At 72.7% G+C, this 57671-nt stretch carries 34 protein-coding genes (1 of these 34 only partly in view); 22 read left to right on the plus strand and 12 right to left on the minus strand.

The features are described 5' to 3' along the window. Positions 1-513, minus strand: the 5' portion of a protein-coding gene (gene ftsE / locus BLT97_RS23985; protein ID WP_093613561.1) for a cell division ATP-binding protein FtsE. 177 nt of this gene lie to the left of the window's left edge; the window shows 513 of its 690 coding nt (coding positions 1-513); the start codon lies at positions 511-513; the stop codon falls past the left edge of the window. Between the two features lie 314 nt (positions 514-827). Here ftsE and BLT97_RS23990 point away from each other — a divergent pair, with 314 nt between their 5' ends. Continuing rightward, positions 828-1022: a hypothetical protein gene (locus tag BLT97_RS23990; RefSeq protein ID WP_093613563.1), complete on the plus strand. Its 195-nt coding sequence runs from the start codon at positions 828-830 to the stop codon at positions 1020-1022. 124 nt (positions 1023-1146) lie between these two features. Here the strand turns inward: BLT97_RS23990 and BLT97_RS37975 are convergent, their stop codons facing one another. Beyond that, complete coding sequence (locus BLT97_RS37975; RefSeq protein ID WP_093613565.1) at positions 1147-1929, minus strand: hypothetical protein; 783 nt, start codon at positions 1927-1929, stop codon at positions 1147-1149. 403 nt (positions 1930-2332) lie between these two features. On the opposite strand from BLT97_RS37975, the gene BLT97_RS24000 reads away from it, so the two are divergent. Next, positions 2333-4519, plus strand: coding sequence for a DEAD/DEAH box helicase (locus BLT97_RS24000; protein ID WP_245769515.1), 2187 nt, complete (start codon positions 2333-2335; stop codon positions 4517-4519). Between the two features lie 45 nt (positions 4520-4564). On the opposite strand, the gene prfB is transcribed toward BLT97_RS24000, so the two are convergent. The 3 genes from prfB to BLT97_RS24015 form a co-directional block, all read right to left on the minus strand. Next, positions 4565-5674 carry a peptide chain release factor 2 gene (gene prfB / locus BLT97_RS24005; RefSeq protein WP_093613569.1) on the minus strand — a complete coding sequence of 370 codons (1110 nt, stop codon included), beginning with the start codon at positions 5672-5674 and terminating at the stop codon, positions 4565-4567. Between the two features lie 114 nt (positions 5675-5788). Beyond that, positions 5789-7015 carry a serine/threonine-protein kinase gene (locus BLT97_RS24010; RefSeq protein WP_093613571.1) on the minus strand — a complete coding sequence of 409 codons (1227 nt, stop codon included), beginning with the start codon at positions 7013-7015 and terminating at the stop codon, positions 5789-5791. Between the two features lie 215 nt (positions 7016-7230). Beyond that, on the minus strand, positions 7231-8928 hold the full coding sequence (locus BLT97_RS24015; RefSeq protein ID WP_093613573.1) for a serine/threonine-protein kinase: 1698 nt from the start codon (positions 8926-8928) through the stop codon (positions 7231-7233). Between the two features lie 521 nt (positions 8929-9449). Between BLT97_RS24015 and BLT97_RS24020 the strand changes: the two genes are divergently transcribed. The 11 genes from BLT97_RS24020 (at position 9450) to BLT97_RS24070 (ending at position 29332) form a co-directional block, all read left to right on the plus strand. Further along, on the plus strand, positions 9450-12848 hold the full coding sequence (locus tag BLT97_RS24020) for an FHA domain-containing protein (RefSeq protein WP_093613575.1): 3399 nt from the start codon (positions 9450-9452) through the stop codon (positions 12846-12848). Positions 12849-13049: 201 nt separating this feature from the next. Continuing rightward, positions 13050-14411: an ABC transporter substrate-binding protein gene (locus BLT97_RS24025; protein ID WP_093613577.1), complete on the plus strand. Its 1362-nt coding sequence runs from the start codon at positions 13050-13052 to the stop codon at positions 14409-14411. 9 nt (positions 14412-14420) lie between these two features. Next, entirely contained in the window at positions 14421-15779 is a 1359-nt protein-coding gene (locus BLT97_RS24030; RefSeq protein WP_093613579.1) for a carbohydrate ABC transporter permease, read from the plus strand. Beyond that, positions 15776-16738 (plus strand): carbohydrate ABC transporter permease, encoded by a 963-nt coding sequence (locus BLT97_RS24035; protein ID WP_425442756.1) that lies wholly within the window; start codon positions 15776-15778, stop codon positions 16736-16738. The genes BLT97_RS24030 and BLT97_RS24035 overlap by 4 nt, the downstream gene beginning before the upstream one ends. A 151-nt stretch (positions 16739-16889) precedes the next feature. Beyond that, positions 16890-19148 (plus strand): bifunctional glycosyltransferase/CDP-glycerol:glycerophosphate glycerophosphotransferase, encoded by a 2259-nt coding sequence (locus tag BLT97_RS24040; protein WP_093613581.1) that lies wholly within the window; start codon positions 16890-16892, stop codon positions 19146-19148. A 17-nt stretch (positions 19149-19165) separates the two neighbouring features. Then, positions 19166-20020, plus strand: a complete 855-nt coding sequence (locus tag BLT97_RS24045) for a class I SAM-dependent methyltransferase (protein WP_093613583.1) — start codon at positions 19166-19168, stop codon at positions 20018-20020. A gap of 38 nt (positions 20021-20058) precedes the next feature. Continuing rightward, positions 20059-22470: a bifunctional glycosyltransferase/CDP-glycerol:glycerophosphate glycerophosphotransferase gene (locus tag BLT97_RS24050; protein WP_093613585.1), complete on the plus strand. Its 2412-nt coding sequence runs from the start codon at positions 20059-20061 to the stop codon at positions 22468-22470. 62 nt (positions 22471-22532) lie between these two features. Beyond that, entirely contained in the window at positions 22533-24284 is a 1752-nt protein-coding gene (locus BLT97_RS24055) for an arabinofuranosyltransferase AftB family protein (protein WP_143041372.1), read from the plus strand. A 68-nt stretch (positions 24285-24352) separates the two neighbouring features. Next, positions 24353-26593 carry a bifunctional glycosyltransferase/CDP-glycerol:glycerophosphate glycerophosphotransferase gene (locus BLT97_RS24060; RefSeq protein WP_093613589.1) on the plus strand — a complete coding sequence of 747 codons (2241 nt, stop codon included), beginning with the start codon at positions 24353-24355 and terminating at the stop codon, positions 26591-26593. Further along, positions 26590-28320, plus strand: coding sequence for a hypothetical protein (locus BLT97_RS24065; protein WP_093613591.1), 1731 nt, complete (start codon positions 26590-26592; stop codon positions 28318-28320). The genes BLT97_RS24060 and BLT97_RS24065 overlap by 4 nt, the downstream gene beginning before the upstream one ends. A 70-nt stretch (positions 28321-28390) precedes the next feature. Then, positions 28391-29332, plus strand: coding sequence for a L,D-transpeptidase family protein (locus tag BLT97_RS24070; RefSeq protein WP_093613593.1), 942 nt, complete (start codon positions 28391-28393; stop codon positions 29330-29332). A gap of 103 nt (positions 29333-29435) precedes the next feature. On the opposite strand, the gene BLT97_RS24075 is transcribed toward BLT97_RS24070, so the two are convergent. Then, the gene (locus tag BLT97_RS24075) at positions 29436-30770 is read right to left on the minus strand and encodes a UDP-glucose dehydrogenase family protein (protein ID WP_093613595.1); all 1335 of its coding nucleotides are present in this window, start codon (positions 30768-30770) and stop codon (positions 29436-29438) included. A 35-nt stretch (positions 30771-30805) separates the two neighbouring features. After that, on the minus strand, positions 30806-31594 hold the full coding sequence (locus BLT97_RS24080; RefSeq protein ID WP_107407034.1) for a class I SAM-dependent methyltransferase: 789 nt from the start codon (positions 31592-31594) through the stop codon (positions 30806-30808). 364 nt (positions 31595-31958) lie between these two features. On the opposite strand from BLT97_RS24080, the gene BLT97_RS24085 reads away from it, so the two are divergent. Continuing rightward, positions 31959-33293, plus strand: coding sequence for a capsule biosynthesis protein CapZ (locus tag BLT97_RS24085; RefSeq protein WP_245769516.1), 1335 nt, complete (start codon positions 31959-31961; stop codon positions 33291-33293). A gap of 105 nt (positions 33294-33398) precedes the next feature. Here BLT97_RS24085 and BLT97_RS24090 read toward each other — a convergent pair whose 3' ends face one another. Next, entirely contained in the window at positions 33399-37025 is a 3627-nt protein-coding gene (locus BLT97_RS24090; RefSeq protein WP_093613599.1) for a bifunctional glycosyltransferase/CDP-glycerol:glycerophosphate glycerophosphotransferase, read from the minus strand. Between the two features lie 157 nt (positions 37026-37182). Further along, complete coding sequence (locus BLT97_RS24095; RefSeq protein ID WP_093613601.1) at positions 37183-39261, minus strand: bifunctional glycosyltransferase/CDP-glycerol:glycerophosphate glycerophosphotransferase; 2079 nt, start codon at positions 39259-39261, stop codon at positions 37183-37185. A 242-nt stretch (positions 39262-39503) separates the two neighbouring features. Here BLT97_RS24095 and BLT97_RS24100 point away from each other — a divergent pair, with 242 nt between their 5' ends. Further along, positions 39504-43019 carry a bifunctional glycosyltransferase/CDP-glycerol:glycerophosphate glycerophosphotransferase gene (locus tag BLT97_RS24100; RefSeq protein WP_093613603.1) on the plus strand — a complete coding sequence of 1172 codons (3516 nt, stop codon included), beginning with the start codon at positions 39504-39506 and terminating at the stop codon, positions 43017-43019. Between the two features lie 227 nt (positions 43020-43246). Next, on the plus strand, positions 43247-44722 hold the full coding sequence (locus tag BLT97_RS24105) for a hypothetical protein (RefSeq protein WP_093613605.1): 1476 nt from the start codon (positions 43247-43249) through the stop codon (positions 44720-44722). Between the two features lie 101 nt (positions 44723-44823). Here the strand turns inward: BLT97_RS24105 and BLT97_RS24110 are convergent, their stop codons facing one another. Continuing rightward, positions 44824-46749: a glycosyltransferase family 39 protein gene (locus BLT97_RS24110; protein WP_093613607.1), complete on the minus strand. Its 1926-nt coding sequence runs from the start codon at positions 46747-46749 to the stop codon at positions 44824-44826. A gap of 143 nt (positions 46750-46892) precedes the next feature. Here BLT97_RS24110 and BLT97_RS24115 point away from each other — a divergent pair, with 143 nt between their 5' ends. Continuing rightward, positions 46893-48533 carry a glycosyltransferase family 2 protein gene (locus BLT97_RS24115; RefSeq protein WP_093613609.1) on the plus strand — a complete coding sequence of 547 codons (1641 nt, stop codon included), beginning with the start codon at positions 46893-46895 and terminating at the stop codon, positions 48531-48533. 125 nt (positions 48534-48658) lie between these two features. Here the strand turns inward: BLT97_RS24115 and galE are convergent, their stop codons facing one another. Together galE and BLT97_RS24125 are read right to left on the minus strand one after the other, a co-directional pair. Continuing rightward, complete coding sequence (gene galE, locus BLT97_RS24120; RefSeq protein WP_093613611.1) at positions 48659-49639, minus strand: UDP-glucose 4-epimerase GalE; 981 nt, start codon at positions 49637-49639, stop codon at positions 48659-48661. A gap of 98 nt (positions 49640-49737) precedes the next feature. Next, positions 49738-50499, minus strand: coding sequence for a TetR/AcrR family transcriptional regulator (locus BLT97_RS24125; RefSeq protein WP_176953877.1), 762 nt, complete (start codon positions 50497-50499; stop codon positions 49738-49740). A gap of 121 nt (positions 50500-50620) precedes the next feature. Between BLT97_RS24125 and BLT97_RS24130 the strand changes: the two genes are divergently transcribed. The 5 genes from BLT97_RS24130 (at position 50621) to BLT97_RS24150 (ending at position 57630) form a co-directional block, all read left to right on the plus strand. Further along, complete coding sequence (locus tag BLT97_RS24130; RefSeq protein WP_093613613.1) at positions 50621-51547, plus strand: ABC transporter permease; 927 nt, start codon at positions 50621-50623, stop codon at positions 51545-51547. After that, positions 51540-52421, plus strand: a complete 882-nt coding sequence (locus BLT97_RS24135) for an ABC transporter ATP-binding protein (RefSeq protein ID WP_093613615.1) — start codon at positions 51540-51542, stop codon at positions 52419-52421. Before BLT97_RS24130 ends, BLT97_RS24135 begins: the two co-directional genes overlap by 8 nt. A gap of 150 nt (positions 52422-52571) precedes the next feature. Further along, entirely contained in the window at positions 52572-53672 is a 1101-nt protein-coding gene (locus tag BLT97_RS24140; protein ID WP_093613617.1) for an alpha/beta hydrolase, read from the plus strand. An 8-nt stretch (positions 53673-53680) separates the two neighbouring features. Beyond that, complete coding sequence (locus BLT97_RS24145; RefSeq protein WP_093613715.1) at positions 53681-55945, plus strand: CDP-glycerol glycerophosphotransferase family protein; 2265 nt, start codon at positions 53681-53683, stop codon at positions 55943-55945. Then, positions 55942-57630, plus strand: a complete 1689-nt coding sequence (locus BLT97_RS24150; protein WP_245769517.1) for a glycosyltransferase family 2 protein — start codon at positions 55942-55944, stop codon at positions 57628-57630. The genes BLT97_RS24145 and BLT97_RS24150 overlap by 4 nt, the downstream gene beginning before the upstream one ends. Positions 57631-57671: the final 41 nt, after the last annotated feature.

Below are 57671 nucleotides of genomic sequence, written 5' to 3' on the forward strand. Positions count from 1 at the left end.
CGGGTCCAGGTTGCCGGTGGGCTCGTCCGCGATGAGCAGCATCGGGCGGTTCACGAAGGCGCGGGCGATGGCCACGCGCTGCTGCTCACCACCGGACAGCTCGCCCGGCATGCGGTCCTCCTTGCCGCCGAGGCCGACCAGGTCGAGCACCTCGGGGACCGTCTTGCGGATGGTGCCGCGGGGCTTGCCGATGACCTCCAGCGCGAAGGCCACGTTCTCGCCGACGGTCTTGTTCGGCAGCAGGCGGAAGTCCTGGAACACGGTGCCGAGCTGGCGCCGGATGTGCGGCACCTTCCAGTTGGACACCTTGCCCAGGTCCTTGCCGAGCACGTGCACCTGGCCCTGGCTCGCCCGCTCCTCGCGCAGGATGAGGCGCAGGAACGTCGACTTTCCGGAGCCGGATGACCCCACAAGGAAGACGAACTCGCCGCGCTCGATCTCCAGGGAGACATCCCTGAGTGCGGGGCGGTTCTGCTTGGGGTAGGTCTTGGAGACGTTGTCGAATCGGATCACGGATGCACCACGAGTCGCCGGGGGTAGGTGTGCGTGACCATACGCGAAGCGGGGTACGCGGCGCAGGGGGCGCCTGGGGTTGCGCGTGGGATGTGCGATTTGTCGCGGAGTTCTTCCGGGTACGGGCCATGCGGGACGGGTACGGGCTGGTACGGGACAGGCGCGCGACCAGGCCTTGAGCGGTGCGTTCCGGGTGGGGCGCGCCGAATCGTGGCGAAGCTGGCACAGTGGTAGGGGGAACCGCCACGTTCCCGCGAGCGTTGAGTGCGGTGAGCCCCTTCGAGCGGGCCCCGCGCGGGAGGAGGACAGGACGCATGACCTATGACCGATTGGTGTGTGCGAACTGTGCTGCGCCCGTCAGCGAGGGCCGGTGCCCGGTGTGCCGGGCGAACCGGGAGCGTCTGGAGCAGCAGGGCGCCTTCGGCGGGCTGAACCCGGTGACGCTGATAGCGCTGCTCGTGATGGTGGTCGCGGCGATGGCGCTGGTGGCGCATCAGGCGACTGCTTGATCTTCGCGGCGGTCCCACGTCTTACGGACCGCCGCCTTCATACGCCGCCGCCGTACGGACAGCGGAAGGGCCCGGAGCCGATCGGCTCCGGGCCCTTCTGCGCTACGTGCGCTGTGCCTGTGGCTCAGGCAGCGGCGTTGCGGCCGGACACCAGACGCGGGAGCATCCGGAAGCCGATGCCGCCCGCGATCATGGTCGCGGCGCCGATCAGCAGGAACGTGGTCTCGGCCGCACCGGTCTCGGCGAGCTCGCCACCGCCCTGGCCGGTCTCGGCCGGCGCGGTGCCCGTGTCCTCGAGGCCTTCCTTGCCGCCCTGCTCGACGGGCTGGTTGCCCTCGTTGTCGGGGTCGGCCTCGTTGCCACCGGTGCTGGAGCCGCCGCCGTTGCCGGAGCCGCCGTTGTCCGAACCACCGTCGGCCGAACCGCCGTTGCCGGAACCGCCGTTGCCGTTGGAACCGCCGTTGCCGTTGGATCCACCGTTGTCGGAACCGCCGTTACCACCAGTCGTCGAACCGCCGGTCGTCGTGTCGCCCGTCGTCGAACCACCAGTCGACGAGCCACCGGTCGTCGTGTCGCCCGTCGTCGAACCACCAGTCGTCGAACCACCGGTCGTCGTGTCGCCCGTCGTCGAACCACCGGTCGTCGTGTCGCCCGTCGTCGAACCACCGGTCGTCGTGTCGCCCGTCGTCGAACCGCCACCAGTCGTGGGCAGCTCCGGGCAGTCCGGGTCACCCGGGCATTCCGGCTCGCCCGCCTCGCCCGCGCTGACGTTTACGTTCACCGGGCCCACATTGAGGTCGATCAGATCCGCAGCGGAAGCCACACCCGCCGCGGTCAGCGACGCACCGGCCGCGATCACGGCGCCGGCGGCTATCCGCGCAACGCGGATCCGCGTCTTCTTCGTCATCTGCCTGCTACCCCCAGTAGCTGTTCTCGTCAATGGAGCAGCCGTATCCGGGGCCACGGCCCGGCGGGGTTTGCTGTTCTCGTACGGGACCGCCTCAGCGAGGGCCCGTCCCGCGTGCCCCGTTCACACCCGCCCCAGACATACGCATGCTGCGCAGCAGCCTGTCCAGAGTTAAGAGTTACGTCAAGGTCACTTCGTGCAGGATGTCCGTTTCATGATCACTTGCCCGGCAAGAGCGTCATGACTGTGACCGATCCCCCATCTTCTCCACACGTTTCCCGTGTGCTCCGGCGAAAAGCCGCGCGACGGGGCCCGGTTGTCAGAGCTGCCTGCAACGATGAATGCAGTCGGGAAGAGGGCCGACGGAACGCAGCGGCGATGCCGCCGACGACGGGGGGGCAGGGTGACAGCGGACGACGGCCGGGTACCCGTCGGCGGGCGGGCCAGGGCGCTGCTGCGGGCCGGGCGTGAACTGCTCGGTGCCGCGCGGTCGGTGCTGCGCGAGCAGGAGGCGGCCCAGCGGGAGGTGCGGTGCGCCTACGAGGTGCTCGCGGATGTCTGCGTACTGAAGGAGCTCGAAGGGCTGCCCCTGGCCGCGCTGCGGGAGGTGACGCGCGGACAGGTGCGCGAGGCCGCGCTGCGGGCCCTGGAGGCGGCGGGGTTCGGCTCGGTGGGTCAGGTGCGGCAGGCCGAGGCGTACGCGCTGCGGCAGCTGCCGGGGATCGGCGCGCAGACGGCGGGTCAACTGCACAGTGCAGCCGGGCAGTTGGCGCGCGCGGCGGCCGAGAGCGTCGCGGTGCGGATCGATGTGGACGCGCAGGGGGACGAGCGGCACACCGCGCTGGTGCGGGCGTTGAACCGGATGGTGCTCGCCGGACCGGGCGTGCCGGCGGCGGTGGCGCTGGCACGCAAGACCGGCGAGGCCCTGGAGGCCGATCTGCACGCGGCCGCGCCCGCCGCCTCCCGGGCGCAGTGGCTGCTCACCGGCACCAAGCGGCGGACGGCGGCGCGGGACGCCCTGCTGCGGGTGCGGCAGACCTGCGCGGACGCCGCGGCGGAGGACGTACGGCTGCAGCTGGACCAGGCCGTCACCGACCTGCTGCGCGGCCCCGAGCCGGCCGACCGGGCCTGGCTGGACTTCCAGGTGCGGGCCGCGGAGTACTACACGGTGCTCGGCAAGGTCGCCGACCTGCCCGAGGACCGCGAGTCCGCCGAAGGGTTCGTGCCCTCCTCGATCGCCGAGGAGGTCCGGGCGCAGCACTTGGACGAGTCGCTGCTCCACGTGTCCCTGCGCAGCTACCAGGCGTTCGGCGCACGCTTCGCGCTGGCGCGGCGCCGGGTGCTGCTCGGCGACGAGATGGGGCTCGGCAAGACGATCCAGGCCCTGGCCGCGCTCGCGCATCTCCAGGCCACGGGACAGGGGCGGCACTTCCTCGTCGTCTGCCCGGTGGGCGTGCTCCTGAACTGGATACGGGAGATCGAGCACCGCAGCTCGCTCACCGCGCACCGGGCGCACGGCGGCGGCCGCTTCGGCGCGGTCCGCGCCTGGCAGGACGGCGGCGGGGTGCTCGTCACCACGTACGACGTGCTGCGCGGTCTGGAGATACCGAAGGTGCCGCTGGCGATGGTCGTCGCGGACGAGGCGCAGTACGTGAAGAACCCGCGGACGAGGCGGGCCGAGGCGCTGGCCGCGCTCATCCGGCGGCCCTCGACCGGGCACGTGCTGTTCCTCACCGGCACCCCGATGGAGCACCGCGTCGGCGAATTCCGTTCCCTGATCGGGCAGTTGCAGTCGCGTGAGGCGCGGCTGCTCGAGTACGGGGCGGGCGCGCAGGACTCGCGGGCGTTCCGCGCGGCCGTGGCCCCGAGCTATCTGCGGCGCAATCAGCCCGATGTGCTGGGCGAGTTGCCGGGGGTGATCCATGCCGACGAGTGGGAGGAGTTCTCGGACACGGACCGTGCCGCGTACCGCAGGGCGGTCGCCGAGGGGAACTTCATGGCGATGCGCCGGGCGCCGTACGCGGACCCGGCGCGCTCGGCGAAGCTGCACCGGCTGCGCGAGCTGATCGCGGAGGCGGCGGCCAACGAGCTGAAGGTGGTCGTCTTCTCCGGCTTCCTCGACGTGCTCGGCGCGGTCGCCGCGGCCCTCGACGGCGCGGCGCTCGGACCGGTCACCGGAGCGGTGCCGGCCGACGAACGGCAGGCGCTGGTCGACGAGTTCACCGCGGCGCCCGGCCACGCGGTGCTGCTCGCGCAGATACGGACCGGGGGCACCGGGCTCAACCTTCAGGCGGCCTCGGTCGTGGTGCTCTGCGAACCGCAGATCAGTCCCGCCCTGGAGGCCCAGGCGGTGGCGCGGGCGCACCGGATGGGCCAGGTGCGGCGGGTGCAGGTGCACCGGCTGCTGGCCGCGGACAGCATCGACGTACGGCTGCTGGAGATGCACCGCGCGAAGCAGGAGGAGTTCGACGCGTACGCGCGGCGCAGCGAGGTGGCCGAGACGGTGCCGGAGGCGGTGGACGTCTCGGACCCGGAGCTGGCCCGCCGGATCGTGGAGGACGAGCAGCTCAGGCTGGCGCTCCAGGCCTGATGTCCCGGGTGGATCGGGTGGTCCGGGGCGAGGCCCCGGACTGCCTCAGCTCTGCGTCTCCTGCTGCTTGCGCCAGCGGATGCCCGCCTCGATGAACCCGTCGATGTCGCCGTCCAGCACCGACTGCGGGTTGCCGACCTCGAACTCCGTGCGGAGGTCCTTGACCATCTGGTACGGGTGCAGGACGTAGGAGCGCATCTGGTTGCCCCAGGACGAGCCGGAGTCCTTGAGCGCGTCCATCTTGGCCCGCTCCTCCTGGCGCTGGCGCTCCAGGAGCTTGGCCTGGAGCACGTTCATCGCGCTGGCCTTGTTCTGGATCTGCGAGCGCTCGTTCTGGCAGGAGACCACGATGCCGGTCGGGATGTGCGTGATGCGCACCGCCGAGTCGGTGGTGTTGACGCCCTGGCCGCCGGGCCCGGAGGCGCGGTAGACGTCCACGCGCAGGTCCGACTCGTCGATCTCGACGTGGTCGCTGGACTCCACGACGGGCAGCACCTCGACGCCCGCGAAGGAGGTCTGGCGGCGGCCCTGGTTGTCGAAGGGCGAGATGCGCACGAGGCGGTGGGTGCCCTGCTCGACGGAGAGGGTGCCGTAGGCGTAGGGGGCCTTGACCACGAAGGTGGTCGACTTGATGCCGGCCTCTTCCGCGTACGAGGTCTCGTACACCTCGGTCGAGTAGCCGTGCCGCTCGGCCCAGCGCAGGTACATGCGCTGGAGCTGCTCGGCGAAGTCGGCGGCGTCGACGCCGCCGGCCTCGGCGCGGATGTTCACGAGCGCCTCGCGGGCGTCGTACTCACCGGACAGGAGCGTGCGGACTTCCATTTCGTCCAGCGCCTTCTTGACGTCGGCGAGCTCGGACTCCGCCTCCGCGAGGGTGTCCGCGTCGTCCTCCTCCGCGGCCATCTCGAAGAGCACGGCGAGGTCGTCGATGCGGCCTCGGAGGGCTTCCGCCTTGCGGACGTCGGCCTGAAGGTGCGAGAGCTTGCTGGTGATCTTCTGAGCCGCCTCCGGGTCGTCCCACAGGGACGGGGCCGCGGCCTGCTCCTCGAGATCGGCGATCTCGGCCCTCAGCTTGTCGAGGTCCAGGACGGCCTCGATGGACCCCATGGTCGCGTTGAGGGACTTGAGCTCTTCGGAAATATCGACGACTGCCACCTCAACAGGGTACCGGGGGCTCGGGGTGCGTTCGTCGGGTGCGGGTGACTCCCCCTTGCACCCCCGCATCCGGGCTGCGCTCGGACCGCCTCGAACGCCGGCGGGGCCGGACTGCTACGGCGTGGCCGAAACCGACGGGTTGCCGTCCGACGGCGGCTCGTCGTCCCCGGACACCACCAGCCAGCCCCCCACCCCGATCGCCGCCGCGAGCGCCACCGCCGAGGTCGACAGGACGATCCGGCGGCGGCGGGCCGCGGCCGCGCGGTGGCGGGCCGAGCCCGGGCGCGGGGCGCCGGAGGCGCGGGGTGCGCGGGCTGTGCCGCGGGCGCCGCCCGCCAGCTCGTCGGGGCCGGGGACGCGCATCGAGGTGTGGGTGTCGCGGTTGGAGTCGGGGGTCGAGCCCGGCACCAGCGGGACGGCGCCGCGGCGCGGGGCCTCCGGGGCGCTGGGCGGGAAGGCCGCCTCGGGCTCCTCGGTGTGCTCCGGCTCGGGTTCGTCCACGTCCAGCGGCGGCATGCCCGCGAGCAGCGGGAGCTGCTCGCGCAGGCGCGCGGCCAGCTCCGAGGCGCGCAGCCGCGACGCGGGGGCCTTGGCCAGGCACTGGACGATCAGCTGCCACAGCTCGTCCGGGATGCCGGGCAGCGGCACGACGGTCTCGGTCACATGGCGGCGCAGGACCGCGCCCGGGTGGCCGCCGCCGAAGGGTGTGAAGCCCGCGAGGAGCTCGTAGAGAACGGTCGCGAGGGCGTAGATGTCGACCGCGGCCCGGGGCGGCAGGCCCTCGATGATCTCGGGGGCCAGGTAGTCCGGGGTGCCGATGACCTTGGTCGCGCGGGTGCGGCGCGGGGAGTCGACCAGTTTGGCCACGCCGAAGTCGGTGAGCAGCGCGGGGTGCGAGCCGCCGGGGCCGAGCGGGCCCTGCATGTCGAGCAGCACGTTCTCCGGCTTGACGTCCCGGTGCACGATGCCGGCCGCGTGGGCGGCGGCCAGACCGTCCGCCACGTCCGCGACGATCGCGACGGCCGCCTCCGGGGCGAGCCGGCGCTCGCGGTCGAGCCGGGTACGCAGGTCGGTGCCGCGGACGAGGTCCATGACCAGCGCCAGGTCGTTGCCGTCCACCACGAGGTCGCGGACGCCGACCACGTTCGGGTGGTCGAGGCTGAGCAGCGCGGTGCGCTCCTGCACGAAACGGCCGACGAGCTCCTGGTCGGCGGCGAGGTCCTCGCGCAGCATTTTGATCGCGACCGGCCCCTCGGGGCCGTCACCGAGCCAGACCGTGCCGGCGGAACCGCGTCCCAGGATCTGGTGGGCGGTGTACCGACTGCCGATTTTCCGTGCCAAGACTGCTCCTACGGGCTCCTGTTGCCCACAAAGCTACGCGGCTTCGGCACCAACCTTCACTTCCCGGAGGGAAATCACCCGCCAGGTGTCGACAAATCCATGATGTCACGGGCTGGTTGGCAACGCAGAAGGCCGGGGCGCCATGCCCCGGCCTCTGCGTTCGCCGTGATCGGCAGCTGTCCGTCCTCACGGCCCGGAAGCGCCGCAGTACGTCCTTACTGTCCGGACGCGCCACCCGTGCCGCCGTCCGTGCCGCCCAGGTCCTCGACCCAGGTCGAGACCGTGTCGTACCAGTGCCCGATCTGGCCGAAGAACGAGCGGCCCTGGCCGATCCAGTCCTGGAGCGGGCTCAGCTCCCAGATCAGCCAGGCACCCACCACGAGGATCAGGATCGTGAACAGGCAGCCCTTGAGGCAGCCGAGCCCGGGGATCCGCATCGGGTTGGCGCTGCGCTGCCGCGGCTCACGCGGCGGGCGCGGCTGCTGCGGGGGCGGCGCCGGCGGAGCGTAGCGCTGCGGCTGCTGCTGGGGCTGCGGCGCCGGGGCGTACCGCTGCGGCTGGCGCTGCGGGGCCGGTGCCTGCTGCGGATATCCGTAGCCCTGCGGAGCACCCTGCGGCGGGCGCTGCTGCGGCTGCTGGCCGCGCTGGACCTGGCGCTGCGGACGGCGCCGCAGCGGGTCCTGCGCGGGGTCGAGGTACTGGACCTGCGTCTGCTCGTTGCGGTCGCGGGCCGCGCGCATCTGGTTCTGCCACGGATGCGGGTCGTCGGGGCCCGCGCCCTGCGGGGCGCCCGGCGGCACCGGGGGCATCACCGCGGTCGGGTCCGCGGCGCCGCGGTTCGGCAGCACGGAGGTGGGGTCCGCGTCGGGGCCCGTGGGGCCGCCCGTGTGCGGCAGCACATTGGTCGCCGCGTTCGGATCGTTCTGCCCGTACGAGCCCGCGCCGTGCGGCAGCACCTGCGTCGGGTCGGCGGCTCCGGGGGTGGCCGGGACCGCCGCGGGCGCGGGGTCGGGGGCGAGCAGCGCGGCGACGCCCTCGGCGGCCGCGATCTGCGCGGAGTTGGCGTGCACGCCGATGCCCTCGGCGACCACGCGCAGCGCACGGCCCAGGTTCTCGGCGCTCGGCCGCTCCTCGGGCTTCTTGCGCAGACAGCGCTCGATGACGGTCCACAGCGGCTCGGGCACGGTGCTCGGGCGGCGCGGTTCCTCACCGAGGTGGCGGTGCAGGACCTCCAGGGCGCTGCCGCCGGAGAACGGCGGACGGCCCGTGACCAGCTCGTACAGCAGGATGCCCGCGCCGTAGATGTCCACGGCGGAGGTCTGCGGACGGCCCTCGGCGGACTCGGGCGCGACGTAGGCCGGCGTACCGACGAATTCGTGGGTGCGGGTCAGGCCCGGGGAGTCCGCGAGGCGCGCGATGCCGAAGTCCGTGAGCATCGGGGTCATGCCGCGCTCGTCGTCCCTGAGCAGCACGTTCGCCGGCTTGAGGTCGCGGTGCACCACGCCGTCGGCGTGGCTCGCCGCGAGCGCGTCGGCGATCTGGGCCGTGAGCAGGGCGGCGGCGACCGGGGTCATCGGACCGTTGTCCCGGATGTAGCGGTGCAGGTCCGGGCCGTCGATCAGGTCCATGACGAGCGCGAGGAGATCGCCCTCGACGACGAGGTCGCGGGTGCGCACGATGTTGGGGTGCGTCAGGCGCAGGAGCACGGAGCGCTCGCGCAGGAAGCGCATCACGACATCCGCGTCGTTGGCCAGCTCCTCCTTGAGGACCTTGATCGCGACGGTCTCGCCGGGCCGGCCCTGGACGGCCGCCTCCGCGCCCGCCGCCTCACGCTGGCGCGCACGCCAGACGGTGCCCGTGGCTCCGCGTCCGAGCGGCTCCTCGAGCAGGTACTTGCTGCCTACCGGCCGCACGTCATGCGCTCCCTGTCGATCGTCGATCTCTGTTCCTGACGTTCCTTGTGTTCCGACCCACTGTAGTGCGGCCGAACGGGGCACTGATGTGCCCTCGGCCACCTGTTCCCGTACGTACGCGGCGGCTCTGTTCCGGGGGAAGACGCAGGCAGCCGGTGGTTGGTTGCCGGGGATGCCCCTGGTGATCTCCCGAGGTCACCCCTGGCGATCCGCCGAGGTCACCCCTGGTGGTCGCCGGGTACGCCTGCCCATCCTCCGGCCGGGCACACACCGGCGGCGGCCCGCACCGTCAATTACGCAGCGGCGAGGGCGATTTGGGTGGCAAATCGTGCCGGGGTGGGCGGGCCGAAGCAGAAAACCCGATCAATCAAGATCACTTATGGGTGGCCGCCGGGCGTGTTGTCGGCGGCAGGTGCGAGGATGCCTCCGAGCACGGTGTCACGCCGTGCGCGGTGGGGGGTCGCGGACGGGTTCATCCGTCCCCCGCCGGGCACCCCGCGCAGAAGGGACCGCTGACGGCGATGCAGATCCGGCTGACCGTCCTCGGGCCGCCCAGCGGCCGCACTCAGGCGGCGCATCGCGCCGTCGGAGCGGTCGACGTGCTGGTCACGGCGCCCGCGGGCACCGCACTCGCGGCGGTCGCCTCCGGCCTGGCCGCGGCCGCCGGCACCGAGGCCGCATCGGCGGCCCATGTCGTGCTGTACGCGGGCCCGGACCGGCTCGACTCCAGGACCTGCGTGCTCGGCGAGCCCCCGCTGGTGGACGGCGCGGTGCTCGCGCTGCACTCCCCCGCCGACCCCGCGCCCACCGCGCAGGGCGCGGCCGCCCGGCTGCATGTGGTCGCGGGCCCGGACGCGGGCGGGGTGCATCTGCTGCACGGCGGCCGGATCACCATCGGTCGCTCCGCCGACGCCGACGTGCCGCTGGACGATCCGGACGTCTCCCGGCTGCACTGCGCGGTGACGCTGGCCGACGACGGCCGTGTCACGGTCACCGACCTCGGCTCCACCAACGGCACCGGTCTCGACGGCACCCCCGTCCACGACCGCCCCGTTCGCCTCACGCCGGGCGCACTGCTGCGCATCGGCGAGTCCACGCTGCGCCTGTCGACGACGGCCGACCCCGAGCCGCTGTCCACGGCCCCGGACGGCGAGGGCCACCTTCGGGTGACCACGGGCACGGCGGGCTCGGGCGCCGGCTCGGGTGCAGGTGCGGGCGTTCCAAGGGCTGCTTCTTCTGTACGGAGTGGGGAGGCCGTTTCCGTACGAGCCGGAGAGACCCCTCCCGTACGAGCCGGAGAGACCCCTCCCGTACGAGCCGGAGAGACCCCTCCCGTACGAGCCGGGGAGACCGCAGCCGTAGGGAACGGAGCGCAGGCCCGCGTCCCCGCGCAGGCCTCGCCCGAGCAGTCCGCACCCCCGCCGGCCCCCGCCGCCGGCACCCATCACGCCTACGGACAGGGCGACTTGGGCGCTCCCGCCGCGCACAGCTCCCCCGCCGGGCCTGCCTCCCCCGCCGGGCCCGGCCCGTCCGCCGAGCACGACCGCGCCGCCGAGCACACCCATGCCCCCGAGCCCGGCCAGGGCGACGCCGAGCAGCCCGGTGAGCACGGGCGCACGGGGACGCCCACCCGCGGCACCACGGTGCCGCGCCAGCTGCGCCGCCGCGGGATCGGCGCCTGGGCGCGGCGGCTCGCGGGCGGCCGCACCGAGCAGCCGCCCGAGCAGCAGGAGCCCGCGGTGCAGGCGCCGCCCGCCGAGCGCACCCCGGCCCCCGAGACCTGGCCCGACCCGGCCGCCCTGCTGCTCACCGCGCTCGGCCCGGGCCCGCGCCTGTGGGAGCGCGCCGCCGAGCACCCCGAGGCGCTCGCGGTGCGGCTCGGCACGGTGGACCGGCCGCTCGCCGACGACGGCGCCCTGCTGCCGGCCGTGCCGGTCACGGTCGGCCTGCGCGAGGCCGGCGGCCTCGGGCTCGCGGGACCGCGGGCGCGCCTTTCGGGGCTGGCGCGTTCCGTGCTCGCGCAGCTCGCCGCGCTGCACGCGCCCACCGAGCTGGAGATCGTGCTCCTGTCCACGGACCGTTCGCGCACGGTCGATGAGCGGGTCGCGGAGTGGTCCTGGCTCGGCTGGCTGCCGCATCTGCGGCCGGGCCGCGGCGAGGACTGCCGGCTGCTCGTCGCGTTCGACCGCGAGCAGGCGGCGGCCCGTACGGACGAGCTGATCCGCCGTATCGACGAACGCCTCGACGACACGGACGCCACAGGCCGCCCGGCCGGTCCGCGCACCCTGCTCGTGGTGGACGGCGACCCGGGCCCGGCGGCGCTGCGGGCCGCGACGGTGCGGCTCGCCGAGGAGGGACCGCAGGCCGGGATCCATGTCCTGTGCCTGGCCGAGACCCCGGCCGCCTCCCCGTCCTCCCCGGTCGCGGACACCTACGAGGCGGCGTGCACGGCCGTCCCGGCGTTCCGCTCCTGCGGCGCGGTGGCGCTGCTCAGCGGTGATGTGGCCACCGCGCTGCGGCTGCTGCGCACCGCGCGCGGGCAGCTCGCCGGGCACGGGACGGTCGCGTCGGTGGACGCGGTGTCCCTGGCGTGGGCCGAGCGTTTCGCGCGGGCGCTCGCGCCGCTGCGCACGGCGGAGACCGGACCGCAGGCGGCCCGGCTCTCCTCGCCGCTGCCCCAAGCCGCCCGGCTGCTCGACGAGTTGGGCCTCGCGCGGGCCACCCCGGCCTCGCTGCTCGCCCGCTGGGCGGCGGCCGCCGACGACCACGAGTCGCCCGGCGGGCGCGCGTGGACCGTGCTCGGGGCCGGTCCCCGCGGTCCGGTCTGCGTGGATCTGGTGGCCCAGGGCCCGCATGTCATGGTCGAGGGCCCACCGGGCAGCGGCCGCACCGAGCTGCTCCGTTCGCTGGCCGCCTCGCTCGCCTCGGCCGAGCGCCCCGACCGGCTCGGGCTCGTGCTCGTGGACGGCGCGGGCGCGGAGCGCGGCAGCGCGGGCGGCGGTCTGCGGCCCGCGACGGACCTGCCGCATGTCACCACGCACCTGACCGCCAACGACCCCGTACGGATGCGGGAGTTCGCCCAGTCCCTGACGGCCGAGCTGAAGCGCCGCAGCGAACTGCTCGGCCGCGCGGGCTTCGCCGAGTGGCACACGGGGCGGGCGGTCGCGAGCCGCATGGTCGCCCAGCGCTCGGGTGCCGGACGCGGCGAAGGCCCGGGGCGCGGCGAAAGCTCCGGGCTCGGCGCCGCGCGCACCGACCGGACGGGGCGTCCTGTCACCGGGACCGAGGGCGCGGCTCCCGCGGAGAGTGCGGCGGACCTGGACGCGCCGCCGAGCGCGACCCTCAAGTTGCGTACGGGCGGCAGGAGTTCGGCCGGTGACAGCGATACGGCGCTGACGCAGGAGACCGCCCTGCCGCGCCTCGTCGTGGTCGTGGACGATCTCGACGCCCTGGTCGCCCCGGCCCTCGGCGCCCCCGGGCGCCCCTCGGCGGGCTCGGTGGTCCGCGCGCTCGAAGCGGTCGTGCGCGAGGGCGAGCGGCTCGGCGTGCACCTGATCGCCGCGAGCGGCCGCCCCGAGCGCACGGCGGACTCGCTGCCGGCGCGGGCCGCCGCCGTGCGGATCATCCTGGCCGCACCCTCGGCCGCCCCCGAGGACCCGGCGCCCGGCCGCGGCCGGCTGCTCCTGGCGGACGGCCAGGTGGTCCCGTTCCAGGCGGGCCGGGTCACGGGCCGCATCCCGCGTACGGCGACGCTGCGGCCGACGGCCGTGGTCCTGGAGTGGGAGCGCATGGGCGACCCCCCGGACCGGCGTCCCGTCCGCGAACTGGGCAACGGGCCCACGGACTTGGCCCTGCTCGCCAGCGCGTTGGAGCGGGCGGCGCGGTCGGTGGCGGCGCGCGAGGTTCCTTCACTCCTGTGAGGGCGGGCGGCCGGTCCGGGCGGGCGTGGATGCGTATCCGAGGCCGCCCGGGCAGGTCGGCCTGCTCCCCTTTGTCCTGACATCCCGTCACGACCCCATCACGATCCCCCACTTGACACCGCAGGCGCTCTTGCCGCCCCCCACCCCGGGGCGTAGACCAGACCGCACGGGACAGCGGAACAGAAGAGAGACGGGGCAGTGATGCGCACAACTCTTCGGACACGCAGGGCCGCGATCGCGATGGCCGCGGTGGGCGCGCTGGCGCTCAGCGGCTGCGGCGGGGATGACGGCGGCTCTGAGGACAAGCCTGGCGAGGGCAAGGACACCAAAGCCGCGCAGACAGTGGAGCTTCCCAAGCTCGACGGCGAGACCTTGGAGATCTCCGGCGTGTGGTCCGGACCCGAGGAGGAGAACTTCCGCAAGGTGCTCGACGAGTTCGAGAAGCGCACCGGCGCCACGGTCAACTACCTGTCGACCGGCGACAACACCGCGACCGTGCTCGGCACGAGGATCGAGGGCGGCAAGCCGCCGAACGTCTCCTTCCTGCCGCAGGTCGGCGTGCTCCACCAGTTCGCCGAGCGCGGCTGGGTCAAGCCGCTCGGCGCCGAGGCCCAGGCGCAGCTGGACAAGAACTTCGGAGACGGCTGGAAGGAGCTCGGGGCGTACGAGGGCAAGCAGTACGGCGTCTACGCGAAGGCCGCCAACAAGTCCCTGGTCTGGTACAACACCGAGGGCTTCGAGGCCGCCGGCATCACCGACCCGCCCACCGACTGGAAGGGCTTCGTGGAGACGGCCCAGACGCTGTCCGACGCGGGCTGGCCGGCCGTCTCGATCGGCGGCCAGGACGGCTGGACCCTCACCGACTGGTTCGAGAACGTCTATCTGTCCCAGGCAGGGCCCGAGAAGTACGACCAGCTGGCCAAGCACGAGATCAAGTGGACCGACCCGTCCGTGAAGCAGGCCCTGACCACGCTGGCCGAGCTGTGGGGCAAGGACGACCTGATCCAGGGCGGCGCGTCCGGGGCGCTGCGCACCGAGTTCCCGAAGTCCGTGACGAACACGTTCAGCGGTGACTCCCCGGCGGCGATGGTCTTCGAGGGCGACTTCGTCGCGGCGAACATCAACGCCGACACGGACGCGAAGCTCGGCGAGGACGCGAACGTCTTCAAGTTCCCTGCCGTGGGCGCCGATTCGCCGGTCGTCAGCGCGGGCGACGTGGCCACCGTCCTGAAGGACGGCAAGGGCTCGCAGGCCCTGATCACCTGGCTGGCCTCGAAGGACGCGGCCGAGATCTGGGTCGCCCAGGGCGGAGTGCTCTCGCCCAACAAGTCCGTGGACATGGCCAAGTACAAGGACGAGATCACCCGCGGGATCGCGCAGGCGCTGCTCGACGCCGGTGACGACTTCCGCTTCGACATGTCCGACCAGGCGCCGGCGGCCTTCGGCGGCACGAAGGGCCAGGGCCTGTGGAAAGGGCTCCAGGACTTCCTGAAGAACCCCGACGACGTCGAGGGGTTGCAGCAGCAGCTGGAGAGCGCGGCGGCCAAGGCCTACAAGGGCTGACGGCTTCCGATGTCGACCCCTGCTGTGAGCGCGGGGGCCGCCGGCGCTGCCGGCGCGCCCCCCGCGAAGCCGCGCAAGAGCGTCCTGGGCACCAGGCCCTGGGTGGTGGTGCTCTTCCTGCTGCCCGCCCTGGTGATGCTCGGGGCGCTCGTGGTCTACCCCATCGGGTACTCGGTCTGGCGCAGTCTGTACGACGAGACCGGTGACGGATTCGTCGGGCTCGGCAACTACGGCGACCTGTTCTCCGACGACGCCACCTTCACCGCCCTGAAGAACACCGCGATCTGGGTGGCGGTGGCTCCGGCCCTGGTCACCGGGCTCGGCCTGATCTTCGCCGTGCTGACCGAACGGGTGCGCTGGCAGACCGCGTTCAAGTTGATCATCTTCATGCCGATGGCCATCTCGATGCTGGCCGCGGGCATCATCTTCCGTCTCGTGTACGAGGCGGACCCCGACCAGGGCGTGGCGAACGCCGTGGTGGTGGGCGTGCACGACACCTTCGCCGACTCCACCGGCTACCCCAAGGCCAACGCCCCCGCCTGGTCGGATCTGGAGGGCCCGCGCGCCAAGGGCCCGTACACCACCAAGTCCACGGTGTCCGCGGGCGATCCGGTGTTCCTGCCGCTGGTCGGCATCCCTCCGGACAAGGTGCCCGGCGACCCGGGCCCGGCGAAGGCCGCCGAGGCCTCCGGCGACGAAGTGACCGGCACGGTCTGGCTGGACTTCCAGCGCGGCGGCGGCGGTGAGAAGGGCGCCGTCGACGGCGAGGAGCGGGCGCTGCCGGGGATGAAGGTCGAGGCGGTCAAGGACGGCAAGGTGGTGGCGTCGGCCACGGCCGGCGACGACGGCACCTTCACCCTGCCCAAGGAGGCGGACGGCGCCCAACTGAGGCTGCCCGCCTCGAACTTCGGGGCGCCCTACAACGGCCTGGACTGGCTCGGCCCGAGCCTGATCACCCCGGCGGTGATCGGCGCGTACGCCTGGATGTGGGCGGGCTTCGCGATGGTGCTCATCGCGGCCGGTCTGGCGGGCGTGGACCGCAACCTCCTGGAGGCGGCGCGGGTGGACGGGGCCAACGAGTGGCAGGTGTTCCGAAAAGTCACGGTGCCGCTGCTCGCCCCGGTCCTGGTGGTCGTGTTCGTCACCTTGATGATCAACGTGATGAAGATCTTCGACCTGGTCTACGTCATCGCGCCCGAACCGGTGCAGGACGACGGCAACGTCCTCGCCCTCCAGCTGTACCTGGTGGCCTTCGGGCCGCGGGCGGACTACGGGCTCGGCAGCGCCATCGCGATCATCCTGTTCATCCTGGTCCTGCCGGTGATGATCATCAACATCCGGCGCCTGCGGAAGGAGGGCCGACGGTGAGCGAGTCATCGGCGGCATCCGAGTTCTCCGGACCCGCACCGACCCAGCCGACCGAACCGGCCGCTCCGGCGGCCACCGCACAGCAGGCCGAGTCTTCCGGTCCGCCGCGACGTTCGCTGGCCGCGCGGATCGCCAACCGGTCGGCGGGCGGCGTACTGCGCGTGTTCCTGATCCTGATGGCGCTGCTCTGGCTCACCCCGACGGTGGGCCTGCTCGCCTCCTCGTTCCGCGATCCCGCGGAGATGACCGAGTCGGGCTGGTGGACGGTGTTCACCAAGCCGGCGCAGCTCACCACCGAGGCGTACTCCGATCTGCTCGGCAAGGACGCGATCACCGACGCGCTGCTCAACAGCGTCTGGATCACGGTGCCGTCCACGCTGCTCGTCGTGGTCATCGGCGCGATGGCCGGATACGCCTTCGCCTGGATGGACTTCAAGGGCCGCGACTGGTGGTTCGTGGCCGTGGTGAGCCTGCTCGTGGTCCCCATCCAGATCGCCCTGATCCCGCTCGCGCGGCTCTTCGGCGACATCGGGGTGTTCGGCACGATCGCCGGTCCGATCCTGTTCCACGTGGGCTTCGGTCTGCCGTTCGCGGTGTTCCTGCTGCGGAACTTCTTCGCGGAGATCCCGCGGGAGCTCCTGGAGGCCGCGCGGCTCGACGGGGCCGGCGAGGTGCGGCTGTTCTTCACGGTGGTGATGCCGCTCGCGGCGCCCGCGCTCGCCTCGCTGGCCATCTTCCAGTTCCTGTGGGTCTGGAACGACCTCCTGGTGGCGCTGATCTTCACCAACACCGAGTCGCAGCCCCTGACCGTCGCCCTGATCCGCCAGACCAGGGCGTTCAGCCAGAACATCGAGACGCTCGCGCCGGGCGCGTTCCTGTCCCTCGCGATTCCGCTGGCCGTGTTCTTCGCGTTCCAGCGGCAGTTCGTCTCCGGCGTCATGGCGGGAGCCGTCAAGTAAACGCCGGGACAACGATGTTGGAAGGCGCCCCTGACCTGCGGGGCGCCTTTCATCGTCCAGAAGAGTTCCCCCGTATGCCACGTCTGGCGTAACCGACCTACGTCCAGGGCCGTTTCAGGGCAGTATGCCCGTGCCGACCCATGGATGTGCCTTGCCCCGGTTCAGTGTCATCGTCCCCGTGTACAAGGTGCAGGCATACCTGCACGCATGCCTCGACTCCGTGCTCCAACAGTCGTACACAGACTTCGAGTTGATCGTGGTCGACGACTGCTCGCCGGACGGCTCGCCGGAGATCATCGACGCATACGCGGCCAAGGATCCGCGCGTCAGGCCGGTCCACCTCACCGAGAACGTGGGCCTGGGCCGGGCACGCAACGCCGGCATGGCGCAGGCGTCCGGCGAGTACCTGGTCTTCCTGGACAGCGACGACACCCTCACACCGGACTCCCTGCGCGCGATCTCCGAGCGCCTGAAGGAGACCGACAGCCCGGACGTCCTGGTCTACGACTACGCGCGGACGTACTGGACGGGCGAGGTGCGGCGCAACGAGTTCGCGGCGCTGCTCGGCGAGGACGGCCCGGCCAGCTTCCCGCTCGACGAACGCCCGGGCCTCCTGAAGCTCCTCATGGTCGCGTGGAACAAGGCCTACCGCCGCGAGTTCATCGAGGAGCTCGGGATCGGCTTCCCGACGGGCTACTACGAGGACACGCCCTGGACGTATCCGGTGCTGCTCGCGGCCGACTCGATCGCGGTGCTCGACCGGGTCTGCGTGCACTACCGCCAGCGCCGCCGCGGCTCGATCCTGAGCACCACGAGCCGCAAGCACTTCGACATCTTCGACCAGTACGAGCGGGTCTTCGCCTTCCTCGACTCCCGTCCCGAGCTGGCCCGTTGGCGCCCGGTGATGTTCCGCCGGATGACCGACCACTACTCGACGATCTTCACCAAGCGCGGCCGGCTGCCGCGCGGATCGCGCGCCGCGTTCCTGCGCCGCGCCCGCGCCCACTACCGCCGCTACCGCGTCCCGGGCCACCCCGTGCCGGTGCGCACCCGGCTGCGGCACGCCCTGGTGAAGCTGGGCACCCACCGCACGTACCGCACGCTGATGCTCGCACTGCGGGTGAAGTCCCGCCTGGCCCGCGCGGGCAAGCGTTTCGGCCGTCTCGCGCGCGGCGCGCTGCTCCAACTGCACTACCGCACCCAGCTGTTGCTGCCGGTGCGCGACGACTACGCGGTGTTCTCCGCGTACTGGGGCCGCGGGCACTCCTGCAACCCGGGGGCGATCGAGGCGAAGGTGCGCGAGCTGGCCCCCGGGATCCGTACCGCCTGGATCTGCCGGCCCGAGCACCGCCACCACGTGCCGACCGGCACGCGCCGTCTGACCCCCGGCACCGCGGCCTACTGGACGGCGCTCGCCCGCGCCAAGTACCTGGTGAACAACGTCAACTTCGACCGCCGCCTGGTCAAGCGGCGCGGCCAGGTCCTCATCCAGACGCAGCACGGCACCCCGCTCAAGCACATGGGCCTGGACCTCCAGGACCGTCCGGCCGCCGCACGCGACATGGACTTCGGGCAGCTGATGGCCAGCGCGGACAAGTGGGACTACGTCCTTTCCGCCAACCGCCACTCGACCCTCGTCTGGGAGCGCGTCTTCCCCGCCTCGTACCAGGTCCTCGAATACGGCTATCCGCGCAACGACCGCCTTCTCCAGGCGAGTTCGCACGAGGTGGCCCGGCTGCGCGAGACGCTCGGCATCCCGGAGGGCTCCACGGCGATCCTGTACGCGCCCACGTACCGCGACTACCGCACCACCCAGCGCACCCCGGTCGACCTGGAGCGGATGCTGCGCGAGCTCGGACCGCGGTTCACGGTCCTGACCCGCGCCCACCACAGCTACGAGGCCCCGCTCGCCGCGGGCGAGTCGGCCCGCCTCATCGACGTCTCCGCCCACCCGAGCATCGAGACGCTGTGCCTGGCCTCCGACGCCCTGGTGACCGACTACTCCTCACTGATGTTCGACTACGCCAACCTGGACCGTCCGATCGTCGTGTACGCGGACGACTGGGAGGCGTACGAGGCCGCCCGCGGCACCTACTTCGACCTGCGGGCCTTCCCGCCGGGCACGGTGGCGCGCAGCGAGGACGAGCTCATCGACATCTTCGCGACCGGGCACTGGCGCGGCTCGCGCTCGGCGCAGCTGCGCGCGGCCTTCCGCGAGCGCTTCTGCGCGTACGACGACGGGCGCGCCGCCGAACGCGTCGTACGTCATCTGTTCCTCGGCGAGACACCTGGTCTTCCCGCGGTCGTTCCCCTGGCGGAGAGGTGCCCCGTACCGGCGGCGGCGTCGCGGATCGGCGTGCCGCAACCGGCCGAGCCGACGCTCGTTGCCCCTGTGCCCGAACGGCCTTGACATCACCGGGAGTTCCGATGCAGCAAGCCCCGCACGACCCCGCCACTCTGCCCCGTCCCACCAGCCTCTCCGAGGTCAAGGGCTGGTTCCACGCCCCTGATCAGGTCCTCTTCGACTGGTTCCTGACCCGCCAGCTCGAGCGCGGCCAGACGGGTGATCTGCTCGAGATCGGCGCGTATCTCGGCAAGAGCGCCATCTTCATGGGCCGCTATCTGCGCGAGGACGAGCGGTTCACGGTCTGCGACCTCTTCGACTCCCCCGCCGAGGACGACGCGAACAGCGCCGAGATGAACCGCTCGTACGCCACCCTCACGCGCCGCGCCTTCGAGGCCAACTACCTGTCGTTCCACGACGCGTTGCCGCAGATCGTGCAGGGCCCGTCGTCGGTGATCACCGAGCACGTCGAGCCGGGCACCTGCCGCTTCGTCCATGTGGACGCCTCGCACTTGTACGAGCACGTGCACGGCGACATCGCCGCGTCGCGCGAACTGATCGGCGAGGACGGCATCCTGGTGCTCGACGACTTCCGCGCCGAGCACTGCCCGGGCGTCGCCGCCGCCACCTGGGGCGCGGTCGCCACCACCGGGCTGCGCCCGCTGTGCATCACGGCCACGAAGTTCTACGGGACCTGGGGCGCCTACGACGAGGTGCACGCGGACCTCGCGCAGATGCTCGCCGGGCGCGACGACATGTGGCACGGCGCGGAGAACGTGGCCGGCGACCCCATGATCCGGATCAGCGGCAAGAAGGCGCGGCTGCCCGAGCAGCCCGTGTCACGCCATGCCGCCGCCGCGTCCCCCTGCGTCCCCGTCCCGTCGTCCCCGGCGCGGCGGACCGGGCGCGGTCTGCGGGGGCTGCTGCGCCGCGGCTGAGCCGCACACCACCCGCGTCATCCCGAGGAGAGGCACCGTTGTCCCGTTTCAGCGTCATCGTCCCCACCCACGAGGTCGCCGGCCGGCTCGCCGACTGCCTCGACTCGGTGCTCGCGCAGTCCTGCGCGGACTTCGAACTGCTCGCGGTGGTGGGCGAACCGGACGGGCCGGGCGCCGAGCTCGTGGCCGAGTACGCAAGGCGGGACGCACGGATCCGCGTGCTGCACTCCCCGCCGGGAGCGGGACTGGCGGGAGCGCGCAACGCCGGACTTGCCGCCGCCCGGGGCGAGTTCGTGCTGTTCCTCGACGGGGACGACACGTTCGTACCCGGTGCGTTTGAGGCGGTCGACGAGCGGCTCGCGGCGACCGGTGAGCCCGATCTGCTGCTCTTCGACCACGAGCGGACGCACTGGTTCGAGGGTGCGCAGGGCCCGGCGCTCGGGTGGCTGTGGCGGGGTGCTCCGGAGGGCGCGTTCGAACTCGCGCGGCACGCGGTGCTGCCCGACGTGCGGGTGCCGGCGTGGAGCGGCGCGTACCGCCGGGAGTTCGTCCGGCGGGCCGGGCTCACCTTCGCCGCGGGATGGTTCACCGACCTGCCGTGGAGTGTGCTCGCCGCGCTCCGGGCCGAGCGGATCGCGGTGCTCGACCGGGTCTGCGTACGCCATCTGCTGCGCCGCCAGGGTGCGCGCACCGAGGCGCCCGGCCTGCACCACCTCGAACTCCTCGAACGGGTGGACGAGTTGCTCGCCGAGGTGGCCGGGATGGAACTGCCGTCCGCGCTGCACGCCGCGGTGTTCCGGCGGGTGATGGATGAGGTGGGCGCGACCGCGGGCTCGCCGTCCCGGCTGCCCTCGCGCGCGGACCGCCGGCGGTTCGCCCGGCGGGCCGGCCGGCTGTACCGCCGCCACCGCCCTGCCGGGTTCGTGCGGCCGGGCGGGGCGGCGGGGCGGCGGCATGCGCTGCTCGCGGCCGGACTGTGCGCGGCGTACGGCGGGCTGGTGGCCGCGGGCGCCCGGGCCGCGCGGCCGGTGCGGTGGCTCCGGGTGCGGGCGGCGCGCGCCAAGGCACGCCTGACGCACCCGTACCGGCGCTTCCTCAGGCGGCCGGTGGACGAGAACCTGGCGGTCTACAGCGCGTACTGGGGCCGCGGCTACACCTGCAACCCCGCCGCCGTGCACGGCGCGGCCCGCCGCCTGGCCCCGCACGTCAGCTCGGTGTTCCTCGTGGCGCCGGGCCATGAGGCACCCATGCCCGAGGACGTCGAGCCGGTGGTCATCGGCAGCCGCCGCTACTGGGAGGTCATGGCGACCGCCAAGTACACCTTCAACAACGTCAACTTCGAGCCGCGCGTGCGCAAGCGGCCCGGCACCGTGCACGTCCAGACCCAGCACGGCACGCCGCTGAAGCTGATGGGCGTGGACCAAGCGGGCCACCCCGCCTCGGCCGCCGCGGCGGGACCGCTCGACAAGCTGGTCACGCGGGTGGGGCGCTGGGACTTCAACCTCTCCGCCAACCGCCACTCCACGGAGGTCTGGGAGCGCGCCTATCCGGGCTCGTACGAGAGCCTCGACGTCGGCTATCCGCGCAACGACGCCTTCTACACGGCCACCGCCGAGGACGTGGTGGCGCTGCGCCGGCGGTTCGGCATCCCCGACGAGAAGATCGCCCTCCTGTACGCGCCCACGCACCGCGACCACCGCACGGGCTTCGCCTCCCAGCTGGACCTGGCGGAGTTCTGCGCGGCGCTCGGCGAGGAGTTCGTGGTGCTGCTGCGCGCGCACCACTTGTACGAGGGGTCGGCGGGGCTCGAACAGGCCCTGCGCTCCGGCACGTTGATCGACCTCACCGCGCACCGCTCCCCGGAGGAGGTCTGCCTCGCCGCGGACGCGCTCATCACGGACTACTCGTCGATCATGTTCGACTACGCCAACCTCGACCGGCCGATCGTGATCTACGCGGACGACTGGGAGGTCTACCGCGAGACCCGCGGCGTCTACTTCGACCTGCTCGCCGAGCCGCCCGGCTGTGTGGCGCGTACGGCCGAGGAGCTGGCCGAGGTGTTCCGCAGCGGTGCGTGGGAGGGCGCGGACGCGGACCGGCTGCGCGCCGCGTTCCGCGCACGGTTCTGCGACTTCGACGACGGTCTGGCCGCCGCGCGGGTGGTGCGCCGGGTGATGCTGGGGCAGCCGGCCGGCGAACTGCCGCCGGTCGTGCCGCTGTCGCGCCGGGTCCCCGCGCCCGCGCCGCCGCGCAGGGCTTCGGCGGCGGGGCGGGCGGCCGGGGGGACGGTCGTCCGGGAGGCGGTGGTCCAGCAGACGTTGCACCAACAGGCGGCCGTCCAGCAGACGCTGGACCAACAGGCCGCCGTCCAGCAGACGGTGATCCCGAAGCCGGCGGACCGGGAGGCTTCCGACCGTGAGGCTTCGGAGCGGGGGGCGTCCGCGCGATGAATCCGGTACGCACCTCCCCCGTATCCTCACCCGCCGGCCCCCGGGACGAGGCGGCCGGCCCGGTGCGCACTCCGGCCGTACCCGCTGCGCGCCGCCCCGCCGAACCCGCGCCGGAGCCCTCCCGCACGCGCGGACACCGCCACTGGAGCCTGCTGCTCGTCGTGGTGCTCCCCGCCGTCGCGATCGGCCTGCTCGGCCACCACCGCCGCTGGGTCGGCGACGACGCGCTGATCTACACCCGGGCCGTGCGTCAGATCCTCGCGGGGAACGGCCCGGTCCTGAACCTCGGGGAGCGCGCGGAGAGTTCGACCGGCACGCTGTGGCAGTGGCTGGTCGCGCTCGGCGGCCTGCTCACCTCCGCCGACCCCGCGCTGGTCGCGGTGGCCCTCGGCCTGGTCACGACCGTGGCGGGCTGGCTGCTCGCGGGCGACGCGGCCCGCCGTCTCTTTCCCGGCCGCGCGCGGCTCCTGCCGGTCGGCGCCCTGGTCCTGCTCCCGGTGCCCGCCGTCTGGGACTACGCGACCTCCGGTCTGGAGACCGGCCTGGCCACGTGCTGGCTCGCCGCCTGCTGGTGGCTCCTCGTCCGGGCGTACCGGAGCACCTCTCCGTCGTACGCCCAACTCCTTTGCACTGCCGTGGTGTTCGGGCTCGGGCCGCTGGTCCGCCCCGACCTGGCGCTGGTCACCGGCGTGTTCCTCGTCGTCGGATACGCGCTGCTGCGCCCCCGGCCGCGGCGCGCCCTCGGGCTCGGCGCCGCGGCTCTCGCCCTGCCGCTCGCGTACGAGATCTTCCGGGCCGGCTACTACGGGGTGCTCGTGCCGCTGCCCGGCCTGACGAAGGAGGCCTCGCAGGCGGTGTGGCTGCGCGGACTCGCGTACGCCTGGAACTTCGTCGGGCCCTACCACCTGTGGACCCCCGCCCTCCTGCTCCTGGCACTGCTCCCGCTCGCGCGCAAGGCCGCCGCCTCCCGGCGCGCCCTGCTGCTCGCCGCGGCCCCCGTCGTCTCCGGGCTGCTCTGCCTGGTCTATGTGGTGCGCGTCGGCGGCGACTTCATGCACGCGCGGATGCTGCTGCCGGGTCTGTTCCTGGTGCTGCTGCCGCTGTGGGCGCTGCCGCTGTCACGGCGGGTGGCGGCGACGGCCGGCGGCCTCGGGGTGTGGGCCTGCTGCTGTCTGCTGCTGTGGCGGGCACCGGCGGAGTCGGCCCACTTCCAGGTGTACGACCAGCACTTGGGCTATCAGCGGATCACCGGGGTGCGGCACCCCACCGAACAGCGCGACCACCGCGTGGCCGGGAACCCGTACGACGCGCAGGTCAGGCGGGCCGCGGCCGGCGGCCGGCCGACGCTGGTGATCGAGACCGGGTTCAACCGGTCGTACCGGCTGCTGCCGCTCTCCGAACGGTTCGGCGCCCCTGTCGCCGGCACCCGCGTCATGCTCGGCCACGGAGGTCTGGTGGTGCCGCTCGACGGTCTGGCCGTCGACCCGCAGGGCCTGTCGTATCCGCTCGCGGCCCATGTCGAACGCACCCGCATCGGCAAGGCGGGCCACGACAAACGTCTGCCGGAGGCCTGGATCATCGCCGACTACACCGATCCGGGCACCGCACTGCCGCCCGGTGTGGACGCCTCGGCCGTGGCCGCCGCGCGGCGGGCGCTGTCCTGCGGTCCGCTCGCCGAGCTCCAGGACTCGGTGCGCGCACCGCTGACCTTCGACCGCTTCCTGCGCAACCTGACCGGCTCCTGGCAGCGGACCTCCTTCCGCTTCCCGGCCGATCCTCACGAGGCCGAGGCCGCGCTGTGCCCCCGCCGGTGAGCGCCGGGCCTCCCTGAGCCGCCCTCGCGCATCCTCCGTCCCGCCCGCCCCGACCCATGGAAGACCCCGTGCCCCGCTTCAGCGTCATCGTCCCCGTCTTCGAGGTGCAGGGCTTCCTGCGCGGCTGCCTCGACTCGATCCTCGGCCAGTCGTTCACGGACCTCGAGGTCATCGCGGTGGACGACTGCTCGCCGGACGACTGCGGCGCGATCCTGGACGCCTACGCGGCCCGCGACAAGCGGGTACGCGTGGTGCGCACGGCCGCGCACGCGGGCCCAGGACCGGCCCGTGACACGGGCGTCGCCGAGGCCTGCGGGGACTATCTGCTCTTCCTCGACGGCGACGACAGCTTCACCCCGGGCGCGCTCGCGGCGATCGACGAGCGGCTGCGCCTCACGGGCGACCCCGACGTGCTGCTCTTCGACCACCTGCCCACGCACTGGGCCGGGTTCGACCGCCCGTCCGCCCGGGCCGGCCTGCTCGCCGCCGCGGGCCGCGACACCACCGACCTCCCGGGCAGCCCCCAGTACCTCCAACTGCCTCTGGTCGCCTGGAACAAGGCGTACCGCCGGGAGTTCTTCCGTGACGGCGGATTCGCGTTCGGGGCCGGTCTGTACGAGGGCGTCGCGGTCTCGTGCCATGTGCTGGCCGCCGCGCGGCGGATCGCCTGCCTCGACCGGATCTGCGTGTACGTCGAGCAGCGGCGCAAGGGGGCGCTCTCGCGCACCCCGGGCCGCGCGCACTTCGCCCTCTTCGCGCAGTACGACCGCCTGTTCGCCCTCCTCGACGAGCGCCCCGGCCTCGCGCCGCTCCGGCCGCTGCTCTTCGAGCGGGCGGTCCAGCACTGCCTCGCGACGCTGACGCGGCCCGACCGGGTGCTGCCGCGGCACCGCGCGGAGTTCCACCGCGAGCTCGTACGCTTCCACCGGCGCCACAAGCCCGCCGGCTTCCGGCCACCACCGCAGGACGCGTCACGGTGGCATCTGCTCGCCCTCGGCTCGTACCCCCTCTTCCGCGCCCACACGCTGGTCACGACTCAACAGGCCGTGCTTGTACGGCACTTGGCCCGGCTGCGCGACAGGGCGGCGGGCGTCCTGCGGCGGGCGGTGGCCCGGTTCCACCGGCTGCGCCCGCTCGACCCTCACCTCGTCGTGTACGCGGCCTCCGGACACCGCGGCGTGCTCGGGGACCCCGCGGCCATCCACCGCGCGGCACGCACCATGGCACCGCACCTCCGCGCGGTGTGGGTGGTGGACCCGCAGCACGCGGGACAGGTGCCCGAGGGCGTCGACCACGTGCGCCCCGGCTCCCTGCGCCACCTCCAAGTGGCCGTGAGGGCCACGTACTTCGTCAACAACGTCAACTGGCCGGACGACCTGGTCAAGCGGCCCGGCCAGATCCACCTCCACACCGGCGACGGCACCCCGCTCACCTCCACGGGCCTCGACCTGCTCGGCCGGCCGGCCTGCACCTTCCACACGGATGTCCGCCGACTGCTCGACGGAGCGGACCGGTGGGACCACGCCCTGGTCTCCAGCCGGTACGCCGAGCGGATCCTGGCCCGCGCCTATCCGTGCCGGTTCTCCGTGCTGCGCAGCGGTGCGCCCCGCAACGACGTGCTCGTGCGCGGCGACGAAGAGCGCGCCGCCTCCGTACGGGCACGGCTCGGCATCCCGGCCGGCAACACCGTGCTCCTGTACGCGCCCACCCGGCGCGACCACCGCACGTGGTACGTGCCGCGCCTGGACTTCGAGCAGCTGGCAATGGAGCTCGGCCCGCGCCGCACCCTGCTCGTCCGGCTGCACCCGCAGTACCTCAAGGACCCGGTGCGCAGGCTCCAGTTGCGCGATCTGCACCGCCGCGGCCTGCTCGTGGACGTCACGGACGAGCCCGCGGCCGAGGACCTCATGGCGGCCTCGGACCTGCTCGTGACCGACTACTCCTCCCTGATGTTCGACTACGCCCTGCTCGACCGCCCGATCGTCGTGCACGCCGACGACTGGGAGGCGGTCCGGGCCTCCCGCGGCGCCTACGTCGATCTGCTCGCCGAGCCGCCCGGTCATGTCACGCGCAGCACCGCCGAGTTGGCGGACCTGATCACGTCGGGCCGCTGGCGCGACGAGGTGTCGGCCGCGCGGCGGGCCGCGTTCCGGGAGAAGTTCTGCACGTACGAGGACGGGCGGGCGGCCGAGCGTGTGGTGGCGCGGGTTTTCCTCGGCCGCGACCACGGGCCGGTCACCATCCCGCCGCAGTCCACCCGTGTCGCACCCGCCGAATCGATGGCCGGTGCACGGAAAATCCTGGAATGATCACGACGACCTCCGCAGTTCCCGGACAGTCCCAGCGCAGAGCCGGCCGGCTCGTGGACCGCCCGGAGCCAGGTCGCCGGTGGCCCGAGGCCCTGGCCGTCGCCGCGGGCACGCTCCTGATCACCTGGCAGGGCTCGCGGCTCGGGCGCTGGATCGTGGACGACGCAGCGATCACCTTCGCCTACGCGCGCAGCATCGACGAGGGCCACGGGCCCGTGCAGCAGCCGGGCGCCGAGCCGGTCGAGGGCTACTCCAACCCGGCCTGGCTGGCGCTCCTCGTGGTCGGCCGCAGGCTCGGCCTGTTCGACCGCGGCGCCTGGTTCGGCGTGCCCGACCTGGTGCTCTTCCCGAAGCTGCTCGCCGTCCTGTGCGCGGCCGGGATCCTGCTCGCGACCGCCGCCGCGGCGCGCCCCCTCGTCACCCGCGTGTGGGCGGCGACCGGACTCGCCGGCGTCCTGCTGGCGGCCAACTCCTCGTTCGTGGCATGGATGTTCTCCGGTCTGGAGAACCCGCTCTACGCGCTGCTCGCCGCCGTGCTCGCGGCCGTCCTCGTGCGCGCGGTCGCCCAGGACACCCTCCTGACCCGCCGCACCGCCGTCACCTGCGGGCTGCTCGCTCTGGGCGCCGCGCTGACCCGGCCCGACGGCGCGGTGCTCGCGGGCGCCTATCCGCTGCTGCTGCTCACCCGGCTGCGCCGCCCCGCACTGCCGGGCCTGCTGCGGGCCGCGGCGTACGGCATCGGCGCCTTCGTCCTGCCGTACGCCCTGTTCCTCGTGCTGCGTCGCGCCGAGTTCGGGCGGTGGGTGCCCAACACGGCGGTGGCCAAGGCGCAGCAGCTGCCCGACCTCGCGGCCTTCGCCCGGACCTCCGGCGAACTGCTCTCCTTCACCGGGTGGCCGGTCGTGCTGCTCACGGTGGCCGTGTGCGCCGTGGCGGCGACCCGGCCCGGGCGTCCCGGACCGGCGGTCCTGGCCGCGGTCCTGGTGCCCCTCGGTCTGACGCTGTTCGCGTTCGGCGTCCTGGATCCGGACTGGATGGGCCTGTACCGGTTCGCGACCCCCGTGTGGGCGCTGGGCACGATGGCCCTGGCACTCGCGACCGTGGCGCTGGCCGACCGGTCCGCGCCGCGCCGCCGGGTGTTGCTCGCGGCCGCCGTCGCAGCGAGCACGGTGTTCTCAGTCGTCGCCCAGAAGGAGTCCGCCGACGCCTTCCGTGACAAGCCGACGCTCTCCCTGTGCACGGTCGTCAAGCGGCACGGTGTGCTCTTCAACGAGCAGGCCGACCGGCTCGGCATCGGCGACGCCTCCCTGCTGACCCCGAGCCTCGGCGGCACCCTGCTCACCAGCAAGCTGAAGGTCCACGACCTCGCGGGCCTGACCGAGCCGCGGATCGCCGACTACCTGGCGGCCGGAGACATCAAGGGCCTTCAGACGTACGCCCTCGACGAACTGCGCCCGACCTTCGTGCACGCCACCGACGCCTGGGCGGAAAAGACCGGCATGAAAAAGTCGCTCCTGACCGCCAAGGGCTACCTCCCGCTCTACCGCACGTCCGACGGCGGCGGCGCCTGGGTGCGCGCGGAGGCCGTACGGCGTCCCGAGCAGCTGCCCGCCGCCCGCGCCTGGACCCGGCAGGTGCTGCCCACCGCCGTCTCACCCGGGGAGCGACAGGAGTGCGGGACGCAGCTGACGCCGGGGCTGACCGCAGCCGGGGCGCACTGGTCCTGACTGCCTCCGTCCGGGGGAGGCGGCCGCGCCACTCCCCCGGACCGGCGCCCGGCGCGGCTTTCCTGATCGCATGATCAGCTCCATGAAACGGCGCGGTATCGCGCTGGCCCTGGCGGTGGCGGCGGGACTGCCCGCCGCGCCCGCGGTGGCCGACCCCGCGCCTCCCGCCCCCGACCCCGCCGGCTCGGCCGCGGTCTCCGAAGCCGATGTGCTCGCGCCCGGCATGACCCAGCTGTGGCCGCTGCCCGGTGCGCAGCGCCTCGTACCGGGTCTCCCGCAGAAGCCCGCCGTGCCGGACACACCGGACCAGGCGCTGCCGCCGCAGGTGTACCGGCCGAGCGCGGCCGAGGAGGCCGTGGAGCCCGTGGCGCCCGCGCCCGCCGCGGAGGCACCCGTCGAGTACGTGCCTGCCACGGAGGCGGCCCGGGCGCCGGCCTGCACCGCGAGCACCGGCCCGTACCAGAAGCAGGTCGAGCGCTGGCTGAAGCTGAAGGCGGACGGACGGCAGTCACCGGCCGACTGCCGTGCCATCAAGGCCTTCCAGCAGAAGCAGGGCATCCGCCCCGCGATCGGCTTCGCCGGGCCCGTCACCTACGCACGCGTCCGCCAGCTGCACGCCGCCAAGTACCCCGAGAGCCTCTGCCCGAAGCGCAAGGGCCGCGTGGCGTGCGTGGATCTGCGACGGCAGCTGATGTGGGTGACGAAGGGCGGCAAGCGCGTGTTCGGCCCGGTGCCGATCCGCACCGGGCGCCCCGGGTACGCCACCCGCACCGGCTGGCACAAGATCTACTGGCGGCACAAGAACCACTACTCGACGCTGTACGAGGCGCCCATGCCGTACAGCCAGTTCTTCAGCGGCGGCCAGGCCTTCCACGGCATCTACGGCAGCGTCTACCGGCCGCCGGGTTCGCACGGCTGCGTCAACATGACGTTCGGGGACGCGAAGAAGCTGTGGGCCGTGCTCAGGTCGGGTGACCAGGTGTACGTGTGGGGGCAGAAGCCGCGGGGTTAGCGCCGGGCGGAGCTGCGGTACGGTGGGCAGCAACTAAGGCCCGTGGTCCGGGAGTTGTCGCTCACGGACCACGGGCCTCGCCGTGCCGGTGCCGCCCCGCAGCTCAGGCCTGCGGACGCCGCACCGGACGGCCCAGCTGCCACACCGACCAGCCCGCCACGGTCCAGTCGACCGGGTCCACGACCGTGCGGATGTCCACCAGGCGCGGGGCGGCCACCGCGCGGGCGGCGGCGGCCGGGAGCCCGGGCTCCTTGCTGAACTGCGGCCACTCCGTGGCGAGCACCGTGACATCGGCCCCTGCCAGGGCCTCGTCCAGGGTGTCGGCGTAGCTGTGCTCGGGGTGGGCGCGCCGCGCGTTCTCCAGCGCCTCCGGGTCATACACGACCGGCTGGGCGCCCAACGCCCGCAGCCGGTCGGCCAGTTCGAGCGCGGGCGAGTTGCGGATGTCGCTGGTGCCCGCCTTGAACGCGGCACCGAGGAAGGCGATCCGCGCACCGGCCACACGGCCTTCGAGCGTCTCCTCCACGAGCGCCACCGCCGCTTCCACCCGGCCGCGGTTGACGCCCTCGACCGCCTCCAGGAGCGCGACCGCGCGGGTCGCCCCGATCTCCCCGAGGCGGTGCGCGAAGGCCCGCACGTCCTTGGGCAGACAGCCCCCGCCGTATCCGATACCGGGCCGCATGCCCGCGTGGCCGATCCGGTGGTCGATGCCGATGGCGTGCGCGACGCTGCGCACGTCGGCGCCGGCGAGGGTGCACACCTCGGCCATCGCGTTGATGAAGGAGATCTTGGTGGCGAGGAAGGAGTTGGCCGCGGACTTGATGACCTCGGCCGTGGCCGGGTCGGTGACGATCAGCTCCACGTCCCCGCGGGCCAGGATCGGCGCGTACACCGCCTCGATCGCCTTCTGCGCCTCGGCGCCGGAGACGCCCGCCACGATGCGGTCGGGGTAGAGCGTGTCCTCGACCGCGTGCCCCTCCCGCAGGAACTCCGGGTTCCATACGAGATCCACGCCCTCGACGGCGTGCTCCGCCAGGATCCGCTCCAGGCGCGCCACCGTCCCCACCGTCACCGTCGACTTGCCGACGACGGTGCAGGGGCGGGTGAGCAGCGGGGCGAGCGAGCCGACCGCGTCGACCACCTGCCCCATGTCGTACCCCTGCCCGTCGGCGCTCAGCGGGGTGCCGACGGCGATGAAGTGGAGGTCGGCGAACTCGGCGGCCTCCCGGAGGTCGCCGGTGAACCGGAGCCGGCCGGTGGGAACGTGGGCGCCGAGCAGCTCGTCGAGTCCCCGCTCGTAGAAGGGGCCGCGCCCGCTCTGCAGGGTCTTGCAGGTGGACGGGTCGAGTTCGACACCGATGACCTCGTGCCCGAGTTCCGCCATCGCGGCGGCGTGCGGGGCTCCGAGGTGGCCGCAGCCGATCACCGAGATACGCATTGCTGTCCTGTTCCTTGGCCGTCGGGGAGGGGTGATCAGTCGAGCTGGAGCACGGTGGAGCGCGCCACGTCCTTGACGTGGGAGACGCGCCGGTCGAAGGCGCCTTCGGCCGTCCACATCTTGATGATGTCGCGCTCGTCCTTGCGGTTGGTGTCGTCGAGCACGACCAACGCGCCCTTGCCGAGGCGGGAGATGAGCTGCGGCAGTGCGGGGTAGCGGGCGAGGGAGGCGGTCGGGCGCGGCGGGCCGTCGATGAAGAGCAGGTCGACGTCGGCCACGTCGCCGAGGCCCGACAGGTCGTACCAGGGCTGCCGGCCGAGGCCGGCGACCTCGGTGTCGACCAGGGGCGCGTCGACGACGGTGGCCCACTTGTCCAGGCCGTGGTCGACGAGGCGCTGCCGCGTCACCTCGGCGTACTCCTTGTCGTGTTCGACCGAGGTGACATGCCCCGCGCCGCACCGGCGGAGCGCGGCCGCCGTCCACAGCGTGGAGGCTCCCGAGCCGCATTCGAGCATGGTGCGCCGCCCGGGCCGGCCCATCACCTCGTCGACGATGAACAGGACCGTCGGCGCGATCGCGGCCCAGTTGGCGCCGAGCACCGGCATCGGCATGTCGCTGTCGATGAGGTGGTGGTAGCGGCGCACCAGCTCGGCCACCACGTACGGCTGGTGCTCAAGGTCCTTGCGGATCGCGGTGATGGCTGCGGTGAGCGTCTTGGTCTGCTGCTGGAGCGACTTGATGATCTTGTCGGTTTCGGCGTTGCCCGGGGCGGACTGCGCCGGCACGACGACCTTCGGCTTCGTGGCGGACTTGAAGAGTTTCACGTGGTCTCCAGCAGGGGAACGGGCGGGACATTCACTGTTCCCCTCAACGACACCGGTGCAGTGTTGGTTATTCATGCGACCGAACTCGCCGCACTTCAAGCGCCTTTGGAAAGAATCCGTTCACTGCACACCCGGGGAACGCACCCGTTCCCTTCACCACGTCAACCCAACTCTCCTGAAAATCCACCCGGTTCGGCGCCGGGCCGACCGGTTTGCGGGACCTCGTGGCTTTCCGGCCGTTCATTCGTTGATACGGCAAGAGCAGCCGGAGGAGCCAGGCCGGAAGAGCAACGGGCCGCCCCGGCAAACGAGTTCGAGAGAGTGCGCGGACGCTCCGCGGGGCGTTCCGGGAGCAGGAGTGAGAATGACAGCCGGTGCCATCGACCATGCGGGCTTCGTGCCCGCGCCGGAGTCCGCCGACGCCTTGCGCTCGGAAGTGGCGCGGCTCTCGCGGCGCGTAGCCCTGCTGGAGGCGGAGAGCCGCCGGCCGGCCGGGCCGCCCACCCTGGAGGAGTTCCTCCAGCCGATCCGCAGGGCCAAGGAGGCCTGGGAGCTGCGCCGTTCATCGGGGCAGCCGGTGCAGAAGACCGTCAAGGTGGTGCAGCCCATCGGCATGACCCTGCCGGCCGGCTCCGCGCTGCGCCGTGAGCCGCCGCGCGATCCCGCCGACCGCCAGGCCGACTACCTCGAGAAGTACGACAGCCGGACGCTGTTCTACGACGCGTTCCGGCACGGCGAGGACGTGTGGCTCTCGGGGCCGCCGCTGAACAATCTGCGCGAGGAACTCGAGAAGGCCGACTGGCGCGTGGACGGGGTCGACGTCCGCGGATCCGTGTCGCTCAGCGACTGGGGTCGCACCCAGCGCTCGCGCATCGTCGGCGCCGGCTCCGGGCGGCACCTGTCCCTGGACCTGGGGGACGAGAAATTCAGCGCGGTGATCGCCCCCGACGATTCCGAACTCTTCGCGGGCCAGCGCACGATCATCACGAAATCCAAGGACAACGATCTCGTCTGGATCAAGGATTTCCTGCACTATTATCACATCGTGCACGGCGTGACCGGCGTGGTGTTCTACGACAACAACTCCACGAAGTACTCGCCGCGTGACGTCGCCGACGCGATTTCCTCCGTGGACGGCATCACCACCGCCGTCATCGTCGCCTGGAATTACCCGTGGGGGCCGAATGCCGGCCCGAACAACGTCTGGGATTCGGACTACTGCCAGTACTCCCTCATGGAGCACGGGCGTTTCCGCTATCTGTCCCGGGCGGCCGGGGTCATCAACGCCGACATCGACGAGCTGGTCCTCACCAACGACGCCCGGCCCGTCTTCGACCATGTGGCGGAGTCGGAGGTCGGCGCGGTCACGTACGCGGGGCACTGGATCGCGAAGGCCACGCCCGAGCCCATGAACCCGGCGCGGCAGCGGCGGTTCGTCGACTACCGGCACCGTTCCAAGGGCACGACCACGGTGAAGTGGACGGTCCTGCCGCACATGCTGGACCCCCGGACCACGCAGTGGCGGGTGCACAGCGTCGTGGGTGCGGGCTCCGAGCGCAGCGAGGAGATCCACCACCGCCACTACCAGGGCGTGAACAACGGCTGGAAGTACAACCGGAGCGAAGGCGTGGCCAAGCCGGGCACGCACACCTACGACGTGCGGATGTCGCACGTCCTGGACATCGTCTTCGGCACCTGACCGGTCCGCCGGGCGCATCGCCCGTAAGGCGAGAACCGCCCCGGCCCCCTCTCCAGGAGGGGGCCGGGGCGGTTCTCGTGCTGCGGCCGTGGCGGCCTCGGGCAGCTACCGGCCGCCGCCGAGTTCCAGCATCCGCTCCGCCACCCGCTTCGACGCGAGCCCGTCGCCGAAGTCGCAGAAGCGCCGCCGGAACTGCCCGTACGACTCGGCATACTTCTCCTGCACGCTGTCGATGTCCCGTACCGCCTGGAGCACTTCTCCCGAGGTGGTGAGCAGCGGGCCCGGGGCCTCCGCCTCGAAGTCGAAGTAGAAGCCGCGCAGCGTGTCGCGGTAGTGCTCCAGGTCGTAGGTGAAGAAGAGCATCGGGCGGCCGGTGTGCGCGTAGTCGAACATCACCGAGGAGTAGTCGGTGATCATCAGGTCCGCGATCAGGTAGAGCTCGGAGATGTCGGGGTACTCCGAGACGTCGTACACGAAGCCGTCCCCCGCGCCGGGCACCGAGTCCACAGCGTTGGAGTGCCGGCGCACCAGCAGCACGTGGTCGGCGCCGAGGCGCTCGCGGGCCTCCTGGAGGTCCAGCCGCAGATCGAACCGGAACCGGCCCTTGCCGTGCGACTGGTCGTCGCGCCAGGTCGGCGCGTACAGGACGACCTTTTTGTCCTGCGGCACACCGAGGAGCCGCTTCACGCGGGCGGCCTGCTGGTCGCGGTCGGGGGCGTACAGCACGTCGTTGCGCGGGTAGCCGGACTCCAGGATCTCCCCCTCGAAGCCGAAGGCGCGCTTGAGGATGGGGGTGCTGAAGCGGTTCGCGGAGACGAGCAGGCTCCAGTTCCTGGTCTCGCGCGGCAGCCGCTCCAGATAGCCGGGGTCGAACTTCGGGGCGGCGATGTCCAGGCCGATCTTCTTCAGCATGGTGCCGTGCCAGGTCTGCACGATCACCTGGCCCTCGCGCCGCTCGATCCAGTCGGGCAGATGGGCGTTGGTGACGATGTAGCGGCAGGTGGCGAGCGCCTCGTACCACTCCTTGCCCCACAGCCGTACGGGGGTCAGCTCCGGCGGCAGGTCCACCTGGCCGTCGCGCACCACCCACAGGTGCTCCAACTCCGGCCTGGTGCGGGACAGTTCGGCGTACATCGCCTTCGGGCTGTCGGAGTACTGCTTGCCGTTGTAGCTCACGTACAGGACGGCGTCGCGCAGCGGCTTCGTCTCGCGGCTGACGCGGTAGACCCCGCGGCGCATCTGCCGGCCGCGGTACGGGCCCTCCTCCTCGGGGGCCAGGTGCGAGTAGCAGTACAGGTTGGGGTAGTCGGGCCCCTGGGTCTCCAGGGCGTACCGGCGGCCGCGCACCTCGGTGGACGCGGGGCACTCCGCCGCCACCAGCCGGTCCACCTTGAAGGGCATGTTCATCACGAGGCCTGTGGCCGGGTCGCAGGAGCGCAGCCAGAAGTCCCAGCGGCCGGACTGCAGCGGCAGGACTCCGGACAGGCCGGGGTGCGCGGACGGATTGAAGGCCGTGCGGAAGGCGCCGTCGGCGTCGACCTCCAGGGGCAGCACCTTCTCGGCGCTGCCGCCCCACATGCGTACGACGAGTTCCGGTTCGTGCAGGACGGCGCTGATGGTGCCCGCCATCGTCAGCTCGCCGTCCTCGCCCCAGCGCGCCTCGGTGACCACGGCCCGTCCGGTGCGGCCCCAGATCTGGAGATAGCCGTCGTTGCCGCCGGTGACGGCGATCTCGCTGGGCACGGGCCCGCGTTCGCGGACGGCCTCGCGCAGCCGCTCGGGCAGCGGCCAGTGGCCGTCGCGCAGGTCCTCGGCGACGACCACGTGGTGGCGGCTGCCGCGGCCCTGGTCGTCCTGGATCCGGATCCGGACCTCCCAGCCGCGCTTGTTGGGCTTGGGGTCGTCGGCACGGCCCGCGGCGCGCTCGGCGGAGGTGACGGCGGGCGGCAGGAACGCCACGTCGTCCACGGGCACCCGCGCCGAGAACGGCCGCCGGCCCGCCGGACCGGCCTCGCCGAGCCGCATCTCGTACGGGCGAACCGTGGAGTCGCTCATGCAGTCCAGTTCGAGGCGGACGGTGTGGCCCTGCGGCAGCGCGGTCCGCAGCTCGCCCTCCACCACGACGGCCTCGTCCTCGACGCGCACCGCGTGCACGGTGGCCCGCACCTTCTCGATCCGGATGCGGAAGCTGCGGTCCTGGGTGATGGGCAGCATCCGGTGCTCGTCGTCCAGCCACCGGTACGGCGCGTGTCCCGCCTGCACGTTGTGGCTGGCGGCGAGCCGCGCCTTGCCGAGCCGGCCCGCCGTGAAGGCACCGAGACCCACCCGCCAGACACCCTCGCGCCAGCCGCTCCTGCCGCGCAGCCGCTCGGGGTCGATGGTGAAGCTGAAGCCCGCCCAGTCGTAGTTGTGGCGCCTGGTGCCGGACGCGTTGGAGCGCTCGGGGCGGTACGTGGAGCGCACCGGCAGCAGCAGGGCGCGCCTGGAGTCCTTCTCCTTGAGCACCGCGAGCCGCTTCGCCCGGTTGGGCTTCGACGGGCCGACGCGCGGGACCCAGGCGTCCCCGGACACGACAAGCCGCCCGTCCTGCCACTCGGCGGTCCGCAGCGGGGCCTGGAGGCGCAGCTGCGAGGGGTGGATCCGGGTGGCCCAGCGGGGCAGCCGGGGGCTCGCCTCCAGGTCGGTGAGCTGCACGTGCCGGCGCCGCAGTCCGCGGGTCTTGTACGGGTCCCGCACCGCTTCCGCGGCGAGCAGGTCGAGGACCTCCTTCTCGGCGCGGCGCTGCACGAGCAGCCACTTGATGCGCAGCTCCACCGTCAGGGACATCAGCGTCTCGCGGCTGACCCCCTCCAGGAAGGCGCAGGCCACGTCGAAGAACGCGGTCCGGAACTCCTCGTCGCCCTGGGGCAGCACACGGAGGAAGATCAGGGCGTCGCTCAACAGCGCGCTGCGGTCGTAGAGATGCTTGAGCTGCGCGTCACCGGGCCGCTGCGCGAGGAACCGGCTGACGGTGGTGACCCCGGCGAGCCGGTCGCGCACCGCCTTCGGCTCGGTGCGGCGCTGGGTGATGGACGGCGCCGACCCGCCCTCGCGCTCGCGCCACAGGTAGACGGGCGTCATGAGGACGTCGACCGAGGAGGCGAGGCAGTGCGCCGGCACGATGACGGGGGTGTCCTCGTACAACACGCCTTCGGGGAACCGGAGTTCATGCTTCTTCCAGAACTCCGTACGGAAGAGCTTGTTGCAGGCGATGCGGTCGCTGAGGAGCTCCGTCTCCTTGGAGACGTGCGTGCGCTCGCGGTCGCGCTGGGCGTGATAGCGGTGCATCGGGGACTGCGTGGTGCCACGGGAGTTGAGGCGCAACACGTTGCCCGTGGCGAAGTCGGAGCCGGTCTTCTCCAGGCTGCCGACGAGGATGTCGCAGGCCTCCGGGGTCAGCGCGTCGTCGCTGTCGACGAAGATCAGGTAGCAGCTGTCCGGCGAGATGGCGTCCACCCCGACGTTCCTGGCCTTGCCGAGTCCGCCGTTGGGCTGGCGGATGAGCCGGAATCTGTCGTCCCGCCGCGCGAACTGCTCGGCGATGTCGCCCGAACCGTCTGTCGACCCGTCGTCCACCATGACGATCTCGATGTCCTGGAGGGTCTGCCGGGCCAGGGAGTCCAGGCATTCGGCGAGGTATTCGGCCACATTGTAAATGGGCACGATGATCGAGACAGTCGGCTTGCGCTCCATGCACCGATCAACCTCTCGTTCGCCTCCCGGTCACCCACCGTCCTCCGTTTGGAGCAAAGTGCGTCGCACGAAATGATCAACGCAGGAGCGGGAGTTACCGGCTGCGGGCGGGAGCGATGGCTCAACTCCCTTTCCGCGTCGGCCCGTCGGCTGCGCCTCACACCCCGAACAGCACCCGCACCACCCGCTCCGCCGCCCGCCCGTCCTCGTACGGGCAGAAGCGCGCGCGGAACGCCTCGCGCAGCTTGGCCGTCTCCTCCGTGTCCCAACTGCCGTCCCGCAGCAGCGAGATGAGGTCGTCCTCGGTGGTCGCCACCGCGCCGGGGGTCTCTCCGGGCAGGCCCGAGAGGAGGTCGAAGTAGGTGCCGCGTGCGAGGCGGTAGGCCTGCCAGTCGGGGGCGTACGTGATGATCGGGCGGTCCAGGCAGGCGTAGTCGAACATCAGGGACGAGTAGTCCGTGATCAGCGCGTCGGAGGCGCGGCACAGGTCCTCGACCCGGGGGTGGCCGGTGACGTCGAGGATCTGCGGGTGGCCGGCGAGGTCGGCGGAGGCGCCGTAGAAGTAGTGGGCGCGGACCAGGACCACGTACGCGGGGCCGAGCGCGCGCACCAGGCGCAGCAGGTCGAGCCGGGGCAGGAAGCCCTTCTGGTAGTCGCGGTGCGTGGGGGCGTAGAGCAGCACCTTGCGCTCCGGGCCGCCCTCGACGCCGAGTTCGCGGCGGATGCGCGTCGTGTCCTCGGCCGTCGAGGCGAAGTACACGTCGTTGCGCGGGTAGCCCAGCTCCAGGGCCTGGTACGAGGACGGGTAGACGCGCTCCCAGACCTCCGTGGAGTGCGGGTTGGCGGAGAGGCTGTAGTCCCACTGGTCGGTGTGGTCGAGGACCTTCTGGAAGCTGATGCCGTGGGTGCCCGCGGGGTAGCGGCGCTGGTCGAGGCCCATCTTCTTGAGCGGGGTGCCGTGGTGGGTCTGGAGGTAGACCTGGCCGGGGCGTTTGACGAAACCGCCGGGGAAGGAGGCGTTGTTGATCAGGTACGTGGCGCGTGCCATGGCCTGCCAGTAGCGGCGCGAGCCCTCGATCACGTACGGCATCCCGGCGGGGACCTTGTCGCGGTGGCGGCTGCTGACCACCCAGACGCCCTTGATGTGCGGGGCGAGTTCGCGGGCCTTCTCGTAGATCGCGAGCGGGTTGCAGGCGGGGGTGCGGTTCCAGTAGGCGCTGTAGACCGCGAGGTTGGGGTCGAGGGAGCGGCGGCGGTCCAGGCGGTAGGCGAGCTTCATGACCCGGGCGCGCAGCCGCTTCTTGTGGCGGGCGAGGGCCGAACGGGCCGCGCGGACCCGGCCGCCCGCGGCCCGCAGGGTCTCGAAGGCGGTGTACGAGCCGGTGGCGAGGGCGCGCGCGGCGTCCCCGGCCGGCTCGTGGCCCTCGGGCCGGTACGTGCGCGAGAGCCGGGCCGCGGCGCGGAAGAAGTCGGCCCGGTCGGCCGGGCGGATCCGGCCCGCGTCGCCGAGCACGGCGAGCAAGTGGTCGACGGCGTACGGGAAGAGGCGCGGCCCGAACGGGGAGTCCAGGAGCCGCTCGTAGCGCTCGGTGATCGCGAAGTGCGCACGTCCCGGCGAGGTGGAGTGGCTGCCGCCGCGGCGCCGGCGCCAGCGGACGCAGACCCGGTCGAGCATGCGCAGCCGGTCGCCCGCGAGCAGGGTCGCGCGGTGCACGGGGACCACGTCCTCGTACGGGCCGTCGTCGAAGCGCAGGGTGTGCGTGATCCAGAACGAGCGGCGGACGACGCGGTTCCAGGCCGCGGGCGTCATCGCGAGCGGGTCGGCGCCCGCGGACAGGTCGTCGCCGCCCGGGCGCACGGTGTCCCACCAGTCGACTGTGTCGTGTCCGAAGAGCAGGACGTCCGCCATCACGTCGAGGGCGTCGTCGATCGCGTCGAGCGCGCCGGGCAGGAGCAGGTCGTCGCCGTCGAGGAAGAGCAGGAACTCGCCGGTCGCCTGCGCCACGCCCTCGTTGCGCGCGGCGCCGGTGCCGCTGTGGCGTGGAAGGCGGACGAGACGGACCCGTTGATCACGTTCCGCATATTCCGCGGCGATCGCCGCCGAGGCGTCGGGCGAGCAGTCGTCGACGACGATCAGCTCGAAGTCCCTGAAGGACTGGGCGAGGACGGACTCCAGGCATTCCCGCAGGTAACCCTGGACGCGGTAGGCGGGCACGACAACGGAGAAACGGACCATGCCTCACGACGGTAGCCACCGGCGGGGGCGGTGTCGAAGACCTGACAGGCCGTTGCGGAAAGGTTCCGCTTGGCAGGTGTGGGGCGGCTCGGGGTCTGCGGTGTGCCTAATACGACAACAGACGTCCCGCCGATCACTCGTTATAGGGAATCGGCCATGGGGTGTTGACGCGAAAGGGGCGAGATAGGGCAAAGAGGGCGGATGGCATCACCTGTCTCGCTCTGCGCAGAAAGGCCCGCCCCGTGCACTCCAGCTCCGCCTCCCCCCGGCCCACCGACCGCCCCCGCCTGACCGTCGTCGTCCCGATCTACAACGTCGAGGACTACCTCGAGGAATGCCTGCGCTCGATCGCGGGCCAGACCCTCAGGAGCCTCGACGTGATCCTCGTCGACGACGGCTCCACCGACGACAGCCCGCGGATCGCCCGCGCGTTCGCCGCCCGCGACGGGCGCTTCCGGTATGTGCGGCAGGACAACGCGGGCCTGAGCGCCGCCCGCAACACGGGCGTGCGCGCGTCGGATCCGCAGGTGGAGTTCCTGACCTTCGTGGACAGCGACGACATCGTGCCGCACGACGCGTACGAGCGGATGACCGCGAGCCTCGACGCCTCGGGCTCGGACTTCGCCACCGGCAACGTCTGGCGCCTCAACGAGCGCGGCCGGCAGCAGGCCTGGCAGTACAAGTGGCTCACGAAGGACCGCACCCGCACCCACATCACCCGCGATCCCGAACTGCTCGCGGACCGCGTGGCCTGGAACAAGGTGTTCCGGCGCGCCTTCTGGGACGCGCACGCGTTCACCTTCCCCGAGGGCAGGCTCTACGAGGACACCCCGGTGATGATCCCGGCGCACTTCCTCGCCGGGGCCGTCGACGTCCTGACCGAGCACGTCTACTACTGGCGGGTGCGCGAGGGTTCGATCACCCGGCGCCGCACGGAGGTCAAGGGCGTACGCGACCGCATCGCCGCCTGCGACAGCGTGAGCCGCTTCCTCGCCGAGCGCTTCCCGCAGCACAAGCGGACGTACGACCTGTCGTGCCTGCGCGACGACTTCGTCTACTTCCTCGAAGGCCTGCCGATGGGCGGGCCCGAGTACCGCGCGGCCTTCCTCGCCGACACGGCCGCCTTCCTCGGGCGCGCCGACGCCTCGCTGACCGACGGCCTGCCGGTGGACCTGCGGATCAAGTGGCAGCTCGTACGCGAGGGCCGCACCGCCGAACTCATCGAGCTGCTCGCGTACGAGCAGCGCAACAAGACCGTCTTCGAGGTGCGCGGAGGCCTGCGCAAGCGCGCCGTGTACCCGGGCGTCGAGGGCGTACCGCGCCGCGCCTCCCGGCTCGGGCGGCGCGAACTCCCGGTCGTGGCGCGGGTGAGCGAGGCCCGCTTCGGCGCCGACGGCAAGCTGCGGATCAGCGGATACGCGTACGTCCGCAACGTCGAGGCGACCCGCCCCGGCCACTCCGTCAAGGCGGGCCTGCTCAAGTCCGCGCAGAGCCGCGTGCAGCTGCGGCGGGTGCCCACACGGACGGTGCCGGGCCCGGCTGCCACCGTCGACTCGGGCCAGGAGCTGCACTGTTACGACTACGCGGGCTTCGAGATGACCGTCGACCCCGAGCAGCTGAAGACCGGCGGCCGGTGGCGGCCCGGCAACTGGCTGCTCGGCGTGGTGGTGGCCGGGCACGGCATGGTGCGGCGTGCGGCCGTGCGCGCGCTCGACGGCGCGGCCGCGCAGTCCGTGGTCCGCGAACTCGGCGACGGGCTTCGCCTGGTGCTCGGCTACTCGCAGGGCCGGCTCGTGCTGCGCGTCCAGGAGTACGCGGCCCGGGTCGAGTCCCACGAGCGCGACGGCGAGGACCTGCTCCTGCACGGGCGGCTGCACCACGGGACGCGGCCGGAGCAGCTGCGCCTGGCGCACAAGGAGCACACGTACGACTATCCGCTGGAGCGGACCGGCGACAGGTTCACGGTGCGGGTGCCGCTCGCGGATCTGGAGCAGGTGCCGCCCACGCCGCACCGCGCGCCCAAGGAGGTCGAGCCGCAGCACGGCGACCGCTGGTCGGCCAACCTCGTCCTGCCCGGCGGCGCCCTCAAGTCCCTTGCCGCGAGCGCGAGTCTGCCGCCCGGCCGGTACGCCACCGGACGTGCCCGGTACGCGGTCGGGCGCGAGGTGTGCGCCACCGCCAACGACAACGGGCAGCTGGTCGTGGAGCTCACCCGGCAGCCCGTCGCGGACGTGGCGCGGTGGCGGGACGAGGGCGTCCTGGTCATCGAGGGCACGGCCGCGCAGGACAGCTGGGGCCCGGCCGAGCTCGTGCTGCGGCACAGCGCGGACCTCACCGAGGTGACGGTGCCGCTGGAGCGGTCGGCCGGCCGCTTCCGCGCCACGCTCGTCCCGGCCACCGCGCACGGCGGACGCCCGCTGCCCGAGGGCCGCTGGTACCTCTTCCTGCGCGAGCGGAACGAGGCGGGCGACGGCGTCCCGGTCCGCGTGCTCGCCTCGCTCGGGACGGATCTGCCGGCCGTACGGGAGTGCGACGGGCGCGAGTTCACCGTGGACCGGCGCTTCGGCGACCGGCTGCTCATCGCCTCGGGTTCGGCCCTCGCGCCCGGGGACCGCGGCGCGTACCGCCGGCACAGGCTGCGCACCGCGCACTACCCCGCACAGCGCGCCCTGCCCCTGCGCGACGCGATCCTGTACACGGACGGCAAGGGCCTGGACGGCGGCTCACCCCGCGCGATCCACGAGGAACTCCTCGCGCGCGGAGCCGAGTTGGAGCACCTGTGGGTCACCTGCGACCAGCAGACCCAGGTGCCGCCCGCCGCGCGCGGGGTCGCCGAGGGCAGCCGGGAGTGGTACGAGGCGCTGGCCCGCAGCCGCGTGATCGTCACGTCCGGGCACCTGCCCGACTGGTTCGAGCGGCGCGAGGGCCAGCGGGTCGTGCAGACCTGGCACGGCACCCCGCTCAAGCGCGTGGGCCTCGACCTCACCGACACGCTCTACGCCGACCACTCCCACCTGGACGCGCTGCCGCGCCTGTCCGCGCAGTGGAGCGTGCTCGTCTCGCCCAGCCGCCACGCCACCTCCGTCCTGCCGCGCGCGCTCGCGTACGAGGGCGAGGTCCTGGAGGCGGGGTCGCCGCGCAACGACGTGCTGTTCGCGGCCGACCGCGCGAAGGTGGCCGACCGGGTGCGGGCCGAGCTCGGCCTCTCCCCCGAGGACGAGCGCCGCATCGTCCTGTACGCACCCACGTACCGCGACCACCTGATCCACTCCGGCGGCCGTTTCCGGCACGAAGAGACCCTGGACCTCCCGCAGTTGGAGCGCGCGCTCGGCGACGACCACCTGCTGCTCGTGCGCCGCCACCCCCGCGCGGCCGGCCGCCTCCCGGGCGCGAGCGCGACCTTCGTACGGGACGTGACCACGTACCCGGACGCGACCGAACTCCTGCTGTCCGCCGACGTGTTGATCACCGACTACTCGTCGCTGATGTTCGACTTCGCGCACACGGGCCGGCCGCTGCTCTTCCACACGTACGACCTGGAGCACTACCGCGACACGGTGCGCGGCTTCACCCTCGACTTCGAGGCGGCCGCACCGGGGCCGCTGCTCACCTCCACCGGCGAGATCGTCGAGGCGCTGCGCGACCTGGACGGGACGGCGGCGCGGCACGCGGACGCCTACGCCGCGTTCCGCCAGGCGTACGGCGACCTGGACGACGGCAAAGCGGCGGCGCGGGTCGCGGACTGGATCCTCGGGTGAGCCGGACGGAGTCCGGGGCGGCGGTGGGCCGGACGGAGCCCGAGGCGGCGATGAGCCGGACGGAATCCGGGCTGTCGGTGGGCCGGGACGATCCCGATCTCTCCGTGGGCCGGAGGGGAGCTGCTGTCACCGGGGGGTGCGCAGACCCCTCCCTCCCGGGGGCCGAGCCCTTTCCACCCTATCGGCGCCCACTGACAATCCGGACCCCGCGCGGCGCCACCGCCGTCATGGGCGGCCTGCGGTCGCTGCGCCCGAGCCCGTTCCTGGTATTCGGGACGCTGTTCTGGGTACTGATGTCGGCGGCCGCCTGGCGGGTGCCGATCTGCTGCGACTTCGGGCAGCACGCGGCGGTGGTCGAACGGCTCAAGGCCGACCTGCTCGACCCCGCCCACCCGATGGCCGCGGCGCCCGGCGACGGCAGCGCGTACTACTCCCCGTACGCCGTGCTCCAGGGCCTGTTCGCCAAGGTCACCGGCCTCGCCGGCTGGCAGGTCGTGAAGCTGTCCGGGCCGCTCAACCTGCTCGTCCTGCTGACCGGACTCAACCGCTTCGTGAAGGCGCTCACCCCGAGCCGCTGGGCACCGCTGCTCGCCCTGGCCTGCATGGTGCTGCTCTGGGGCACCAAGATGGCCTGGTGGAGCGGGTATCTGGGCCTGATGTCGATGACGGGCCACCTGCCCTTCCCGTCGACCTTCGCGATCGGCCTCGCCTTCTGGGCCTGGGCGCTGACCGCCCGCCTCGCCCGCACGAGCGGCTCCCTCCTCCCGTACGCGGGACTCGGCGCCCTGTGCGGACTGATCCTGCTCATCCACCCGATCTCCTCGGTGGCGGCGGTGATCGGCGTCGTCTCGTTCCTGCTCGGCCGCGTGCGCCGCAGCCAGGTGCGGCGGATGGCGCCCCGCTGGGGGCTCGCCGCCCTCACCGCCGCGGCGGTCGTCCTGCTCTGGCCGTACTACTCGGTGCTCTCGCTGGTCGGCGACAGCAGCGTGGACGGCATCCACCGGCAGCTCTACGAAGCCATGCCCGAGCGGTTCTGGCTGGCCATCATCGGGCTGCCCGCGCTCGCGCTTCGCTGGTGGCGCGACCGGCGCGACCCGCTGGTCCTGATGTTCGTGCTCGGCTGTCTGACCATCGCGTACGGCTGGGTCTCCGGGCACTACACCTACGGGCGGATCATGGGGCTCACCCTGATCCCGCTCCAGTTCGCGCTGGCCGTCGAGCTGACGCAGGCGCGGCCCTGGACCTGGGGGCGGCGGGTGCTGGCCGCGGCGTGCGGGGCGGGGCTCGCGCTGAGCTTCTTCTCGGTGCAGGCGGGTGCCGTGGTGCCGCGCGCGTGGGACCCGGTCGGCTTCGACCAGCCGCCGCGCTGGCCCTCGTACGACTGGGCGGCCGAGCGCATCGCCCCCGGCGAGGTGGTCCTGACGAACAGCTACCGCGCCACGCGCTCACTGCCCGGCTACGGCCCCAACCTCCTGGCGCCCGCCTGGCCCGACGCCTCGATGGCGGAGACGGAGCGGGCACGGAGGTCGAAGGCGGTGGCGCGGTATCTCGCCCCCGGCTCGACGCCTGCCGAACGGGCCGCTGTGGTGCGGCAATTCGGTGTGCGGTGGCTGCTCCTGTCACCGGACCAGCGCGTGCCGCGCGAGGCGCGGGTGGTGGCGTGGGGGCCGCGGACGGGTGAGGTGCTCGCGCGGGTGGACTGAGGTTTCCTGTACGCGGCATCACAGCCGAAGCCCCGGGCGAGGTGAACTCGGCCGGGGCTTCGGTGTGTTCGGGTGGTACGAGTCGGTCGAGGGTCCGCGCTTCAAGGGGCCGGTACGGCGGGGACGGGGGCGGGGACGGAGGCCGTACCCGGGTCCGGAGCAGGGACCGTATCCGCGTCCGGGGCGGCGGGTGCGGTGTGCTGGTTCAGGGAGCCGCGGGAGTCGGGCCCCGCGGGGGTGTTCCCGGCACTCGGCGCGCCCGCCGAACTGCCCGCCTCCCCGGCCGGCGCACCCGCCGCCCCCACGGCCGGCGCCTCCGTCTCGCCGCGCCTGCGGGCCTCCGCCCGCTCGTGCGCCTCAAGGACCGGGTCCACCACCGGCACCGGCTTGCCCGCGGGCCAGTCGATCGGCCGCTCAGGGGCGCGGCGGACGTACAGCCGCAGGACGCCGCTGCGCTCGGGGAACTCGCCGCGCAGCACGAACTGTTCGTTGATCACCGAGAGCTTCGCCGCTTCGGTCGGGGACTTCGGGTTCCAGGAGGCCTCGGTCGCGCGCCGCTCCGCGAGCACCCAGACGCGGTCCAACTCCGCCAGTTTGCGGCGCAGTTCGAGCGGGCCGGTCTCCTTGCCGTACAGCGTTCCCGAGGCGGCGGGGCCGGCCGCGAGCGCGAGGTCCTTCGTGCCGGCGAAGCCCGCGGGGTAGGTCAGCGCGTGCCGGCGTGCGGGCGACGGCAGGTACAACACCGGGTCGCCGGGCTGGAGTTCGTGCGCCGCGAGCCGTGCGACGGCCGCCATGTCGTCGGGGCGCCCGTCGGCCGCGGCCTGGCTCTTGTGCTGCGGCAGCTGCCACACGAAGGCCGCCGCCACCGCGGCCGCACCGGCCAGCGCCGCGGCCGCGCGGTGCGGCGGGTGCCCGGGCGGCAGCAGACGCCGTACGACCGCGGCGCACCGCTCGCCGCCCGCGGCCGCGAGCAGCGGCACCCCGGCGAGCGCGCACAGGGCGTAGGCGGGGTGGTACAGCGGGCCGGTCTGCGCGAGGGCGATGAGCAGCGCGGGAGGCACCAGGACCAGCGGCAGCGCGAGGGAGTTGAGGGAGATACGGCCCGTGCGCGGCAGCGGGGCGTTCAGGGCGATGCAGATCATGAGCAGGGCCGCGGTGACGACGAGCGGCGCCGGACCCGTGAAGGTACGCAGGAGCGCGTCGACGCGGTCGATGCCGGGGGACGCGACGCCCCGCACGCCCTGCCCGTACGTCAGGCCGAGCAGCGGGAGCAGTGCGGTCAGCGCGGCCGCGGCGGCGACCGCCCAGCCGCGCCACACCTCGCCGGGGATCCGCCGCCAGGAGACGAGCAGCGTGACCGCGTGGGCGCCGAGCAGCAGGGCCGCGGAGGGGTGCACGTACGCGGTGCAGCCGAGGACCGCACCGTAGCGGCACCAGTCGCGGGCGCGGCCGAGCTCCGCCGCACGCAGGAACAGCAGCGTCGCCGTCGCGGCTCCGGCGCAGACCAGGGCGTAGGGGCTGCCGTCCGTCGCGTAGTAGCCGGTGGCCGGCGTGACCGCGTAGAGGAGGCCCGCCCACAGACCGACCCGGGCCCGCGCGAGCCGTGTGCCGATCACCGCGACGAGTGCGGCGGTCAGGACCACCGCGAGCAGGGAGGGCAGCCGCAGCACGACCTCGCCCGGGTGCAGGCGGAGCACGAAGTGCAGGAGCGTGTAGTAGACGCCGTCCACCGCGTCGGCCGAGCCGGTCAGCCGCCAGATCTCGGGCAGCGGACGCCGCGCGATCGCGAAGGCGGCGCTCTCGTCCCGCCACATGGATCCGCGGTCCAGGCCCCACGCGCCGATCGCCGCCGCCGCGAGCGCCGGCAGGGCCGCGGCCGTCACCGCGGGGCGGGCGAGCAGCAGCCGGGCGAGCATGTCCAGATGGCCCGTGGGGGCGTCGGCCCGGACCGGGGCCGTGGCCGGGTACGCGCGGTGCGCGGAGGCGGTCGGGGTGCCGGTGAACGCGGAGGCCTGCGTGCGGTACATGGATCGAGTTTGTGCTATTAACTGCTGATTTTTGTGGATTGACCGCCTGTGTCCGCCCCGGCTCCACCTCTGCGGCAGGCATTCCAGCGGGCCCCAAAACCAGCAATACGGGCAATAAGTGCTTTCTATTACTATTTGAGCTTATGGAACATCCGCCCCGCCCCCGGCCCGCCGAGCCCCAGGTCTGCGTCGTCGTCATCGGCTACAACGACTCCGCTCATGTGGCCGACGCGGTGCGTTCCGCGCTCGCCCAGGGGCCGGCCGTCCGCGAGGTGATCGCCGTCGACGACTGCTCGGTGGACGACAGCCGCGAGGTGCTGCACCGGCTCGCCGCCGCGGAACCCCGCCTGAAGGTGGTCGCCCGCGGCACGAACAGCGGAGGCTGCGGCACTCCCCGCAACGACGGCATCGACGCCTGTACGTCGCCGTACGTGATGTTCCTCGACAGCGACGACGTGCTGCCGCCGGGCGCCGTGGACGCGCTGCTCACGGCCGCGACCGAGCACGGCACCGAGGTCACCGCCGGTCTGTGCGTGCGCAAGGAGCTGCCCTCGGGCCGCAAGGTGCCCTGGGAGCCGGAGCTCTACGACACCCCGGCGATCGTCGAGCACCCGCGCCTGCGCCCCCGCCTCGTGTTCGACACCCTCTGCGTCAACAAGCTCTACCGCACCGCCTTCCTGCGCGAGCACGGCATCCGCTTCCCCGACGGTCGGGTGGTCTACGAGGACTTCGTGTTCGGGGCGCGGGTGCTCGCGGCCGCCCCGCGCATCGCGCTGATCTCCAACCCCGTCTACGTCTGGCACGTACGCCGTTCCGCCGCCAAGCTGTCCATCTCGCTGGACCGCGCGGACATCGCCAACTGGCAGGCCCGGATGGACGCGCACCGCGAGGTCGTCGCGATCCTGTCCGGCGCGGGCGAGAAGGAGCTGGCCACGGCGGCGCGCGCCAAGTTCCTCGAGCACGGTCTGCGGATGTACACACGCGAGCTCGACCAGCGCACCCCCGAGTACCGCGCGCAGTGGTGGCGGCTCACGCGCGCCTACCTCGCCACGTTCGACGAGGCCGACTTCGAGCGGGCCCCGGCTCCCGGCCGGGTGATCGGGCGGGTGGTCCTGGCCTCGCCGGACCCCGTCGACCTGCCGCGCCTGAAGCAGGTCGCGGCCCGCCCGGCCCGGCTCGTGCCGCCGTATGCGACGGACGGTGACGGGCGGCCCGTATGGTCCGCGCGGCTGCCAGAGGTCGGGCTCGACCACCTGCTCGTGCGGCCGATGCGGCTGCTGCCGCTGGCCGTCGACGCGAGTCTGCTGCCGCGGGCGCGCGCCTCGGTGCTCACGCTCACGCTGCACGAGCTGTACGGACGCGTCGCCGCCGCCGGTCCCACGAGCGTGGACGTCGAGCTGCGGGACCGCGACGGTGCGGCGCGCGGGCTGCGGCGGACCGCGGCCTGGCGGGCGGCCCCCGACTCCCGTACGGGAGAAGCGCGTTGGACCGCCGAGGTGCTGCTGGACCTGGGCGCGCTCAACCCCGCGGCCGGGGTGTGGGACCTGCGGCTGCGCGTGCGCTTCGCCGACGGCACCTCCCGCGAGACCACGGCGCGGGCGGTGGCGGGGCCCGGAGTGCTGCACCGCACGGCGGTACGGGATCTGCGCCGCGGGGTGCGTCTCGTCCAGCCGTACGCGACGAGCGCGGGGAACCTCGCCGTGCGGGTCGCGCCCGGGATGCGCGGGGTGGCCCGGGTGCTGCGGCGGCGGGCGACCCGGGTCCGGCAGGCGCTGCGGCGCTGAACACCGTTGCGGAGCTGCAGTGTTGAACACTGGCGCGGAGCTGCGACGCTGAACACCGGTGCCGCGTCATGGAGAAGGGCCGCAGCCCCCGTGGACTGCGGCCCTTCTCCATGGCAGCGAGGCGCTCAGTCGCGCGCGGCCTCCGGGTGGCGGCGCACCCAGCCCGCCCAGGCCGAGGTGATCATGTCGCGGACGTCGTGCCGCGCCGTCCAGCCCAGCTCGGCGGCGATGCGGTCGGCCGAGGCGACCACGCGGGCCGGGTCGCCGGGGCGGCGCGGGGTGACCTCGGGCGCAGTGTCGTACCCCGTGATCTCGCCGATCAGGTCGACCAGCTCGCGCACCGAAACGCCTTCGCCGCGGCCGATGTTGACCGTCAGATCGCTGCCAGGGGCGGCCGCGAGCTTGCGGGCGGCGGCGACATGGGCGTCGGCGAGGTCGGCGACGTGGATGTAGTCGCGGACGCAGGTGCCGTCCGGGGTCGGGTAGTCGTCGCCGAAGATCCGCGGGGACGCGCCCTCGGTGAGCTTCTCGAAGACCATCGGGACCACGTTGAAGACACCGGTGTCGGCGAGCTCGGGGGTCGCGGCGCCCGCCACGTTGAAGTAGCGCAGCGACGCCGTCGCGAGGCCGTGGGCGCGGCCGGCCGCGCGGACCAGCCACTCACCGGCCAGCTTCGTCTCGCCGTACGGGCTCATCGGCAGGCACGGGGTCTCTTCGGTGACGAGGTCCACGTCGGGCATGCCGTAGACCGCGGCCGACGAGGAGAACACGAAGGAGCGCACGCCGCCGGCCGCCGAGGCCGCGAGCAGGACGCGCAGGCCCTCGATGTTCTGGTGGTAGTAGTGCAGCGGCAGGTCGACGGACTCGCCGACCTGCTTCTTCGCCGCGAGGTGGACCACGCCGGTGACGCCGTGCTCCGCGATCGCCTTGTCCAGGGCGTCGCGGTCGAGGACGGTGCCCTCGACGAACGGGACGCCGGCGGGCACGCGCTCGGCCACCCCCGTCGACAGGTCGTCGAAGACGACCGCCTGCTCGCCGGCCGCGAGCATGGCACGGACGACATGCGCCCCGATGTATCCGGCGCCGCCGGTGATCAGCCAAGTCATGGTCACTCTGTTTCCGTAGAGGTTCGTGCTTCGTGCTTCGTGCTTCGCAGTAGTGCTTCGCGGTCGTGGCGTGTCCTGTCCTACGTCCGGGATGCCTCTCAGGTTCCTGAGCCCGGCCCCCGCATCACGCCCGGTCCCTCCATGGCCCGCAGCCCCGCCGCCGTGGCCGCCGTGAGCCGGTCCAGGTAACCCTTCGGGAGCGGGCCGCGCATCACCACCGAGCGCCAGTACAGCGGCCCGGAGATCAGGTCGAGCGCGAGCTCCTCGTCCACGGCCGCGCTCAGCTCGCCGCGGGCCACCGCCGCCTGGACGATGCCGCTGGCCACCGAGTGCTGCCCCTCGCGCAGAGCCTTCTCCAGGGCGTCGCGGATCTCGGGGTTGCGGGCCGCCTCGGCCTGGAGGTCCGGGATGATCTGGCCGGCCACCGGGTGGCGCAGGGCGCGCGAGGTGACCTCGTAGAGCAGCCGCAGATCGCCCTCGAGCGAACCGGTGTCGGGGGCGGGCAGGCCCTGCACCGCCACCGCCGAGACCAGGTCGAGCACCAGGTGCAGCTTGGAGCGCCAGCGGCGGTAGACGGCGGTCTTGCCGACGCCCGCGCGGCGCGCCACGCCCTCGATCGACATCCGCCCGTAGCCCACGGCCGCGAGCTCCGCGAAGACCGCAGCGCGGATGGCCTCGGTCACATCCTCGCGCAGCACCGCGGCACCGGCCGGCGCCCGACGGCGGGCCGGCCCCGTCGAGCTCGCCGCCTTGGAGCCGCCCGCCGCGGCGCGGGAGGCGGGCTCAGGGGCGGGCTCGGGAGCGGACGCAGGGCCGGGTTCGGAGGTCTCGGGTGTGTCGGCGGTCATGCCGCACAGCATACGGCCGTGAGGACGAAACGGTTGCGTTCCGACGTCGATCCCGCCTACGCTCACGTAGCGACGATACGGTCCCGTCCCGACGTAAACGCGCGATAAGAGCAGCGGCGAAGCGAGGTCATACGTGAGTCAGGTCCTGGATGCCCCGCCGGCACCCGCCCCGCACGGGCCGCCCGCCCGGGCGCTGTCGGCGCGGGAGCTGGCCGAGCGGCACGGGCTGAGTGTCGCCAACGCCCGGCCCTCGCTGCCCGGTTACGCGCGGCAGCTGTGGCGGCGCCGGCACTTCATCACGGCGTTCGCCACCGCCAAGCTCACGGCCCAGTACAGCCAGGCGAAGCTGGGCCAGGTGTGGCAGGTCATGACCCCGCTGCTGAACGCGGGGGTCTACTACCTCATCTTCGGCGTCCTGATGAACGTGAAGCGGGGCGTGCCCGACTACATCCCGTTCCTGGTCACGGGCGTCTTCGTGTTCACCTTCACGCAGTCCTCGATCATCGCGGGCACCCGGGCCGTCTCCGGGAACCTGGGGCTCGTACGGGCGCTGAACTTCCCGCGGGCGGCGCTGCCCATCTCGTTCTGCCTCCAGCAGTTGCAGCAACTGCTGTTCTCGATGGTCGCGCTGGCCGCGATCATCCTCGGCTTCGGACTGCCGCTGTCCGCGAAGTGGCTGCTCGTGATCCCGGCCCTGGCCTTGCAGTTCGCTTTCAACGCGGGCCTCGCGATGGCCATGGCGCGCGTGTGCGCCAAGACCCCGGACATCGGCCAGCTGATGCCGTTCGTGCTGCGCACCTGGATGTACGCGTCCGGCGTGATGTTCTCCCTGGACCAGGTGACCAAGGGCAAGCAGGTCCCGCACTGGGTGCACGCAGCGCTCGAGCACAACCCGGCCGCCGTCTTCATCGACCTGATCCGGTACGCCCTCATCGACAGCTTCCACAGCAGCCGGCTGCCCTCCCACGTGTGGGCCTGGGCGCTGGGCTGGGCGCTGCTCGCGGGCGTCGGCGGCTTCATCTACTTCTGGAAGGCAGAGGAGACCTACGGCCGTGGCTGACACCCTCACCGAAACCGCCCCCGGCAGCACCCGGCCCGCCCCCGCGGACGCCGCCACCGCCTTCGCGGGCACACCCGACCCCGCCACCACCCCCGTCCCCGCCCAGCGCGCCCCCGAGCGCGTGCCCACCGTCATCGCCGACGGCGTCGACATCGTCTACCGGGTCACCGGCGCGGGCTCCGGCCGCGGCAGCGCCACCTCAGCGCTCAGCCGGATCCTCGGCCGGCGCCGGCGCCCCGGTGTGCGCGAGGTGCACGCGGTCAGGAACGTCTCGTTCACCGCGTACCGCGGCGAGGCCATCGGCCTGATCGGCACCAACGGCTCCGGCAAGTCCACCCTCCTGCGCGCGGTCGCCGGCCTGATCCCTTGCGAGAACGGGCGGATCTACACCGACGGCCAGCCCTCCCTGATGGGCGTGAACGCGGCCCTGATGGACGACCTGACGGGCGAGCGCAACGTGACGCTCGGCTGTCTGGCGATGGGCATGTCCCGCGAGCAGGTGCGCGAGCGCTACGACGGGATCGTGGACTTCTCCGGTGTGAACGAGAAGGGCGACTTCATCTCGCTGCCCATGCGCACGTACTCCTCGGGCATGAAGGCCCGGCTCCGGTTCTCGATCGGCGCGGCCAAGGACCACGACGTCCTGCTGATCGACGAGGCGCTCGCCACCGGCGACCGCGCCTTCCAGAAGCGCTCCGAGGAACGCATCCGCGAGCTGCGCGAGAAGGCCGGCACCGTGTTCCTGGTCAGCCACAGCAACAAGTCCATCCGCGACACCTGCGACCGCGTGCTGTGGCTGGAGAAGGGCGAGCTACGGATGGACGGGCCGACCGAGGAGGTCCTCGCGGAGTACGAGCGCTTCACGGGCAAGTGACGGAGCCCCGGGCCGGGGGTCCGGATCCGGCCCCGGCCCGCCGCCTCGGCCCCGTGACCGGCGTCACCCACGACTCGTAGAACCCAAATCGGACATTTAGCCTCTTCTTGTCGGGGACTGCCCCCTCACCCCCAGCAAGGAACGCACCGGATGGGACTCACCAGCAAGAAGCTGCTGCTGCTCGCGGTCCTCGTGGCGATCGCGCTCTTCGCGCTCACCATATGGCTGTGGCCGCGCCTGGCCAGGACCAGTGTCCGGGCGCTGCTCGGGCGCTTCCTGCTGCTCGTCGCCACGCAGCTCGCGGTGCTCTCCGTGGTGCTCCTGTACGTGAACGACAAGTTCGAGTTCTACGCCTCGTGGGACGACCTCTTCGGCACGGAGCAGGGCGAGGGCGTGGTCCAGGAGGTCGGTCCCGGCGGCAAGCTCGTGTCGATGCAGTCGGCGCAGGCCCTGAGCGGGGGCGGCCGCCTGGAGACCGTACGGATCACCGGCCCGAGCACGAAGATCGCCGCGGACGCCAAGGTGTACCTGCCCCCGCAGTACTTCCAGAAGGGCAACGCGGAGAAGAAGTTCCCCGCCATCCTCGCCATCACCGGGTACCCGGGCACGGTCGACGGGATGATCAACGAGCTGGGCTTCGTGGACACCGCCCGCGACAAGGCCCGCACCGGCAAGATGCCGCCCGCGGTGATGATCTTCATCCGGTCGGCGGTGACCCCGCCGCGGGACACGGAGTGCGTGGACATCCCCGGCGGCCCCAAGGTCCTGACGTACTTCGCGAAGGACCTGCCGAAGGCGGTCGGCTCCCACTACCGGGTCGGCACGGCCACCGAACAGTGGGGTGTCACGGGCTACTCGACCGGCGGCTACTGCGCGCTCAAGCTGCCCATGACCTTCCCCGAGAGCTTCACCGCGGGCGCCGCGCTCTCCCCGTACTTCGCGGCGAAGGTGGACGACACCACCGGCGACCTCTTCCACGGCGACAAGCGGCTGGAGCGCGAGAACGACCTCATGTGGCGGATGGAGCACCTGCCGCAGCCGCCGGTCTCGCTGCTCGTCACGAGCAGCGCCCGAGGCGAGTACGACTACGGCCACACCCTCGACTTCCTCTCCAAGCTCAAGGAGGGGCCGATGCGGATGGCGCGGATCATCCTCGACGAGGGCGGCCACAACTTCAACACCTGGAAACGCGAAGTGCCGGCCGCACTGACCTGGCTCGGCGGCAAGCTCGACAAGCCCGCGAAGGCGTGAGGAGCCGACTGGTGAAGCTCAGTGTGATCGTGACCGGCGCCGATGTGCAGGGTCATCTGCGCGAGTGCCTGGACAGCGTGACGGGACAGGCGGGCGGGGGAGAGCAACCCGGCACCTCGGGCGCCCCGGGCACCGCCGGCCCCCAGGCCGAGCTCATCGTCGTGCCCGCCGACGAAGCGGCCCGCGACCAGTGCGAGGAGGCCGCCCGCGCCCGGCACGGCGCGGCGGCGATGCGCGTGCTCCCCGTCGAGCCCTCCCCCGCGGCGGCCCGCCGGGCGGGTGCGGCCGAGGCGGGCGGGGAGTGGCTGCTCTTCGTGGACGGCAAGGACCTGCTGCTCCCGGACGCCGTCCGCACCCTGGTCGAGCACGCGGACACCGCGGCGGACGTGCTGCTCTTCGACCACGTACGGGCGTACTGGTGGGACCCGGCGCGCCCCAGCACCGACACCCGCATCCTCGCCGCCGCCGGCCACGAGCCCCGCGCGCTCGCCGCCGCGCCCAACCTGCTCGGCGTCACTCCGCTGCCCGGCAACCGCGCCCTGCGCGCCGCCTTCTTCCGCGAGCACCTCGACACCGGCCTGTTCGACGAGCCCGACCCGGCCGGCGACCTCGTCTTCGCCTACGCCTCATTGCTGCTCGCGGGCCGCATCGGCTGCCTCGACACGGCCCTGCTCGCCGAGCGCCGGCTGCGCCGGGCGAGTCTGCCGCCGCTCACCGAGGAGCAGCACTTCGCGCTCTTCGAGGAGTACGAGGAGATCTGGGCGCTCGCCGACCAGGCGCCCGCATCCGTGCGCGGGGTGCTCTACGACCGGATGACGGCCGACTACCTGCGCGTCATCGCACGACCCGGGCTGCTGCCCGAGGCGCTCGCCCCGGAGTTCTTCCGCCGCGCCGCCGAGCACGCGGTCCGCTACCGGCCCGAGGGCCACAGTTCCCCGGCCGGCCTGGCCGGAGTGCGCCAGAACCTTCTGGTCAAGGGGCAGTTCACCGCGTACCGCACCCTCCAGCGCGCCAACCGCAAGCAGCGCGATCTGAACGCGACGCTCCGCACGCGCAAGCGCAAGCTGGGCGCGCGCGTGCGCCGCCACCGCTACGAGAAGGCGCGCTCGCAACCCGTGGACCGGGAGCTCGCGCTGTTCTCCGCGTACTGGGACCGCGGGGTCGCCTGCAATCCGGGCGCGATCGCCGCGAAGCTCGCCGAACTCGCCCCGGAGATCCATCCGGTGTGGGTGGTGTCCGCCGACAACGTGCCGCTGCTGCCGCCGGGCACCGACCACGTGGTGCCGGGCACCCCGCGCTATCTGGACGTCCTCGGCCGCGCGGGCTTCCTCGTGAACAACGTCAACTTCCCCAATCTGCTGGTCAAACGGCCCGAGCAGACCTACGTCCAGACCCACCACGGCACCCCGCTCAAGCGGATGGGCCTGGACCAGATGGACTTCCCCGCCGCCGCCAAGGGCCTCAACTTCCGTGCGCTGCTGGCCCGCGTGGACGCCTGGGACTACAGCGTCTCGGCCAACAGCCACTCGACGCGGATGTGGGCGCACGCCTACCCCTCGCACTACGTCTCGCTGGACTACGGCTATCCGCGCAACGACGTGTTCTACCGCGCGGGCGCGCGGGACGTGCGGGCCGTCCGCGAGAAGCTCGGCATCGCCCCCGGCAAGCGGGCCCTGCTGTACGCGCCCACGCACCGCGACTACGAGGCCGGCTGGACCCCGCGCCTGGACCTCGCCGCACTCGCCGAGTCGCTCGGCGAGGACACGGTGCTGCTCGTGCGCGGGCACTACTTCTACGGCGGTGCGGCCTCCCCGCTGGCCCGGCTGCGCGGCACGGGCCGCGTCATCGACGTCTCCGCGTACGACCCCGTCGAGGACGTCTGCCTCGCGGCGGACGCGCTCATCGCGGACTACTCGTCAATCATGTTCGACTACGCCAACCTCGACCGGCCGGTGGTCATCTACGCCGACGACTGGGAGATGTACTCCCGCACCCGCGGCGTCTACTTCGACCTGCTCGCCGAGCCGCCCGGTCATGTGGCCCGCAGCCAGGCCGAGTTGACGGAGATCCTGCGCACCGACGCCTGGCGCGACCCCGCGTCCGCCAAGCTGCGGGCCGCGTTCCGTGAGCGCTTCTGCGAGTACGACGACGGGGCGGCCGCCGAGCGCGTGGTGCGCCGGGTCTTCCTCGGCGAACGGCCCGAGGCGCTGCCGCGGATCATCCCCGTCGCCGACCGTACGCCCGCACCGAGTCCCGAGGAGGCGGGCGCATGATGTCCACCGGCCCCGACCTGCACCAGAACACCGGCGCCGCCGCCAAGGCCCCGGACGTCACCGTCACCGTCATCGTCTACAACGACGCGGAACGACTGCCGCGCGCGGTGGCCTCGCTGCGCGCGCAGACGCACGCGGACATCGAGATCATCATCAGCGACGACTGCTCCACCGACCGCACCCCTGAGGTGGCACGGGAGTTGGAGGCGCAGGACCGGCGCGTACGCTACCTGCGGCTGCCGGTGAACAGCGGCGGGTGCAGCGCGCCGCGCAACCGGGCCATGGAGATCGCACGCGCCCCGTATCTGATGTTCCTCGACAGCGACGACGAACTGCCGCCGCGCGCGGTCGAGTTGTTGCTGGCCGCCCACCGCGAACGGGAAATCGACTTCGCGATGGGGCAGGTGGAACGGGTCCGCGTGGACACCGGCAAGCGTTCGCTGTGGATGCCCGACCTCGTCGCCGAGCGGCGCACGGTCGAGGGCATCGAGGCCGAGCCGCGCCTGCTCTTCGAGCACCTGTCGACCTCGAAGATGTACACCAAGGAGTTCCTCGACCGGCACCAGCTGCGCTTCCCCGAGGGCATCCACTACGAGGACCAGCTGTTCTCGGCCCAGGCGTACTGCCTGGCCAAGGCGTTCACGATCGTCCCCGAGCCGGTCTACCGCTGGTACATCGAGCCGTTCGCGGCCGCCGGCGCCGCCTCCATCTCCAACCAGCGCCACAAGATCTCCAACGTCCGCGACCGCGTGCACGTCCAGACCCTCATCGACGACTTCCTCGTCGAGAGCGGCCACGGCGGGCTGCGCGAGGACAAGGACTACAAGTTCCTCAAGCACGACTTCCGGATGTACGCGGGCGACCTGCCGTTCCGCGACGAGGACTGGGTGCGCTCCTTCGCCGGGGCGGTGGTCCCGTATCTGGAGCAGGTCTCCCCCGCCGCGCTGGCCCGGCTGCCGCGCGCCGAGCGCGTGGTGATCCAGCTGCTGCGCGACGGCCGGTACGAGGACGTGCGGCTCGCGGCCCGCGGCATGGGCCACGGGGTGGCGCCGCGCGAGACGGTCACGGATGAGACGGGCCGGGTCTACTGGGGCGACCGCGTCCCGGTGACGGAACAGACCAAGGGCGAACTCGACCTCGGTGAACTGGAGTTGGCCACCCGCCCGTTCGCCACGGCCCACTTCCGGCATGAGATCACCTCGGTCGCGGCGGGCGCCCCCGGCACGATCGACCTGCACATCCGTACGTACGACCCGGGCCGCAGGCTGGCCGTCGGCCCGCACGTCGCGGCCGTCCACATCGCCCCGGGCGGGCGCCGCCACACCGAGCGCTTCCGCCTGGACGTGATCCGCCCCGGCGTGTTCGAGGGTTCCGTACGCCTGGACCTGGCGGCGGCCGACCTCCCCCTCCAGGGCTTCACGGGCACCCGCCACCCCGTCCTCGAACTGGAACAGGACCGGCAGCGCAACACCGGCCTCCTCCTGGCCCCGCTGGACTTCACCGCCCTGACCACCGTGGTGCGGCCGCGCTTCGGCCTGGCGCACCGGGTGACCGTCGAGCCCGAGGGGCGGGGGTCGGGGCGGTTGCAGGTGCGGTGGCAGCCGGCCGGTGCGGCGGCGAAGGTGCTGCGGCCGGTGAAGCGGCGGGCGGGCGCCCTGCGCAAGCTGAAGGCGGTGCTGCGCTAGCCGCGCGCGCCCGGAGCGCCCGCCCTCACCCACGCCCCGCC

Source organism: Streptomyces indicus, assembly GCF_900100315.1.
GTDB classification, from domain to species: Bacteria; Actinomycetota; Actinomycetes; order Streptomycetales; family Streptomycetaceae; genus Streptomyces; species Streptomyces indicus.

What these genes read in the sequence shown, in the direction of transcription:
- BLT97_RS23990 (WP_093613563.1), top strand. Translation starts at nt 828, where the DNA reads ATGACCTATGACCGATTGGTGTGTGCGAACTGTGCTGCGCCCGTCAGC.
- BLT97_RS37975 (WP_093613565.1), bottom strand. Translation starts at nt 1,929, where the DNA reads ATGACGAAGAAGACGCGGATCCGCGTTGCGCGGATAGCCGCCGGCGCC.
- BLT97_RS24020 (WP_093613575.1), top strand. Translation starts at nt 9,450, where the DNA reads ATGCAGATCCGGCTGACCGTCCTCGGGCCGCCCAGCGGCCGCACTCAG.
- BLT97_RS24025 (WP_093613577.1), top strand. Translation starts at nt 13,050, where the DNA reads ATGCGCACAACTCTTCGGACACGCAGGGCCGCGATCGCGATGGCCGCG.
- BLT97_RS24030 (WP_093613579.1), top strand. Translation starts at nt 14,421, where the DNA reads ATGTCGACCCCTGCTGTGAGCGCGGGGGCCGCCGGCGCTGCCGGCGCG.
- BLT97_RS24045 (WP_093613583.1), top strand. Translation starts at nt 19,166, where the DNA reads ATGCAGCAAGCCCCGCACGACCCCGCCACTCTGCCCCGTCCCACCAGC.
- BLT97_RS24065 (WP_093613591.1), top strand. Translation starts at nt 26,590, where the DNA reads ATGATCACGACGACCTCCGCAGTTCCCGGACAGTCCCAGCGCAGAGCC.
- BLT97_RS24070 (WP_093613593.1), top strand. Translation starts at nt 28,391, where the DNA reads ATGATCAGCTCCATGAAACGGCGCGGTATCGCGCTGGCCCTGGCGGTG.
- BLT97_RS24075 (WP_093613595.1), bottom strand. Translation starts at nt 30,770, where the DNA reads ATGCGTATCTCGGTGATCGGCTGCGGCCACCTCGGAGCCCCGCACGCC.
- BLT97_RS24085 (WP_245769516.1), top strand. Translation starts at nt 31,959, where the DNA reads ATGACAGCCGGTGCCATCGACCATGCGGGCTTCGTGCCCGCGCCGGAG.
- BLT97_RS24090 (WP_093613599.1), bottom strand. Translation starts at nt 37,025, where the DNA reads ATGGAGCGCAAGCCGACTGTCTCGATCATCGTGCCCATTTACAATGTG.
- BLT97_RS24095 (WP_093613601.1), bottom strand. Translation starts at nt 39,261, where the DNA reads ATGGTCCGTTTCTCCGTTGTCGTGCCCGCCTACCGCGTCCAGGGTTAC.
- BLT97_RS24105 (WP_093613605.1), top strand. Translation starts at nt 43,247, where the DNA reads ATGGGCGGCCTGCGGTCGCTGCGCCCGAGCCCGTTCCTGGTATTCGGG.
- BLT97_RS24110 (WP_093613607.1), bottom strand. Translation starts at nt 46,749, where the DNA reads ATGTACCGCACGCAGGCCTCCGCGTTCACCGGCACCCCGACCGCCTCC.
- BLT97_RS24115 (WP_093613609.1), top strand. Translation starts at nt 46,893, where the DNA reads ATGGAACATCCGCCCCGCCCCCGGCCCGCCGAGCCCCAGGTCTGCGTC.
- galE (WP_093613611.1), bottom strand. Translation starts at nt 49,639, where the DNA reads ATGACTTGGCTGATCACCGGCGGCGCCGGATACATCGGGGCGCATGTC.
- BLT97_RS24125 (WP_176953877.1), bottom strand. Translation starts at nt 50,499, where the DNA reads ATGCTGTGCGGCATGACCGCCGACACACCCGAGACCTCCGAACCCGGC.
- BLT97_RS24140 (WP_093613617.1), top strand. Translation starts at nt 52,572, where the DNA reads ATGGGACTCACCAGCAAGAAGCTGCTGCTGCTCGCGGTCCTCGTGGCG.
- BLT97_RS24150 (WP_245769517.1), top strand. Translation starts at nt 55,942, where the DNA reads ATGATGTCCACCGGCCCCGACCTGCACCAGAACACCGGCGCCGCCGCC.